Genomic DNA, 44,464 nt, shown 5'->3' on the forward strand with positions numbered 1-44,464 from the left:
AAAGATGCATTATTTTTATCTTTTAAATAAATGACTAAGACATCTCTGGATTTAAGTCTGGATGTTTCTATGGTGATTTTAGGATTAGTCTTAACAATTTCAGCAACTTCTTTTTCTGAATTGTCTTGGATATTATCTTCGTTAGTGTCTAGATTATTTTCTTGAGTTATGTCGTTGTTTAAACTACTGTCTACACTAGGACTGTTTGTATCCTCATCGTTATCTAGATTTGAATTATCTTCGGTTTCTGTGTTGCTGTCTAGATTGTTGGCATCTTGGGTTTCTGTGTTGCTGTCTAGATTTGAATTGTCATCAGTTTCTGTGCTGATATCTTGATTGTTATTGTCCTCATTTTCTGAACTTGAATCGCATAATTCATTATTTTCCAAATTTATATTAATTTCTCTCAAATTTTCAATGTTTGAGTTGCCAGCATCTTCATTTAAATCCTCATCATTTAAATTAATGTCGATAGCATTAACTGTAGAAATTGTTAAAACAGATAAAATTATAAGAAAAATTAATATTTTTCTTAAACAAATTTTCATAATTTTCCCCTTTCGATATAAAATATTTTTATTTTTTAGTTATTTATATATTTCTAAAAAATTTTTTTAGATGTTAGAATTATGAATTTTTCACTGTGTTTTTAATTGTTGTTCATCTTAATTTTTTGTTTTTAAAGAATGTTTCAAATATTTTAAATATGATGAATTAGATATCTTTTTTTAATTACAAATTTTTATAACTGTAAAAAGGTGATAAATATGGCATTAGAAGGTGCAGAAAGAGTAGAAGAATTTATGACTGAAGCACAAGTATTTTTCTTAGCAACTGTAGATGGGGACAAGCCAAAAAATAGGCCACTTGGATTCCACTTATTGAAAGATGGCAAAATCTATTTCGGTGTAGGTGACCATAAGGATGTATATAATCAAATGGATGAAAATCCAAATGTTGAAATTGTAGCTCTTGTAGAAACAGATTTCCTTAGATACTATGGAAAAGCAGTATTTGAAGAAACAGATGATTTTGCAAATGCTGTAGTTGCAGAAAGTGAATTCCTACAAAGTATCTACAATGATGAAACTGGTTTTAAATTAGCTATTTTCCATTTAGAAGAAGCTACTGCAGAAATTCGTGATATAACTGGTAAAATAAATGAATCTTATAATTTCTAATTATAAGTTCATTTAATTTTTTTTCTTTTTTTAGTATTTTTTCAAGAATCAGCTATTTTTATTTTCTATTTTTTTTTTTGAGACGTAAAATTTTATAGGCTTATTTTAATTTTTTAGGTTTCTTTATAATAAAAAATTAATATTATAATTAAAGCCTAAACTTTTTTACAAACTCTTTTTTTTAATATTCTTTCAAAAATCAACATTTAATATTAAATATAATTATAAAAAATAATTTATTATTCAAAATAAATTATTTCTTTTCCAATTCAAATCCTTGGCTTAGCAAATCTTCCCTTAAGATTTGAATCGCTTCCTTTTCCTCACTATTTCCAACTCTTTTAACTATTCTTTCAGATTCTAAAAACCTGTTTAGGAATTCATGTTGTGTTTCATCATCTACAATATTTATTCTGGAATAATTAACCAATGATTCAATCAATGCATGGATTGCCCTATTAAGTGGCTTGACACATTTGTTTTTTATATTAAGCTCAACAACTTTCCCTTTGATGAAATTGATTCCAGTATCCTTAATAGGATCATTTTCCCTATAGATTGATTTTAACTCTTTGACTTCACATATGAAATAAGCGTCAGCATTTGTTAAAAAAGGCAATTCATTATTGCTTTTGGTTTTAGAGGTTTTAGACAAATGTTTTTCAGGGATTGTATCTATTGAAGAGAGAGTAAACATCAATGGATCATCTGTGACATTTACAATAAATTCCCTTTTGTCCTTTATGTTTTGGATTGTCATTCCTCCATCAAAAATTCTTAGGAATATTTCATCATTTTCCAAAACCCTTAGTCCAAAAGGTGCTGCATTGCTATTTCCCTCCTTATCTATGGAAGTGATGATAATTTCGTATTGTTGGCCTTTATGCATTCCTATTTCACTTAAATCAATTTCCATTTTCTCCCCTCAAAATTAAAATGCCCTTTGTTTTTTAAATAATTTTTACTTGATTCACTATGATTTTTATTATTTATTTGTTTTATAATTTTTGTGATTTTAATAATAATTATTTCTCTATTGCCTTTTTAAAGATTTATAAACTTTTTTATATAATAAATGATATAATTTATAATATTATTTAACAGGTTAAGAATTAAATTTTAAAAAAGTTAAAAAAGTGATTTTATGAAATATCAAATGTATTATGAAATGATGGAACAGCCTGATGATTTAAGAAGAACTTTTGCTGCAGAATTGGATAATATGGCAGAAATCTCTAAAGTGGCAGAGTCTGTTGATAATATTTACTTGATTGGTTGTGGAAGTTCTATTTCAACTTGTTACTCAGTTAGGGATGCATTAGCACCTGTTTCAGACTTGAATATACAAGTTTACACAGGTTATGAATTTGCATACAATAAAAAATTGCATGAAGGTGAAAACTCTTTAGTTATTGCAACTTCTCAATCTGGAGAAACTGCTGACACATTAACAGCATTAAGAAGAGCAAACGAGTTTAAAATTGATACTGTAGCTATTTCCAATGAAGGAGAAAGTTCCATGATTAAAGAGGCAAAATATCCTATTGCAACTTTAGGAAATACTGAAACAGCTATTTTAGGAACAAAAACCTACATTACACAATTAGCATGCCTTTATCAAATCCTATTTGCTGCTTCAGGATATGAAAAAGCTGATGAAATATTGGAACAGTTAGCAGCTATGCCTGATTTAATCGAAGAGCTTTTGAAAACCACTGAAGAGGATAACAAGAAATTGGCGGAAGAGCTTAAGGATGAATTGATCTTCTACTGTTTAGGAAGTGGAGTCAACTATGGTCTTGCTTATAAGTTAGCTATGACTATGTTGATGGAAGGAGCTATTAAGCATGCATGTCCTCTTTACTCATCAGAATACAGACACGGTCTTATAGAAAGAGCTGAAAAAGATGTTCCTTTAATATTCATCGATTCTGATATGCCTGGTGATGAGTTGACTAAAATTGCAATCAGAAACTCCAGAGATGAATTAGGTGCAAAAGCAATCATCTTTAATCTTAAGGATTATGCAGACATTGATCCATTGCTTTCACCATTTGCTCTTGTCATACCTTTAGAATGGTTTGTATACTATTTAGCACACTTCAATGGTGAAGATCCAGGCAGTACAAGACATATTGGTAAAGTAAGATATGAATAAATAGTTTTGTTTATTCTATTTTCTTTTATTTTTTTATTTTTTTTTATTTTTCATCTTTTTGAGATTATTGATTATCTTTTTTTAATTTTTTGCCATTAATTGATTTTTGTAATTAATTCATTCTACAGTTAATTTTGCAATTAATTGATTTTTGTAATTAATTCATTTTACACTTAATTAATATTTATATTTATTATTTAAAAGGGAGGATTATATGGAATTTTATATTGTTAACGGCGGTCCAAGAAAGAAGTTTAACACCGCTCAATTATTGGAAAAGGCAAGTGAAGGCATTTTAGATGAGTTAAAGAAAAGCCATGGTGAAGATGATATTAATATTCATCACATTCATTTATATGACTTAAACTTTAAAGGCTGCAAATCCTGTTTCCATTGTAAACGGATTGGGGGAAAATATTATGCGCAATGCCCTATCAAGGATGACCTATTGGATTTGATTCCTAAAATGGAGGATGCAGATGGAATCGTATTTGGCAGTCCAATTTACTTTGGTGAAATAACTGGAGAAATCAGGTCATTCTTTGAAAGATTCCTGTTTTCATCTTTTGTTTATGGAGGAGAATCTAATGCTCCTAAAAGAATGCCTATTGGAATGATTTATACAATGAATGTTACTGAAGAGGTATTTAATCAAGTTTATGGCAGTAAATTTGATATTTTAGAAAATGTTTTTGAAGATGTCTATTCAAAGCCTCATTCCTTAAAGGTTTATGATACTTATCAATTTTCAGATTATTCAAAATATGAAAATTATGCATTTGATCCTGAATTGAAAGCAAAAAGAAAAGAGGAACATTTCCATATAGATTTAGATGATGCTTATGATTTAGGTGTAAAAATAGCTCAAGAAAGTTTGAAATTATAAATTTTATTAATGATTTTTAATTCTTTATTATTTTTGTTCTTTATTTTTCTTTTTATTCTTTTTTCTTATTCCTTTTTCTTTAATTTTATTTCTTTTTTTAATATAATTTATTATAATGTTATTTTAATATCTAATTTTTAATCAATCTATAAAATACGCTTCATTTTATCAAAACTTTTAGTAACTTTTATTTACTAAAATCGAAAAGTTTATATGTGATGAGTAACAAGTATACAATGTAAACAAAAAGTATACTAAAAATATGAAATTTTTTTTAGAAATTTTAAATTTTCCAATGAAGATCCTAAAAACACTAAAAAAATACTATTTTTTGGTATACACTTTTAAAAAATTGTATACATAAATCGAAATATTTATAAGTCATGAAAAATAAAGTATACATCAGGAAGATGTGTACACTAAGTTTTATAAAATGTCTATTAAATTCTTTGATCTATAAAACGTAGGTACAAAAGCAAAAAAACTTGAAAAAATATATACCCAATTTTTTGAAAACTCAATTAAAATATTAATGTAAAGGAGATTTTAAAATGCCTGAAGATGTAAAAGAAAATATTGAAGAGGACATCGAAGTAGAATTCGAAGAAGTCGAAGGTACTAATAAATCTGATGAAATTAAAGAAAAAGCTGAAAAATTCATAGATGATTTCAAAACTAAAGCTGAAGCAAGAAATGAAGCTAACAAAGAAAAACTCGATGAAACTCTCAACAAAAGTAAAGACATGGCAGGCAAAGTTGGTGAAAACCTTAGTAAAACTATTGACGACACCATCATTGCTATGAAAGCTCTTCAAAAGAATTTCGACAGCAGATATCAAGGCTACAAAGAAACTGTAGGTGCAAATAAAATCAATGTTGATTTAGCTGAAACCAAAGATTTCTACTACTTACAAGCTTATTTAGCAGGTATTGAAAAAGAAGATATTTCTATTGAAGCTACCAACAACGCAATCACCATTAAAGCATGCTTTGACAATGTTCTCAAAAAGATTGAAAGCAGCGAAGATGATCCTGCTAACTTAATCATTAGCGGAGTCAAAGCTGGTGAAGCAGAAAGAAGCATTAGCTTAGCAGCAGACATCGTAAAAGAAGAAATCACTGCTAAACACATTAATGGAACTTTATTTGTAACAATTCCTAAAAAAATAATTCCTAAAACAAAAATAGACATCGAATAAATTAATTTAAAATATTTATTCAGACACAGATAAATATATCTCAACTATAAAAAAAGATTAAAGTTAATTTTTTAATCTTTTTTATTTTTATTTCATAATAAACACCTTAAAAAAATTCATAATAAACACATTTGAAAAAAATATTTTTTGATTTTTGCAAGATTTTCTGCAAAAATTTTTTTTTATTTTTTTCTTTTTTTCTTTTTTTTTACTAATTTAATCTATTTTATTTAGCGAGTTTTGATTTTTTATTTTTTTTACTAATTTAATCTATTTTATTTAGCGAGTTTTGATTTTTTATTTTTTTTACTAATTTGATTAATTTTTTTTAGATCTATGCTCTTAAAATAGGAAAATTTTAAATTATTCAATATTTTTTCAGATTTTTTAGTTTTTTTTCAAATATTTCATTAATTTTTTTTTAAAAAAATAAAATTTTATTTAAAAATTATTACTCTTTTATGAAAATATTTAAAATTTTATTACTAATTTATTAAATAATTTATTTATCAAGTGTATTTGAAAAAATCAGTATTTTGCTACAAATATATGCAAATTTAAGTAAAATTAACCAAAAAAAGGGAAAAGCTTTAATACTAAGTAATTATATAATAATTATATACTATTATAACGGAGGTGAAAAATATGGCAATTCCTAAAGCTCCTGTAAATAGGATTATCAAAGAAGCTGGTGCTGAAAGAGTTAGTGATGCAGCAGTAGTTGCATTAGTTGAATACTTAGAAGCTGACGCAGCAGCAGTCGCTAAAAAAGCAATTGAATACGCAAAAATTGCAAAAAGACAAACTGTAAAAGCAGATGATATTGCATTAGCTATTGACAAAGAATAAGTTTCTTTAACTTTATTGTCAACTTTTACATTTTAAAAAATAAAATTCATATTTTATTTTTTTTTAAATTTTTTTACATTTTTTATTATTTTTTTATAGAATAACTATTTTTGACTATTTTTAACTATTTTAAATTATTTTCACTCTTTTTAAATTACTTTATATCTATTTTTTTGAATTTTTAATCTCTAAAATGAATATTAGTTTGTATATAAAAAAAGTGTGCTCTTAATTTAATTTTTAAAAAAGAGTATTTATTGTTATGTTATGGATGTTGTTAATCTAATTTTTAAAAAAGAGTATTTATTGTTATGTTATGGATGTTGTAAATTATATTTTTAAAAAAGAGTATTTTTAGCATTTGAAAAAAAGTTCCACTTAAATTATTAAAAAATAAGAATCAGTTTAAATTTTTTAAAAAAAGAAAAATAGATGAGAAAAAGATTAGGTTAAATCGAAGTAATTCTCATCATCTTCATATTCATCTTCTTCAGTTTCTCTTTCTCTTTTTTCAACTTTCATAATTAATTTGATGATTTCATCAATACCTTCACCTTCTGCTGCTGAGATGAGCAATGGATCTTCAGTCTTATCAATATACTGTTGTATATAGTCATGTCTTATTCCATCATATTCAGCAATATCCATTTTATTGAATAAATAGATAATAGGAGCATCAAAGATATTTCTGATTTCCTCTAAGAGATTGTATTGGTTTTCAAGAAGGTAACCGCAAGTTTCTGAACTGTCAAAAATGAACAATATTGCATCTGCCAAGTGTTCAAGAGCAACCATAGCATTCAATTCAATATCATTCATGTCTCCTATTGGCCTGTCAAGTAAACCTGGAGTGTCAATGATTTGGTAATGCTTCCATTTTTTCTCAAAGTGTCCGATTTGAATACCTTTGGTTGTAAATGGATAGTTTGCAACTTGAGGTTCAGCATCAGTGATGTGGGTAAGCAAAGTTGACTTTCCTACATTTGGGAATCCTGCAATTACAATGCTTATTGCATCAAAATCAACAGTAGGCATATTTCTTAAGTTCTGTTTTGCAAAATCCAAAAAGTCCAAGTCCTTTTCAATCTTATGCACAACAGATGAGATTCTACCATAAGCTTGTTTTCTAAGTCCAGTAGCTCTTTCAGAAGATGATTTTCTTATTTTTGCACCATATTCCTTTTCTAATTGGGTAATGATACCATAAGCCCAATTTAGTGCACCTAAAGCTTGCTTGAAATCATCTACACCTACAGTAATATCTATATAATCTTGATAAAATTCAGGAAGTTCTTCGATTTCAAGAGTACGATCCAAAATCATTTTAAGCCTATCCTTAATAACTTGGCATGCAGTAATTACTCTTGTTTCTTCAATACGTTTGCCTTTCAAATGTTTAGGTATCTTTTCTCCCCTTCTTAAATCTGCTGCCTTTTTCCCTCTTCTAAAACCTTTATCTAATAATTCATCTGGAGTTGGAATAGTTGGTAACATCATTTTTTATCACCATGTAATCATAATTTTTTTTTATTTTATTTTGAATTTAATAAGCATAATTAATAATTTTAATAATGATTATAATCTAATTTTATTCTGATTCTATTTTTAATTCAATATATTTAAATAATTCAATAATATTCAATATATTCAAATAAAATTCTAATCATAATTCTATTGTTTAAGTTAATACTTTTATAAAAGACATTATTTAAATATTTGCCCTTGGAATTTGTATACTTTTGTATTTTCGTCTAACCAAGCATCTGGCCTTAAGCCTGCTTTCATGCATGTGTGAGATATGAACTCTTCCTTATCCATATTATGTTCTGGAGCTACTTGAGGCAATAACAATTCTCTGTAAAATCCTTTCTCAACAATCAATCCGTCTTCACCGATTATGATGTTATCCAAATAATCTATTGGCTTTTCCACTTCAATCAGTTGTGGTTTTGTCAAGACAGTGATTTCATATTCAAGTTCATCTAATTCGCTTATTCCAACACTTGGAAAACGAGGATCTTTCATTGCAGCTGAAATAGCAGAATCAATCACTGCATTAACTAATGGAAAAACAGGTTCTGGATAACCTATGCATCCTCTAAGGTTATTGTGTTTGTTTAAGGTTACAAACACTCCAAGCTCTTCATGCATATAGTCAGGACAATCTGAAGGTGTGTCAATTTTTCTATTTTCCTTAACATATGTTTCAATAGCATTCTTTGCTAGGTCTAACAAATATTTTCCATCATCTTCACTTAACATATTTTTTCACCTTCAAATTTTTTTTATTTATTTTATAATTTTTTGAGTTTGACTTTTTTTAAATATTTTGATTTTTCGATTTTTTTCAAATTATAAATTGCATTGTTTTATTTTTATTTTATTTTAAAATTATAAGTTTCATAATTTCTTTCTTCTATTTTCATTTTTTTTTTAAAATTATAAATTTTATAATTTCATTGTTCTTTTTTTCTATTTTTTATTTTTTAAAAATTTAAAAAATTTTTTTCATATTTTCATTTCAAAAATATGAAATTTAATTAAAATAGCATTTTTTAACTACATCATACACATCTCTTTTTATCAATTTGTTAACTATTCATTACAAATCGTTTATATTAAATACTTTTCAATAAATCAATAGTTAAAATATAATGCCATTAAAATAATAGTGATAGATTCTAATAAAACATAGGTTTTTCCAGTATCTAATTTTTAATTATTTTTCTTTGATAATTTTTAATTATAATATTTTTGAAAGCAGACTTAACTGCTTCCACCAACCATAGCATTCAATATTCTGGTATGTGGCCCACCATCTCTAACTGGTACACTCTGTCCACCTTTACCACAGAATCCAACACTAAGCTTAAAGTCGGAACCTATTGCATCAACACATTTAAGTGTTTCAAGAATATTGCCTGATAATGAAACATCTCTGTAATGGTCTTTAAGTTCACCATTTTCAATCTTGTATGCTTCAGTTGCATTGAATTGGAAAATGCCCTTTCCTGTATCCACTTGACCTCCTCTTGAACCTTTGAGATAAATTCCATCCTTTATGTCTTCAATAAGCTCTTCGAAACTTAAGTCTCCTGGTTGAAGATAGGTGTTGCTCATTCTTACAATAGGTTGGTCGCTAATTGAAGATCTTGCATTTCCAGTTAAAGGAATTCCTAATTTTCCTGCACTTTCTCTTGATGAGAGGAATGATACAAGCTCTCCATTTTTGACAAGCTGATTCTTTTGGGTTTTCACTCCCTCTGCATCATAAGGGTAATAGCCGAATCCATCCTTATTGCTTGAGTCATCAAAGATGTTTACAATGTCAGAACCGATTTTCTTATTCATTTGATCATGCAATATTGAATCGTCCTGCAAGACCAAGTCTGCCTCTACAGCATGTCCTACTGCTTCATGAATGAATACTCCTGTGAGAAGGTTGTCTGCTACAATTGGGAAACGTCCGGAAGGAGCAGGTTTGGCATCTAATAGTTCAGTTGCCTTTTCTCCGATTTTTCTTCCAAATGATTCTAAATCTGCATTCTTTATAATTTCGAAACCTTTCACTCCACCTAAGCTTCCGTGATTGAACTGCATTATTTTGCCATTTGATGCAACAGCATTTAATGACATTCTAACGTTTGAACTTTCTGTTATGATAGTGCTTCCTTCAGTGCTTACAAAAATGCTTTCGCTTTCTCCATCAGAATAGCCTACAGTTGTGCTTACAACTTTGCCAACATTGCTTGCATCGTTTGCTTCCTGAATAAGGGCTTTCTTATCTTCAATGCTTACCTCACTTACAGGAATCTTTCTATCTGTCCTGACTTTGTCTTCTATGATTTCACATTCTGCAAGCTCAATGTCTCCAGTTAATGAGTTTGAAATTTTAATGGCCTTTTCACTGATTTCCTCAAGTTTTGAAAAGTCATTTGTTGAGGCAAAACCCCATGCTCCATTGTTCAAGACCCTTATTCTTGCAACAGTGGAAAGACCTGTGTTGATTTCTTGAATTTGATTATCCTTCATGATTATGCCTGTATTGTTTCCTTTTCCAGCTCTAATGTCTGCATAATCAACTTTATCTTCAATTTTAGTTAATATTTTTTTAAATAAGTCTATATTTTCTTCCATTTTAAGACTCCTTTTGGATTATATTTTTTTTAATAAAGTTTAATCATTATTAGTTTTATTGTTTTTAATAAATATAACTATTTATAAATATAGTATATTGAAAATATTATGGTCTTGAAATGAAGTTTTAACTTAGATATGAAGATAAAAAACTTGTTTTTTTAGTGGGTGTATTAATATAATAAATTTTATATAAAATTTAAAAGATATTATTATTCATGACTAAACCAGAATTAAAAGTTAAGCCTATTGAAAATGGTACAGTGATTGACCATATTCCTGCAAACAAATCCCTTCAGGTATTGAAGATATTAGGTCTTCCAGAAGAGGGAATCAATGTAACCCTTGCTATGAATGTTCATTCAAAATTAGGTTTTAAGGATATTTTAAAATTTGAAAACAGGGAAGTGGATCATGAGGAAATCGATAAGATTTCTTTAATTGCTCCTGATGCCACTATCAATATTATTAGGGATTTTGAAATAGTTTCAAAAAAGAAAGTTCAATTGGTAGAGGAATTAAAGGGTGTTGTAAAATGCACTAATCCTAAATGCATTTCCAATACTGATGAACCTATTGAAAGCAAGTTTTATCTTGTTGAACATGACCCAATCACTCTCAGATGTCATTACTGTGAAAGGTTAGTTCAAGCTGATGAGGTATCTAAGCAATTCTAATGGCTTTATTTTTAATTAATTAAATTCAATACTTTTCAATTTTTTTATTCAATTTTTAGGTGTGAACTTATGTGGGAAATGCTTTGGCCATTTTTAGTTGTAGTGATTTCAAGTACCTTTTATAACATCTGCGCTAAGTCTACACCTTCAAATGTCAATGCCTTTGGTGCATTGATGATTACTTATTTTACTGCAACTTTGCTAACTGGAATTATTTTCTTAGCTATTGTAAAGCCTGAAAATGCAGTTGCTGAACTTTCAAAAATAAATTGGACTTCATTTCTTTTTGCAGTAGCTATTGTTGGCTTGGAAGTAGGTTATATCTTTATGTATCGTGCTGGTTGGAATGTCAGTTCAGGTCCATTAATTGCTAATATATGTATAGCTATTTCATTAATATTCGTTGGAGCAATATTATTTAGCGAGAATATCTCTATAAAACAAGTTTTAGGGATTTTTGTTTGTATTATTGGTTTAGTTTTAATTAATATTGGTTAAACATAACTTTTTTTTTAAATTATTAATTTTAATTATTTTTATTTAATTTTTTAGCTATTTTTTTAAAATGAGACTATTTTTTAATTTTTTACAAAGTTATTTTTTCAAATGAGAATATTATAATTTTTAAAAAAAAGAGGCTGTAAAATTTTATAGGCTTATTTAAATTTTATTAGATTTTTTTAAAATTAAAAATCAAGATTATTATTTTAAGATAAACTTTTTTACAAACTCAAAAAAAAAAAGAAAAATTAAAGAACTTAAAAAACCTCTTCAATTAAATGATTAGCAAGTCTTTCTGCTAATGCTAAAATTAATAATATTGGTGGTTTTCCAGGGGATACTGGTATGACACTTGCATCTCCTACATAGAGTCCATCAATCTGAGTCTTTAAGTTTTTATCAACTACTTCTCCAATTGCTGCTGTTCCTCCTGGATGAGCACCTCTAAATACTGTTGAAGTCATGGTTGTTGCATCGACTCCTGCCTTTTCAAGTATTGATCCTGCAGCAGCTGCTCCTTGAGCTAGTCTTCTGATATCATCAATGGTGTTAAATTTCTTAACATTTCCATCAATGTCAACAGAACCTACCATATCATCCTGAACTTTAACCATTATGCTTAAGATATCCTTATCTTCAACATCTGGATTGGATTCCTTAATGTATTTAGCAATAAATGATGAAAAGTGAGGTGCTAAAATATATTCTTTGCCAACAGCAAGTCCATTCATTTGAACTTCAGTATTGTAGTTAATGTCTTTCAAATAGCCTCCTACAGATACGAATGGGTCAAAGAATAATTTATTTCCTGCATCAGTTCCAGTTTTTTGTAAGATGACTGCTGAATCAATTGCTCCTGCTGCTAAGATTACTAAATCTGTTTTTATGGTTTTGGTTTCTCCATCCTGTACATATTCTACAGCTGAAACTTTTTTATCTTCAGTCAATATTTTTTGGACTTCAGCATTTTCTATTAACTCTGCACCATTTTCAATTGCAATATCTATAAAGTCTTTTCCACTCCATTTTGCATTACGAGGACAACCGAATGAACATTTACCACATGGCTTGCAGTCTTCATCTCTAATGAATTTAGGCATTCTGATTACATCAAATCCACATTCACGTGCTGCATCCAAGAATTTTTGTGTTCCTTCGCCAATATGTTCATCATCCATTTGGTGAATTCCAGTCAATTCTTCTATTGTTTCATATTCTTTGCTAAGGTCGATTCCAAGTTCTTCTCTAAATTCATCTTCAAGAACCCTTACTCCATTACCTGCAGCAACTATTGTGGATCCTCCAACACATGTGGTTTTCAATAAGTCTAAACTGTTTTCGTTTTCAAATCTTTTATCATAGTATTTCATGTCATATGTGCCATATGCATCTTTACTATGCATATACGGACCTCTTTCTATTATGGTAACTGGTATATTAGCTTTTGCAAGTTTCATAGCTATTATTGCTCCTCCAGCACCGGTTCCGATAACTATAACCATTTTTTATCTCCATTTTTTTATTCAAATTTTTTAAAAAGATAATAATTAATTATGTTTTTGCTAATTAATTACTTTTCTTATAATAATATAGATTTTTATTATATAAATACTTAACAATTGTTATATTTTTATTTAGTTCTATATAATTTCCATTTAATCATTTATAAAAAAAATAAAAATAGTAAAGAATAGGTAACTTAAAAGTTACTTATTCTAGTCTTAAGAAATTTCAATTAATATTAAAAGTTACTTATTCTAGTCTTAAGAAATTTCAATTAATTTTAAAAGTTTCTTTTTCTAGTCTTAAGAAACAAAAATTTCAATAAATTTAGCATAAGCTGGTCTTGTGATGAATACACCAATTAATACCCCTATGATTGTGGTAAATGCGAAACCTGCGATTGTACCAATACCACTACTTCCTCTTACAAATCCAACATAAGCGAGAGGTAACATAGCAGCGATTAAAGTACCTGCAGATGCGAAGATAATGAACAATGCATTTTTAACATTCATTTGGGTTCTGGTTCTTCTATGTCTTGTGGTTTCATCATCGTGGTGCAATACCTCATCCGTAATAATGATCTGGTCGTCTACCCCAGTACCTACAGATGCAATTAAACCAGCAATTGCTGCAAGGTCAATATTCCAATGGATAATTGAAGCAACACCTAAAATAATGATTATCTCAGAAATTGTTGTAATCAAAATTGGAATTGCCAAGAATGCTCTTCTGTATCTGATGTATACAACTAAGGAAATACCTAATATTGCAAGCAATCCAGCAATCAATGCACCTGTTGAGAATTGTTGACCTAATTCTGGGGAAACAGTGTTTGAACCAATGGTGTGGATTTTTACAGGTAATGAACCGGTTTTCAATACAGTGAAAACAGTATTGGATTCAGATTTTGCAGTTTCCACATCATCTGCACCACCAGTAACTTCAACTTCAGTTACAGGTTCTCCACTTGCAAGTTCATCAGACAATGCTGGAGGGTGGTCATCAATCTGCTTTCCGTCAAGGTACATGATTACTTCATGTCCACCTTTTCCTTTAGCTAAGTCTGCGAATTTTTTAGCACCTTCAGTTGTTAATGTAAATGGCACATGCCATTCTCCAGAATCTCCTACGATTGGAGATTGAACAGTAGCTACATCACTACCTACAAGAACGGTTTTGTTATCTATCTTAGCTTCAAAAATACCTGGATTTCCAATCAGCCGTTCTACTTCTTCGGGGCTCTTTCCAGCCATCTCCACAATAACCATTTGGTCTCCACTTGATCTGACTTTTACGTCACTTACACCATATAAGTTAAGCCTTTTATCTAAAACAGATGTTACGACTTTCATTGTAGTGTCGTTAACTGGATGTTCCAATTGCAATTGAATTGAAGATCCACCCTTTAAGTCAAGACCTTGTTCTACACCAAGTACGCTAATGCTTAAAATACTTATTATAAGGAATACCAAGAGGATAATTACTTGTCTATCTCTGAAAAATTTAGATAAATCGCTTGCCATAATTACTCGCCTCCTTTTCCTTTTTGCTTTTTAGCTTGACGTTTGTTACCTTTTTTAGTGGTTTTTTGTTTTTTAGGCTTTTTAGCAGAAGGTTCTTCTTTTTCTAGATTGTCTATTTTTTCTAGTTCTTCTTCGATTTTAGACATTATTTCATCGTCTTCAACTTCAATTTTCTTCTTTAATTTGTCTGCAAATCCGAATTTGGATTTTTTCTCTGAAGTCTCTTCTTTTGAAGGTTCAGATTTTTTATCAGCTTTTGTTGAAGTTGCTGATGTAGTTGATGGGCTTATATTGTATTTTTCTTGCTTTTTAGATTGTCTCCAATCGATATAAGTTTTAAGAATTCCTAAGTTCATCAACCAAGTTGAAAGAATGTCCCCAATTAAACCGATTACTAGAACTGCAGAAATATTACTTAATGTAGTTGCTTCAGGCATGATGATTATAGTTACTAAATATAATATTCCCATTGCAGCTATTGCAGCAAAGGACATGGTTAAACCAGTATACATAGCATTTTTAGCCCTTTGTTCTACAGTTCCTTCCCTTCTTTTCAAAAGTCTAGTGGTAAGCAGAATATCTGTGTCCACACTGTACCCAATAAGCATTAATAATGCACCTACAGATGCTATTGACAGCGGAATCTTCAATAGTGACATTCCACCAAGTGCAATGAGTATATCACACAATGCTGCCAATATGATTGCAATAGATGGGACAGGTTCTCTAAATACAATAAATACTGTTACTGCCATAAACAGGAATGCAAAAATCATAGCCACATAGATTTGGCCCATTGCTTCTTCACTTAAGACAGGACCGATTTCATTATAACTGATTACCTTGGCCTTTCCACTTATGGCATTCGTAAATGTACTTGAATTAACATTATTTTCTAGTTCCACAGTAACCTTTTTGTTTCCATTATTTGTCACTTTTATGTTGTTTGTGTTTAATTTGGAGTCAAGGGTTTGCTCTAATTCAGTAGGAGTTACAGATCCTAAGAGCTGTAGTTCTGCTTGAGAACCTCCTTTTAGGTCAACACCTTGTTCTAGTCCATTAAACGCAACAAGACATAATGATAAAAGTGCAAGAATAATTGGAATTGCAATTAAGATTTTGTGGTTTTCCATCATCTTCTCTAACATTTTTCTTTTGCACCTATAAACAATTGTTTTAATTCAGTAGTAATTATTATATAAATTTAATTATTATATAAAAAATATACATTAATAAATATCTTATTTATGTATTAAATAGTTTCCTTTAATTTCATGAAAAATTAGTTTATTTTTTGAAGATGGTACTGTTTTTTAAAAAATTAGTTTATTAAAATTAGAAAAGATAAATTTGATAAAATTTATTTTAAAATTATATGCAATACCTTATTTTAATTTGTAAAAATTTGTTTATTAAATTTAGAAAAGATAAATTTGATAAATTTTATTTTAAAATTATATTTAATATCTTATTTTAATTTGTAAAAATTTGTTTATTAAATTTAGAAAAGATAAATTTGATAAAATTTATTTTAAAAAAAGAAAAAAGAATAGATTTAGTATAATTCTAAATCTAATGATTTGAATAGTCTTTCAGTATCTTTTTGTAGTTTAGCATCATTCTTGTCTTTGGTTTTAACATTGAATTGTTGAACTACTCTTGCCCCTCTTGCTCTTACTTTCATTTCCATTTTTTCTAAAGCTGATTCTCCATCAGAATTGGTTGATGTAGTGAATAGGACAATATCCTTTCCACGTAAGTCTACGCTGTCGATTAAGGTAATGATTGCAGGAGTAGGATTATTTATCCAAGTAGGTGTACCGATATAAACTGTATCATATTCTTCAAGGTCAAGAGTAGGAGGATAAATTTCTGTTTTGCTTTCTCTAAACGCATCAATGCTGGAACCAAATAAGTTTCTGAATCCGCCACGTTTTTTCATATCTCTAATTTGACAGATATCACATCTTAAATTAAGTGCTAAAGTTTCCGCTACTACTTTAGTCTTTCCTCCATCTGAATAGTATAAAATTATTCTTTCCATCATATCGCCTTGAATTATTTTATTAAAAAGTATCTATTTAAAATTTTCTATAGTATACCTATTTAAGCACACATAATTTTTATAATGAATATTATGGGTGCATTCCAAAGAAGTCTAAACCTGCCTTTTCATCAAATCCACACATGATGTTCATATTGTGAACCGCTTGACCAGATGCTCCTTTAACTAAATTGTCAATAGCTGAAATAATAACCAATCTTCCGGTTTCATCTATTTCAAAGCATCCGATTTGAGCATAATTGGATCCTCTTACACTGCTTAAGCGAGGATTTTCTCCATCTTCCAATATTTGGATGAATGGCTCTCCTTTATAGGTTTCCTTATATATGTTCAATACATCTTCGCTTGTAATGTCTGCATCATCAACTAAGAAGCAATGGTTAGTGGTTAGGATTCCTCTAATCACTGGTACTAAATGAGGGGTGAAGGAAACTTTGACATCTGAAAATGCACCAAGTTCCTGTTGAATCTCAGGCATATGTCTATGTTGGGTTACCTTATAAGGATTGACATTGTCCCCAATGTTTGGATAATGGGTTGATACAGTTGGATTAACTCCAGCACCGCTTACTCCAGTTTTTGAATCAAAAATCATTCTATCTGCAAGTTTTGCTTTTGATAATGGATATCCTGAAAGGATAGCTCCAGTTACAAAGCATCCTGGGTTTGCAAGCAAGTTTGTCTTTTTGATTTCCTCTCTGTGAATTTCTGGAAGTCCAAAGACTCCTTTTAAATCTGAAGTGTGTTCTAATCCATACCATTTTTCATATACTTCAATATCATTGAATCTGTAATCTCCACTTAAGTCAATTACCTTTGCTCCAGTTTCAATCAAGTCTGGAACTATTTTCATTGAAGCTCCATGTGGAGTTGCTGTAAATATGATGTCTGCATCCAATTCACTTGGATTTTTGTTTCTAAATACCAAATCGATTCCTCTTATATGTGGGTGAATCTTATGAACAGGAGTTCCTTCAAATTGTCTTGATGTTATCTCTGCTATTTCAACTTCTGGGTGAGCAGAGAGAAGTCTGATTAATTCTCCACCAGTATATCCACTTCCACCTACAATTGCTACATTTACCATTTTAACACCTTTTTATCTCGTTTATTTAATAATTATTATATTTTTTTTTTTTTTTTTTTTTTTAATTGATTTATTATCTTAAATAATCATTCCGCATTGATTAGATTTGTGCAATTTATTTTTTTTTAAATTTTTAATTTTATTCGTCATTGATTACATTTGTGCAATCCAAGTTTTTCTCTTCCAATTCAGAGTGCTTGATTCTATTGATTATCTTACAGGTACTGTCGAGTTCTCCTCTTCTGTAATCTTTAACTCTTTTAGCTACAGCTTTGATTCCTCTTTTATCTAACTGTTCCTGAAGCTTTGCAATATCATGATTTTGATCTGAACCGATAGCTATGATGTCAGGCTGTATTTCCTCTACAATCTTAAACATATCTCCATCATAACCAATATAAGCTTCATCAACGGGCTTTAGATATTTAATCATTTCTAATCTTTGATTTTCATCAATAACAGGGATTCTCTTTTTCTTTTTAACAGTTGAATCTCTTGCTATTACAACTACAAGGACGGCATCTTCTCCACCTAATTCCTTTGCCTTTTCAAGATACAATCCGTGTCCTGGATGCAATAGATCGAATGCTCCTGTTGCCATTACTTTCATATTTCAATTCTCCATTCTATAATAAAATATATGATTATAATTTTTTTATTTTTTATAAATAATCAGGTTTTTCTAATGTTTCTTTAGACTTATTTAGTTATTTAATCTTTTTTTAATGTGTCTTTAGACTTATTTAGTTATTTAATCTTTTTTTAATGTGTCTTTAGACTTATTTAGTTATTTAATCTTTTTTTAATGTGTCTTTAGTTTTATTTAGTTAATCTGATTTTTTTAATGTGTCTTTAGTTTTATTTAGTTAATCGGATCTTTCTAAATTTTTAAGATTTATTTAATGTCTTGGTATTTCAATGCATCTTCAAGATTTATTTTGTCTTTGTATAATGCTGACCCGATTACAACTCCCTTTGCACCTGTTGTTTGCAATTGCTTTAAGTCATCTAAGCTTGTTACTCCTCCAGAGTATACAACTGGAATGTCTACAGAGTTTACAAGGTCAATTACAGGGTCTACATAGAACCCTCCAAGCAATCCTTCCACATCAACATTTGTAAACAATATGCTTCCTGCACCAAGATCTTGGAATTCTTTGCTTATTTCAGTTGCAGACTTGTCTATCTTTTCCTGCCAACCCTTTATGACAACCTTATTGTCTTTGCTGTCAAGGGAAATCATTACTCTTTCACTGCCATATTCCTCAGAGAGTTTGCTTATTGTCTCAGGGTTCTTGATTCCCATGGTACCAATAATCAATCTATCAATATCAAGGTTTAGGAGTTCCTCTGCATATTCAATGCTTCTTATGCCTCCGCCAAGCTGAATGGGAACGCTTACTTCATCAAGTACCTTTTTAATGGTTTCAATGTTTGTTGTGCTTTCAAGTGCACCATCAAGGTCGATAACATGAACAACTTCTGCACCTAAATCTTCCCATTTTTTAGCTACTTTTTCAGGATTTTCAATAATCACCTGTTCAGTTCCAGGTTCTCCTTGCACTAACTGTACGCATTTTCCGTTTTTAATGTCTACAGCAGGCATAATTAACATTTTATTATCTTGAAATGACATTTTGATTCCTTTTTAAATCTTTTTTTACTCAATTGATGAAATTTTATATTGAAAAATTTCTTAAACAAATATAATATTATAATATATATTTTTTTATAGTATTAATTATTTCTTATTTCAATTGATTTTTTTAGCTTAATTATTTCCAATTTTCTTTAAATTTTTTTTGAATTTATTTCAATTTTTTCTCAAATTTTTTCTGATTTTAATGGATTTCACCGAAATATTTATATATGATGTAAACTAATTATTACATATGTAAAGTATTTTTTACAAAAGTAACTAATTTTTTACAAAAGTAAAAAATTCATTACATGCTTTCTTTCCTCCATAGATAATTATGTTCGTATAATTTTCAAGAAATTTAGAAAGAGTGCATTGGTTTGAATTTCACTGAAAAGGGGGTATTCCTTTAAAACGTATTTTAATAAACTGAAAGGGATCTCCTTCTCTTTAATCATATTTATAATACTAAGAAAGATGTTTCTCTAAAATTATCCCTGTTAAAATCTAAAAAAACTTATCTCACAAATTCATTCTCAACATTTTTCACAACATCTTTTTTAGTATTTATTTTTTTTTTTTTTTTTTTTTTAACTAATTCCCATATTTTTTAAATCTTTGAATGGGATGTTTTGTGGTATTTTTTTGTTTTTGTACTTTTTCAGGTCTTTGTTATGTGGGGTTTAGGGGAATTTATTTTATTTTTATTTTCAAATTTTGAAAAAATAATAAATTTTAAATATTATTTATTACTTAATAAAAAAATGTAGTACTAATTCATAAAAAAGTATTACTAACATTAACTTTTTATAAAAAAATGTAATAACTTTTCTGGTATGATAATATGAATGTCAATATTAAAGAGTTAGGTAATGATTCAAATGAAATAGAAAATGTTCAAAAATTCTTATTCAAAATGATTAAAAAAGAATTTGGCTATGATTATGTTCCTGAGTGGCATCAAGATATAGTCAATATGGACGAATATTACATTAATCCAAAAAGAAATGCCTTTTTTGTTGCATATTCTGAAGATGGAGAAATCATAGGAACAATAGGCATAAGGGCTTACGATAAAAACTTTGGTCAATTCAAAGGTTTATATTCAAATGAAACCACCTCAAGCATTTGGAGATTATTTGTAGATGAAAGATACAGACGCTGTGGTTTGGCATCTAAAATATATGCCATAGCTGAAAATTTTGCAAAGGAAAATGGATTTGAAAATATTTATTTGCATACTCATAGAACTTTGGATGGTGCCCTTAAGTATTGGACAAAAATGGGTTTTCTTATCCGATTGGATGAACAGGATGAACTTGAAACTGTTCATATGGATAAGCATATTAAAAAATTAGAAATTTCACCACAAGCAAGCATTTTAACTTATGCAATTAAGTTATAAAAATTAAAAATAAAAAAAAAAAAAAAAAGTGAATCATAATCAATTATGGGAACTTTTTTTTTTTATAAATTTCTGTGTATATGGGCATGCATAAATGCATTTTCCACATACAGTATCTGGTTTTCCCAAGTTTTCTTCAGAAACTATCAATGCATACCTTTCACACTTTTTATCATCATAAAAATCGTTTCTTTTCAGCTTATAACTCCAGTTGATTCCACTTATTGCACCACCTGGGCAAGCATCTCTGCAAATCATGCATTTTCCACATTTTGACTTAAGAACCGGTTCCCCAAAATCCAAAGGTGCATTTGTTAAAACTGATGATAGCCTTAATGCTGATCCATGCTTTAATGTTGTAAAGAGGGCTGACTTTCCAATCCAGCCAAGTCCTGCACGAGTGGCTATTGTCTTATGAGGCAATTCAAATGAGTTGAATTCGCCAAAATCAGTTCCCAATCTCTTTTTAGTCTGAGCATAAGCTTTGTATCCATTATCTATTAGATATTCCTCACAAAGCATTCCAAGAGCATCCAATCTAGTATTCAAATCTATCAATTCATAAAGATATTCCTTAGTTGGAGCATTTCCCATATTTCTAATAATTTCCTTAGGGTAAGTGATGTAAAAGACAACACCTGAATTCAATCCTTTCTTTGTTGTAAAATTAGTTATATCTGCAAAGCCTACTTCTGTTGCACCATTTCTTTGCAGATGTTTTTTCAATTCAATAGATAATGGCATGGTCGAATATTTGCATTTAATGATATTTAAACCTATTTTAAGTATTATTTTTAGTCATGCCTTAACATTGAAAAAAATCATATTTTTTTTTAAAAAATTTATTAAATGTTTGAAAAAAATTAATTTTAATTTATTATTCCTATTTTTATCTAGATTTTTTTATATAATGTTATAGTTTATCAAGTATGCTTGAAAAGTAATAAATATCTTTTTATATTTATTATTTCATAATTTTATACAGTATTAAAATAATTGAAGAAAGTATTACTAATCTGTCATTTTTTTGCAATAAAGTAATACTTTTTTTATTTAAAGAGGTAATTCTCATTATTTTAATAGTAATTATTTAAGGTGAAAAATTATGGATAAAAAATTAATTATAGGTGCGGTAGCTGCTATTGTCATTATAGCTATTGCTGCTTTTGCTCTTTCAGGAGGAAGCCATGATGACGATCCTACACATTTGACTGTAGCTGCTCACAGTAACATTAAAGAGCCGGAATCAGGTTTCAACCCACTTACTGGTTGGGGTTGCGGACACCAAAACTATAACCCATTGGTACAAAGCTGTTTATTCAAAACAGATAAAAAGGGAGACATAGTTCCTGATCTTGCAACCGACTATAAGATTAGTGGTGATGGTTTAACTTGGACTGTAAATGTTAGGGATGATGTAAAATTCTCAGACAACTCTACTTTTGATGCAAAGGATGTAGCATTTACATTTAATACTGCAAAAGAGACTGAGACTGATTTGGATTTAACTAACCTTAAGAAAGCCACTGCTAAAAATGCTACTTGTGTTGAATTTACTTTGGAAGAACCAAGATCTACCTTTATTTATGACTTAAGGTATGTAGGTATTGTACCTGAAGAGTATGACAATGCTACTTATGGAGAACATCCAATAGGTACTGGACCATATGTATTAGACCACTGGGATAAAGGTCAACAAGCAATTTTCAAAGTTAATGATAATTTCTATGGTGACAAACCTTACTTCACACAAATTACCCTGTTATTCCCTGAAGAAGCTACATGGTTAGAACTTGCAAAATCTGGTGATGTGGATGTAGTTCCTGTAGCAACTTCCGCTTTAAACCAAACTGTAGACGGATATCAATTCTATGAAGTATCTGCAGGTAGAGCACAAGGTGTATCCTTCCCTTATCTTGAAGATAATGGTCAAACCACTGAAAGCGGCTGGAAAATAGGTAATAATGTAACTGCAGATAAAGCAATCAGACAAGCATTGAATGTCGGTGTAAACCGTCAAAAAATGTGTGATGAAGTATTTGCAGGTCATGCTAAACCTGAATTTACCAGTGTAGATACTAGGGAATACGCAAATGAAGCAGCTAAAGGTACAGATAGTGATGTTGCTAAAGCTAAACAAATCCTTAAAGAAGGTGGATGGGAAGACACCGATGGTGATGGTATCGTTGAAAAAGATGGTGTAAAAGCATCCTTTGACTTATACTACCCTCCAGATTACCTTGACAGACAATCCTTAGCAACTGTATTTGCAGAACAAGCTAAAGAAATAGGCATTGATGTAAAACTCCAAGGTGCTGATTGGGATACCATTTATGCAAACATGTACTCTTCAGCTGCATTGATGCAACAAACTTCCCCTGACCCATATAAATCCATCTATCAGCAATACCACAGTAAGGCTCCAGATGAATTCTATATGAACCCTGGTTTATACAACAATACCTCTTCTGATGCATTAATGGAACAAGCTATGCATGCAAATGACTTCAAAGCCACTGATTCCTTATGGTCTCAATCTGCACTTGTCGGTGATGGCGGTTGGGGTCCTGCTGGTGACGCTCCATTTGCATGGTTAGTCAACTATGACTACAACTATTTCATAAAGAATGATGTCGATATTGGTGATCAGCCAGACGGTTTAGGAAATGATGTTTTAATTAATATCTGTGATTGGAAACGTACCAATTCCACAGCTTAATTTTTCATTTCCTTTTTTATTTTTTTATTAATTTATTCTTTTAACTTTTAATTGGGAATAGAAAAAATTTTATTAATTTTATTTGGAAATGATTTTCTTTTCAAATAAGGTTTATTTATTTTAGAAGGGAGTTTTCTTCTTATAATAAGGTTCTTTTATTTTAGAAGGGAGTTTTCTTCTTATAATAAGGTTCTTTTATTTTAGAAGTGATTTTCTTCTTATATTAAAGTTCTTTTATTTTAGAAGGGAGTTTTCTTCTTATATTAAAGTTCTTTTATTTTAGAAGTGATTTTCTTCTTTAATAAGGTTCTTTTATTTTAGAAGTGATTTTCTTCTTATAATAAGGTTCTTTTATTTTAGAAGTGTTTTCTTCTTTAATAAATTCCTTCTTTTAAAATTTAAAGGAATATTTTAGAATTTAAAAAATATGGGGGTTTATTTTCAATGAATAAACAAAAGGTAGCAAAATATTTTGGTTGGAAATTGGTACGTTTTATCGTATTGATGATTGCAGTTGCAATTTTTAGTTTTGTATTATTAGATTTATCCCCTATTGACCCAGTTAATGCTTATTTACATGGTGCTGCAGTATCAGAAGCTCAAAGACAAATTTTACAACAGTATTTCGGTACAAATGTTCCATTGCCTGAAAAGATTTTCCATTGGCTTATGGATTTGATTCAAGGAAATTTGGGAACTTCCTTAATATATCGTAGACCTGTTATGGATGTAATAATCGATAAATTTACCGCTTCTCTTGCTTTAATGGCAATATCATGGATATTAAGTGGTGTCATTGGCTTTGCTTTAGGAGTGGTTTCAGGTAAAAACAAAGGGTCTTGGATTGATAAGGCTGTAAAGGTTTACTGTTATGCAATTCAATCTGCACCATCCTTTTGGGTAGGTATGCTTGTATTGATGGTATTTTCAGTTTATCTTGGATTGTTCCCTATTGGATTCGGTGTTCCTATTGGAGTTAGAAGTACTGATGCAACATTTTTAGAGTGGGCTACTAGGCTTGTCCTTCCTACATTAACATTAATCCTTGTTGGTCTTGCGCCAATTGCTATGTACACACGTAATGAGTTGATTCAAGTTTTATCCTCTGATTATGTATTGTTTGCAAAATCAAGAGGTGAGAAAGGTTGGAATTTAGTGAAAGATCATGGTTTAAGAAATATATTGCTTCCTGCAATTACATTGCAATTCCTCTCCTTCAGTGAATTGTTCGGTGGAGCAGTAATGATAGAGCAGGTTTTCTCATATCCTGGAATTGGACAGACTGCAGTTGCTGCAGGTCTTCAGAATGATGTTCCACTGTTTTTAGGAATTGTAGTCATCAGTGCAATATTTGTATTTGTAGGTAACTTGCTTGCGGATATTTCCTATTACTTTATAGATCCAAGAATTAAGGAGAATGAGTTCAATGATTAAGAAAAAAGATAATGATAAAGAGCAATGGTTCATATACCATGCAAATCTCAGAACAAAAACTCTTGTAATTATTGGACTCTCCATATTGATTATCCTAAGCATTTTCATATGTGGTTATTTCATTAGAGATATTCCAACTAACTTTGCAAATGCTAGTCAAATGCCATCATTGGAACATCTTTTCGGAACTGATTGGATGGGAAGAGATATGTTCCAAAGAACAATTGCTGGACTTGGATTAAGTATAATGGTAGGTTTCATTGCATCTGTTGTCAGTACAATAATTTCCATTATTTTAGGATTATTCTCAAGCTTCAACAAGTTTACTGATGAATGTGTTGCAGGAATAATAGACCTGTTCGGATCAATTCCACACATCCTTTTAATCATTCTTGTTTCAATAATGTTTGGAGGAGGAGTATTAGGTGTAATCATGGGTGTCGGTTTGACACATTGGACACCTCTTGCAAGGGTTTTAAGATCTGAAGTTAAGGAAATTATGACAAAAGAGTACATATCTTTGGCAGAAAATCTTGGAAGAAGTAAAGTTTGGATAGCAATCAAACACATTTTCCCATTGATCATTTCTCAAATTATTGTGGGAGTCATCTTAATGTTCCCTCATGCTATTATGCACGAAGCGGCAATAACATTTTTAGGATTCGGTTTGCCTCCTCATGAACCTGCAATTGGGGTAATATTAGCTGAATCAATGCACTACTTATCCTCTGGATATTGGTGGTTGGCATTCTATCCAGGTCTATCCTTGCTATTAGTTGTATTGCTATTTGACTTGATTGGAGAAAATGTTGAAAAATTACTCAATCCTGAAACTGCACAAGAATAAGAGAAATTTTTATAATTTCTCTTTTTTTTTAATTTTAGGAGGATTATATGGATATAGAGATTAAAGAGATTCAAAATGATGCAGATGAAATAGAAAGGGTTAAAAAATTTTTATATGAGCAAATTAGAATAGTGTATGATATTGGTCCCACTCCTAAATTTCACTATGATATTGAAGGACTGGATGAATATTATGTTTTGCCTAAGAGAAGTTGCTTTTTTGCAGCCTATGATGGGGATAAGATAGTTGCAACGGCAGGAATTAGGGCATATGATATGGATTTTGAATTCTTTAGAGGAGAGTATACTGAAGACAACACTGCAAGCATTTGGAGATTAATGGTTGATGAAAATTATAGGAGAAAGGGTATTGCACGAATTCTTGTAAAACATACCGAAGAGTTCGCTAAAAAAGTAGGTTATAAACAAATTTATCTGCATACTCATAGGTATCTTGAGTCTGGATTGCCCTTTTGGAAGTCCCAAGGATTTGTTATAACTGTAGAAGAAGATGACTATGATGAAACAAGTCATATGATAAAGATTATTTAATTATAGGTTGTTAAATTTGAAATTAAAACAATTTAGGTGGTTTAATGGACAAATTATTAGATGTTGAAAATGTTTCAATTTCATTTACACAATATACGAAGGGATTAAATCAAAGAGATTTGAAAGTCATAACTGATTTGACTTTAGATATAGCTGAAGGTGAAATTTTAGCGGTATTAGGTTCAAGTGGGTCTGGAAAAAGTTTGCTTGCCCATGCAATATTTGGAATTTTACCTGAAAATGCAAATCTTAATGGAAAAATCAAATTCAAAGGCAAGGAATTGTCTCAAGAGGATAAAGAGGAGATTAGAGGAAAAGGCATCGTTCTTGTGCCTCAGTCCGTTAACTTCTTGGATCCTTTAATGAAAATATCAGACATTGCAATTGGACATTGCGATAGCGAGGAAGAGAAAAAGGCAAAGAAAATCAAGCAAAGGAAAATCTTTGAACATTATAATTTAGGTCCGGAAGTGGATGACATGTATCCTTTCCAATTGTCTGGAGGGATGGCAAGAAGAGTGCTTGTTTCAACTGCACTCCTTGCAGATCCTGACCTTGTTGTAGCAGATGAACCTACTCCTGGACTTGATGAAAAGACTGTTGAAGAGACATTAAATCACTTTAAGCATATGAAAGAAGATGGAATTGGTGTTCTTTTAATTACACATGATATTCATGCTGCATTGGAAGTGGCAGATAGGATTGAAATATTCTATTCAGGATATGTAATTGAAATTGCACGCCAAGAAGATTTCGCAGGTAATGGAGAAAACCTGTTGCATCCATATACAAAGTCATTATACAAGGCATTGCCTGCTAATGGATTTGAAGTGGTGAAAGGGTATCAGCCATTGCATGGTGAAATAATTAATGGCTGTCCATTTTATGATAGATGTGAAATGAAATTTGATAGATGTAAGGAAGAAAGACCTGAATTGATTGATGTTGGCAATAATAAAAAGGTCAGATGTTTCAAATATGAAGAAGGTGCATAAAATGGAGCTTATAGCGAAAAACATTTCCTTTAAATATCCATCAGCTAAAAAATACTTATTGCAGGATGTTAATCTGGAATTGGACAATAAGAAAATCATGGGATTGATTGGAGATAGTGGAAGTGGAAAATCTACATTATGCAAAATCTTATCAGGATATGTTACCAAATATCAAGGTGAAGTAATATTTGATGGCAAGCCATTTCCAAAAAAAGGATTCAGGCCAGTTCAACTAATTTATCAACATCCTGAAAAGGTAATGAATCCTAAATGGAGAATGAAACAGGTATTGGAAGAGTCATGGGATGTTCAGGATGGGGATTTGGCTCAATTTGGTATTCAAAAATCATGGCTAACCAGATTCCCACAGGAATTGTCTGGAGGAGAACTGCAAAGGTTTTCCGTATTGAGATCAATGAATCCGAATACAAAATTCCTGATTGCTGATGAAATGACTACAATGCTTGATGCAATTACCCAAGCACAAATCTTGGATACTGTTTTAAAAATAGTTAAAGATAGAAAAATGGGATTCTTATTGGTCAGTCACGATATGGATTTAGTTGATACAATCTGTGATGATAAGATATACTTAAAGGATATCAATGCTGCTATGAAGTAGTTAATTTAAAGCTCATCAATGCTGCTGGGAAGTAGTTAATTTAAGGCTTATCGATGCTCTGTGAAGTAGAGTAATTTATAGGATATCAATGTGCTATGAAGTAGCATATTTTAAATTTATTTTTTATTTTTATATTTTATTTTTTTAAACCACCTATTTTTTTATTTTTATTATAATCGAACAATCTTTTTTTATAGTTTTTATTTTCTTTTTTATGGGATTTGTTCTAAATTTTTAAATAAAAAAGTAATGATTTTAAGCAGTTTTTTTTTTTAAAATTTTTTAATATAAAAGTAGTGATTTTAAGCAGTTTTTTTTTTAAATTTTTAATAAAAAATAGTAAAAATTTAATTTCATGTAATTTCATGTAATTAAAAGAATCAATTAAAATCGGTTTTTAGTAATTTTCTATGAAATTCTTTAGCAATCTGGCAAATATGGAAATATCTGATGGCGGTTGTTCGATTTCCTCTTTTTTAAACCATTTTGCTTTGGTGATTTCGTTTTCATCCACCTTGATTTCACCAGACTTGTATTTGCAGATGCAGCCTATCATCAATGAGTTTGGAAATGGCCAAGTTTGGCTTCAGAAGTATTCAATATCCTCTACTTCAATTCCTACTTCTTCCATAACCTCTCTTTTGACTGCCTCTTCTATAGATTCTCCCGCTTCCAAGAATCCTGCAATCAAGGCGTATCTTGGATATTCATGATATGAATGCCTTGCCATCAAAATCTTTTTGGTTGGGTTTCCATTTTCATCAAGGTCATCTTCATCTTCCTTGATGATAGTTGTGATTATTGCAGGGCAAATCCTTGTAAAGCTTGTAAATCCACATTCAGGACATACTTTAGCCATTTCTATATCGGAGGTAACAGTTTTTGCACCGCATCTTCCACAATATTGGTGGTTGTTTTCCCAATCTATAATTTGAATGGCCCTTCCTCCAAGGTAATATGTTTCTTCGTTAATGTCATAGACTTCATAGAGATTAATGAATTCCATATTGATCTCTTCATTTTCCTCTTTAAATTCTTCAACATTAAATTCTTCAGAGAGTTCCACTGCATAAGCATCCTTTAGATAGAAGTCTCCAAAGTAAATACAGTTATTAACATCCTCTTCATTGAGGTTAAGCTCATTTAATTCCTTTAATAATGGAAGCTGATGGTCAATCAATAAAAGATTTCTTTCATGGAATATAAAATAAAATTTTTCATCAGTTCCTTTAGCTTTAAGATTTATTTTATAATTATCATAAAGGCTTATGGATTCATTTGTATCGTGTTGTGTTTTCATAATTAATAATATGTTATTTTAGTTTATATTTTTAATTATTAATCATTGATTTTTTTAATTTTATAATTCATATTCCTATTTTTTTATATTGTTTCTTTGATTTTTTTAATTTAATAGTTCATTATTCCTATTTTTTTATATTGTTTCTTTGATTTTTTTTAATTTTATAGCTAAATATTTATATTTTTAATAAAAAAATTAATATTAAAAATCATTTTAAAAAATTATTATCAAATCAAAATTTTAAAAATCATATTAAAAAATTATTATCAAATCAAAATTATTATTTTTGTGATTCTTATGAAACGAACTGCTTTAAAGATTGCTTACATTGGAACTCATTTTCACGGATTTCAAAGACAGCCTGATGTAAGAACCGTTGAAGAGGAACTGATCTATCACCTTAGAAAGTTAGGCTACATAGATGATTTAAAGGCTTCAAGGTTTAGAATTGCTGGAAGAACCGATGCAGGAGTTCATAGTCTTGGAAATGTAATAAGTTTCCAAAGCGAAAAGGAAGTTCGCATCAATCAGATAAACAACAGCTTGCCTGATGATATTCAAATAATCGCTTGGGCGCCAGTAAGATTTGGATTCAAGCCAAGATATGCTCAGATGAGATGGTATCGATATATACTGTTTGAAGAGGATTTGGATATGGATCTCTTGAGGCAAACTGCTGAAGTCTTTAAGGGAACCCATAACTTCACAAATTTCACAAAAAGAAAACAAAAGACAACTGAAAGAACAATTGAAGATATTGTCATATCCAAGCCAATTATTGATGAGAAAGAAAAGAATAAGAACAATGATTTTGCTCATTTGAATAAAACTTACAATCCTATTTTTGTAGATATCTGTGGAGAAAGCTTCTTATGGAATATGGTCCGTAAGATGATGCGTGTTTTTCTGGATGTAAATTACGGCAAGATGACTCTTGAGGATGTGGAAAGATTGCTTGACCCAAAAGAGGATGAGCCAAGAGCATACATTAAGGTTGTAGAGCCTGAAAACCTTATACTTATGGATATTAAATATGATGGAATTAGGTTCAGATATGATGATTATGCCTGTGAAAGATTTAGAAGATATTTAGTTGACAATCTTTATGATTTGCAGAAGACCTATTCTGTTACAGAGTCTATGCTAAATTGTTTAGATGATTTAAAATAAGCTATTTTTATCTTCCAACTTTTTCTTATAAACATTTATCTAAAACTCTTTTTTCTATTTTATTCTCAATAGGTTATTATCTATAATTCTTTTTTTTATTTTTTTCAATAGGTTATTTATCCATAATTCTTTTTTTTATTTTATTTTCAATAGATTATTTATCTAAAATTCTTTTTTTCTAATCAAGATAATCGTGATTTTCCCTCATCTCATCCATTATGATTTTCATGGATTTCTTTTCAGACTCATTTCCCACTTTATGGCAAACCCTATTCAGCTCTTTCATGTGGATCCAAATCATATCTTGCTTGTCCTTGTATTTATGGTCGAATCTGCAATAATAAACAAGACTTTCTATAATTGCATTCATAGCTCTGTTTAGAGGAATGATTTCATTATATTCACTTATATAAATGTCTTCCACTTCACAGGTCACTATGTGTCCAATTCCCTCGTTATAATCATTTTCTCTCTTTTTTTCTCTTATCTGAATGACATGTGCCTTAAAGAATTCTATGGTATTTTTTATCATAGGGAAGCTATTGAATTCCTCAAAATATTCTTCGTCAAGCTCTCCAATAGTGGAATAAGTAAAAATAAGCGGGTCTTTTATGATGTTTACAATCAGTTCTCCATTTTCCAAAATATTCAAGTGAGTATGTACGCAGTTATCTAAATGAATTACTATCTGGTTTGAATCCTTGCAAATAACTCCGATAGGTGCTGCATTTTTTACAGATTCATCGCTTTGTGTTGTGACAATGGTTTCATACAACTGTCCTTTAAACATATTTAATGATTCTAAATTGTCTGCCTTTTTATAATAGGTATTGTTAATTTTTAACTTAGCTGTCATGATATCTAATAATTATTTTTAATATCTGAATTATTATACTTTCTTATTTTAATTTATCCAATTTATAATGTGTTCATATTTTTTATAATTTTTTATTATATTTTTTCGGATTTGTCTAATTTATAATGTGTTCATATTTTTTTATTGTTATTTTTTTCTGATTTGTCTAAGTTGTTATTGTGTTCATATTTTTTTTTTTATTGTTTTTCATTCTTTTTTTCTTATTTAAAATCATAAAATTTTTTTATTTTTTTATTTTGGAGTTTAACATTCTATTAAATTTAAAATAAGGTAAGATTATTAAGTTATGGTCCTGTAAGTAAGTGCTTGCAGTCGAAAATATTTAAATGTCTTTTATTAGAAATATAATATCACAGAAAGAAAGGTTATTTCTTTAAATATGAGGGATGAACAAAATGATAAAAAGGTATGATTACTTAAGAAATATCCTTTTAGTTATGGTTTGTTTTTGTTTTATATTTGCTATGTCTTCTGCATGTGTTGCAAGTGATGTTGACAATGGAACAGTATGTTATGAAAATTCTATTAAAGCAAGAACAAACTATAATGAAAGGGGATTGGACTCAGAAACATTAATGGATGAATATTCCATTGATGCAAACACAATTGATACTGAAATAGAAATTGGTGATGTAAGAAATAATGGTGATAAGTCTAATGCTAATATGCTTAATGCCAATGGGTTTGGTGCTAATGGGCTTAATTCTAATGGGCTTAATTCTAATGGGCTTGATGCTAATGAGCTTAATGTTATTAAGTTTAATGCTGATAAAACTAATTTAAAAAGTAATAATGCTATTGGAACTTATGATGATTTTGTAACTTTTTTTAGGAATTTAACTCCAGGTAGCGTTATTGAATTGGATAAGGATTATAATTTCTCTTCTAAAAATTATAAGCCTCTTGTTTTAGATGTTGATGATCTTTTAATTAATGGTAATAATCATACAATCTACGGTAACAGCCATGATTCAAGGATATTCAATATAACTGCTGATGGTGTGTTAATTACTGATTTGTGTTTTAGAAATTTGGATTTTACTTTTGAAAACACAGAATCTTTTATAGATAAAGGAAGTTATGTTCTTGGTTATAATGGTGCTTACAGTCCTGTTACAGTTTGTGGAGATTATAATGAGATAAGTTCTTGCAAGTTCATTGGGACTGGGGCTGTTAATGGAGGAGCAATCTTTTGGAGTGGAGATATGGGAAAAATCGATTCCTGTGTATTTTTAAATTGTACTGCAAAAGCTTTTGGTGGTGCGATTTATATGAGAGGATTCCATAATACGGTCATTGATTCCATATTTTATAAAAGCATTAGTGAATTGTCTCAAGATGCAATCTATTTCGCAAGTGATCGTAAAAAGATTACTATAAAAAATTGTATTGTTGATAACTCTACTGGTATGTTTGATGCTAAGGCAGCAAATTTTGATTCTGAATTATTCCATTATTCCTACATGTCCAAGGTGGCAGATAAGGAGATTGAACTAAATCATTTATTATATTATTCAATGCTTGATGGGGGCATACATTACTTGGATAAGGACACTTGGTATTACAGTGAATATTACAACGATTCAATGGATTTTATTCTTACTGTTTTTAGAAACATCACTAGCGATGGAATAACCTATTCAAAAGGATATCATTTCAACAATGTGCATAATATAAATGATATATTTTCTTTAGGGCTTAACAACAGCTTTTACTTGGATATTGGCATTGTAAAAAACGTGTATGTATATGATATTGATAGCTATAGATCCGCGATAAAAACCACTTTCAATTCTTTGGATTCTATTAAGATATATTGAAGAGGATGGTTCATACAATATTCGAAGCAAAGCATTGGATATTTTTCTTTCCAAGAAACTAACAATTGTTTGTAGGGATACAATAAAACCATCTTCATTAGGCTTTGATTCTGTCAATATTGTAGGTAATGGTGGAACCATTAGAACCAGCTCTAGTGATAGGGATGAAAATACCTGGTTAAAATTAGATAAATCTGTGACTTTCTCTGCAAGCAACTTGACTGTTAGCGGATTTAACACTAGTGGAAAACTTACAAGGAACCTGCATTTTCAGCCGTGTAAATTTCACTGACAATCATAAGAAATACTATCTGAAAGGGACTGGGGCGCTGCAATACTTAATCTAGGTACTGTTTTATGCTTTAACTGTCATTTTGAAAACAATAGGGCACATCATGGTGGTGCAATATTTAATCAAGGATTTTTGGACTTGGAGAACTGTTCATTTGTAAACAACCATGCAGAAAAATTGGGAGATGATATCTGTGTTTCAGATGGAGGTCAATTAATAACTGAAAATGAGGGGGAAAATAATAGGATTGGCAAAGATATTTCAGATTCTGGCATAGATTGTTTTGCTCCTGCCCAAGGTGGTCCGTTCAATATTGCCTTTGTTGAAAGTATTTCTGAATCAGATATTGGAAATATTCAAACAGCGTGCATTGTTGGAAGTTTCGTTGTAGGTATGATTGCAGGATCATAACCTGTAACCCTGTTGCAGGTGCTGCTTTAGGCGGTGCTTTAGGTGCTACTATCGGTGTTGGTGGGACTGTATATGTATTTACTAATAGTTTTGATTATAGATTAAATAGATTCGCCCATGCTTTTATTTTGATTGGAGGATCAACAGTAGCAGGAATATGGGGAGGAATCATTGGAGGTTTAATAGGCTATATGTTAGAACCTGAACCGTTTGTTCCACTTGAGGAAGTACCTGGAGCTGAATTTGATTTTGAGGCAGTAGAAGTGGGAGTTAGAGGTCCTGGTAGTGAGTTAGCTGATGAATTTTCTGTGTATGAAGGTATCATATTGTCATAGCCTGTAACTGTACAAGAATTTTGATAGGGATTGAGGCGCTGAGATGCTTAATATAAGCGTTTCTTTCGCTAATTCATTTTTTTGATTTTTGATTTAATCAACAAATTTTAGATGCTATTTTTATTTTAATTAATGTTCTCTTTCGCTAATTTTTTTTTGGAAAATAAACTTTTTATTTCCCATTCTTTTTTTTGATTGTTTGCCTTAAATTTGAAAATTATAATTCATTTATTAAATTTTTTGGATATTTGATTGAATGAACAAAGTTTACATGCTATTTTTATAATTCATTTATTAAATTTTTTGGATATTTGATTAAAATCAACAAATTTTACCTGCTATTTTTATTATATTCTTAAATATATAAATATAAATATTGATTAATATTATAATTTATATAAGGAAAACTTTAATGGTGAAAACTATGAAAAATAAAATAATCATTTTGCCATTATTATTATTCATTGTTTTTATATTTATCTTTTCTGTTGTTAGTGCTGCAGAATGCTCTATAAACGATGTGGGGGATGATAATAATGCAAATCTTATTTTAAACACATATGGGGAAGAAAATTTAGTTGGTGCTAATGATGATGTAAATAATTTTAATGAGATGGTATTAGATAGCACTAATGATGATAAAGATTTTTTATATGAAGAAAATATTGATGTTATTTCTGATGAAAGGATTAATGGGGAGTCAATATTAGAAGAGAATGTTGATGTTTTTTCTGATGAAAGGATTAATGGGGAGTCAATATTAGAGGAAAATGTTGATGTTTTTTCTGATGAAATGATTAATGGGGAGTCAATATTAGAGGAAAATATTGATGTTATTTCTGATGAAGGCATTAATGAAAAGTCAATATTAAAAGAAGGTGGAGCAAAATCATTTTCTGATTTAAATAATCTTATTATGGCAACACTGATTCCATTATTTATTTGGAAGATGATTATAAATATGATTCAAATACTGATTCTAACTATGCTAACGGTATTTTAATTAATCGTAATTTGGAAATTCATGGGGGAGGCCATACAATAAATGGATCAGATCTTGCCTCCGTATTTTATCAATATAGCAATACCTTTAATATTTACTTATATGATATTAATTTTGTAGATTGTCATGGTTTTTCCAGAAGTACTGTTCAACGTCTGACTGCAGCTATAAACTGTACATTCATTAGATGTAAATCCGGATTTGGTGGCGTCCTCTATTCTTGTGATGCGATTAACTGTACTTTCATTAACAACAGTGCTAGCGATTTTGGTGGAGCTATGGTATATGGTAATGCAATTAACTGTACATTCCTAAACAATGCTGGTTTTCATAGCTCAACATATCATGTTGATGCGTATGCTTGCTATTTCAATGATTATCATTTGGATGATGATTATTTTAATGCATTCATTTACGGTTGTGCAACAGCTTGTATTTTTGAAAATGACTGTTATGGGGAAGAGGTTACTATTATTCCAGGTGCAATATCCGCTCGCAATTTTAAAACTTTATATGATTCCAGCGAAAAAATGTATTTTGACATAATTGCCGATTATAAAAAATATGACGGCATAAATGTTACAATTGATGTTTATTCAAGATCAGGTTCTTTGGTTCGCACTTATCATGGCTTAACTGGTGCAGATAATGGTTGTCTTATTGATTTGGACCCGGGCAAGTATACTGCAACTTTACATTCAGATTGTGCAGGGATTGCTGATGCTAATATAACCATATCAGTTTACCTCTCTTTTCCTATAATCTCTGCCCCTGATGTCATTACAACTGATGGCAGTGATGAAACATTTTTGATTACCGTGGTGAATGAAGATAATCGACCTATAGAAAATGGCTCTGTAAAAATTGTTTTCAATGGTGACCTTGCTAATTATACTGTAAACTGTGCCACTGATGCAAATGGAGAAATCCAGGTGCCAATTAAGGAATTTGTTCCTGGCGTCTAACATGTTGATATTTACTTTTTGGAAAGTGACTATTATGAAGAGGGATATAATACCTCTACAGTTTTCATTAAATATTTTTCTGAAATAACTTATGATTATATGTATGATGATTACCATGCTATTGCTCATCAAGAGGCCCTTGTTAATTTCACTTTGCATTATTTGTATCAAGGGGAAATGAATCCATGTCCTAATGAAACATTGAATATTTTGATTCAAGAGGAGGATGGAAAGGTAATACTTAATACTACAGCAATAACTGATTCTGAGGGAAAGGCATCTGTTTCATTCACTCCACTTAGCATCAAAAATTTAATTGTCACTGCTTCATTTGATGGAAATCCTGAGGAAAACAGGTACAATGCCACAGAAAATGAATTTAATGTTCATGTTTTTCCTATTGAAACCAAGATGAATATAAGTGTTGAAAATACTCTTATTGATTATAGGCCAAACATTTCAGTAAATCTCACAGATATTAATGATAATGCTGTTGTTGGCGGCAAAATTATTTTAAGCTTTGATGATGGCACTGATCCTATTGAAATTCTTATAGATGGAAACCGCACTGTTTATGAAGCGAAATATTACAATGCAAATATTGCTAAGGATGTTAATGTCACAGCCACTTTTGTTCCAGAGCCTAATGATGGTTATTATGGGGTAAACTGTTCATATAAGTTTAAGGTGGAAAAATTGCCTAGTTCATTTTCCCGAGTAGGGTCTAGTCAAGTTATTGCCCATACTTTTAATTCTGTCCATATCCGGCTTGAAAATCTTAGGGAAAGAATTTCCAATCAAGAAGTATTTGTCTCCCTTGTTGATGAATTCGGCAATGTTTTGATTGACAACGAAAGTCGTTTCACTGATGGTTACGGTATGTTTTCTATTGATATTATTCCTCAAAACGGTGGACATATTATATTTACTTGTAGATTTGATGGAAATGACAGGTCCAATCCTAATGTAACCAACATTGATATTCCGGTTAGTTCCATTGGAGTTTTATTAAATGTCTCTGCTGAAGATACTGAGGTTTATGCTACTTCAAGAATTGCTGTTGATATTAGGGACAGAATTGGAAATGCTGTAAATGGCTCTGTTGTTTTAAGCTTTGATGATGGCACTCCTGATGTTAGCCTTGAACTTAACGGCACAACAAAAAGGGTTGAATATGTTTATGACAATGCCAATATGTCTAAGGATGTTGCTGTCACTGCATCATTCATTCCTGCAGAAAATTCAGGATATGACATTTCCAACAATGTAACCAGTTTTAATGTTGCTTTGACCAAATCATACATCGCAGTTGAAAATGATGTCTTTAAGGTTCATCAAGAAGGATATGTCCTTATGACATTATATTATTATGTTCTCGATACTGTGTCTCCAATTCCTAACGAATTATTGGGAGTCATAATTACTGATGAACTTGGAAACGAATTGCTTGATTCTGAAGTATTAACTGATTCAGAAGGAATGGTAAAAGTTACATTCACTCCGATTACTGACTCTAAAGTATTTGTCAATATTTCCTATACTGATGAAAAAAATAGGTACAAACCAACTAAAATATTTTTTGACAGTAGTGTAGATCCTATGAAAACCACTATGGATATTGGAGTTGAAGGTGCATTCATTAACCACACAGGAACTATTACAGTGAATCTCACTGATATCAATGGCAAAGCGGTTACTGGAGGCAGGATTGTCTTAAGCTTTAGTGATGGCATTGATAGTGTGGAAATCCCTGTTGATGGCAATAGGACTAGCTATTCTGCAGAATTCAAGAATCCGGATAGTGTTAAGGATCTAACAGTAACTGCTACCTTTGTTCCTTCTGTAAATAGCGGTTACATAGGTGTCAATAAGAATTATAACTTTATTGTAGACAAAATTAAAACAATGATTTCAGCAGATAACATCACTGTTCCATATGGTGAAGAGAATTACTTTGAAGTTAGTTTAAAAGATATAGATGGCAATCCATTAAGTGGTTTGAACTTATCTGCATTTGTGATTGACTTTGAAGACTACATTACTGATGCTGATGGAAAAATCCTTATCCCAACTAAGGATTTAGAGGCTTACACCTATTATGCATATATTGCTTTTGCTGGAAATGATGTCTATGAAGCTTCAAGTGCAATTTCAACAATAGCTGTTGTAAATGTCAAGCCTGATACATTTATTGACACTGTAGTTACCGTTACAGTTACAAACATTTCCTATGGTGATGTTGAAGTCATAAGCTTCACTTTAAATGATGTAAATGGCAATCCATTAACTGGAAAGATCAATGTAACTGTTGGAGATAAGACTGAAGAAGCAAATGTCACAAACGGTCATGGGTCAATTGAGATTAAGAACCTAAGTGCAGACACTTACCCTGTTGTAGCTGATTTCCAAGGAAATAAAACACATGGGGCATCAATGGCCACTAATTACTTTGTTGTCTCTAGAAATGCAACTAAAATCATATTTGAGAATATGGATACAACTGCAGTTGCTCCAAGTGATGGAAAAAGCGGAGAATGGTTTTACTTCACATTAAAGGATGCAAATGGAAGACCTTTAGCAAACACTCCAATGCAAATAGGATTTAATGGTGTAATATATACCTATGAGAAGGATGGAATCTGTACCGATGAAAATGGAACTGCAAAGCTTCAAATCAATCTTGGATACAGGGGAGACTACACATTTGCAATATGCTACTTAGGAGATGAAAACTACAATGCATCATTTGCAGTTGCTAAGATTTCTGTAAAAGAGCAAACTCCTAGTTTAAACGTTCCTAACAGGTCATATGCAGCTACTGCAAAAACCAAGATGCTGACTGCAACATTCAAGACTGAATATGGAAATCCAATTGCGGACAAGTGGGTCACTTTCACAGTAAATGGAAAAATCTACAAGGCAAAAACAAATGCAAATGGTATTGCAAGCGTAAATGTAAGCATTACAAAGAAAGGAACCTATGCTGTTGTAGCTAAATATGCAGGAGACAGTACATTCAATCCTGTCAACAAAACGGCTATATTAAAAATAAGTTAAATTAATTAGGAAAATGGATAGTTTTTAACTATTCATTATATAAAAATGAGTTAAATTTATTAGGAAAATGGAGAGTTTTTACTATTCATTATATAAAAATGAGTTAAATTTATTAGGAAAATGGAGAGTTTTTACTATTCATTATATAAAAATGAGTTAAATTTATTAGGAAAATGGATAGTTTTTAACTATTCATTATATAAAAATGAGTTAAATTTATTAGGAAAATGGATAGTTTTTAACTATTCATAAATTTTTTATATAAATATAAATAAAAAAGTAATTATTTAAAATTTTGAAAGGGGAAAACATGAAAAATGAAAAAATTATCTTTTCATTGTTATTATTTATTATTTGTATTTTTAGCATTTCTGTAGTTAGCGCAGCAGAAGGCTCTGGGGATAATCTTATTGGGGAAGATAGCAATGAAAATATTATTCTAGAAACTAATCTTGAGGAAACTGATGTATCCGTCGATAATAGTGTTCAGGATATGCTTAATGAGAATGTTTTAACAAGTGATAATGAAAAGCTTATTTTAGAGGATAACATTGGTTCTGTTGATGATGAAAGCGCCAATGAAAAGTCAGCGTTAAAAGAAGGTGGAACAAAATCCTTTACTGATTTAAATAGGACTATAAATGGCAATAATGCCTCTGTTATCTATTTGAATGATGATTACTCTTATGACCCTAACACTGATTCTAATTTTAAAAATGGAATTGTACTTAATCGTAATTTGGAAATTCATGGTGGAGACCATACCATAAACGGATCAAATACCGCTAAAGTATTGTGCAAAATAATCCTGATCTTAAGACTTACATATATGGTATTATTTTTGCAGATACTTATAATATGCTATCCCTAAATGGAGAAGGTGGTGCTGTCTCTGATGTAACTGCAGTTATAAACTGCACCTTCATTTCTTGCCATTCAATGCTTGGCGGGGCGATTGCTTATTGTGATGCAATTAACTGTAGATTTATAAACAACTCTGCAGAAGCGGTAGCTGGAGCTATGATGAAAGGTAATGCAACTAACTGTGCCTTTATAAACAATATTGGCTTTGGCGGCTCAACATATGAAGTGAATGCATATGCTTGCGTTTTCACTGACAATGTAGAAGGTGACAGGAGCAATAATATGTATGATGGTTATGCAGCTGCTTGCTATTTTGAAAATAACTGTTATGGAGAGGACGTTATCATCATACCTGCTACAATAAAGGCTCCCAATTTCAAGACTACCTATAATTCTGGCGATAAGCTATTATTTGATGTCATTGCAGATTATAAGAAATATGATGATTTGAACGTTACTGTTGATGTTTATTCAAGAGGCAGACTGATTGGCACTTATCAAGGTTTAAGCGGTGAAAATAATGGTTGTCTTATTGAATTGGATCCTGGCAAATATACCGCAACATTACATGCAGACAGTTATACTGGTGTGTCTAGCACAAATATAAATATAACTGTTTATATGGGATTTCCTATAATATCCGCTCCAGATTTTTATACAACTGTAGATAGCGATGAAACATTTTTCATAAATGTAAAAAATGAAGATGGCCTGCCTATAGTCGATGGTTCTGTAGAAATGGTTTTTAAGGGCAGTCTTGCTAATTATACTGCTGAGAGTACTAGTGATGAAAATGGTGAAATTCGTGTGCCAATTAAAGGATTTCTCCCTGGCACATACCATGTGGATATTCATTTTCTAGAAGACGAGTTTTATGAGGAGGAATACAATACTTCTACAGTTTTCATTATGTATCCTACTAAACTCAATATTGAAGTTGGAGATTTAATTGCTCATCAAGAGGGCAATGCCACTTTTGAATTGTATTATTTAGACAATGAGACATTGAATCCATGCCCTAATGAAACATTGAAAATCTTTATTATTGATGGAGAGGGAAACATATTGCTTAGTGATGTAATATCTCTTAATTCAGAGGGAAAGGCAACTGTTCCAATCACTCCAATCACTAATGCAAACATAAGCTTTTTAGGGGAATTTCTAGGTAATCCTAATGAGAACAAGTATAATGTAACTTTCAATATCACTGAAGCAATTGTTGAGGATATGGGAATCATTATTGATGTGAAAGCTGAAGACATTCTCATTAATCAAACAGCAAGGATTACAGTAAATCTCACTGATATTAATGAGAATCCTGTCATCAATGGAAAGGTTCTTTTAACCTTTGATGATGGCACAGAAGGTGTGGAAATTCCTATTGATGGAAGTGCCACTTTCTTTGAAGTGGAATTTGGCAATACAAGTCTGGCTAAGGATGTTAATGTCACAGCCATTTATCTTCCAAAAAACAAAAGCGGTTATATTACTTCAAACAGTTCATATATCTTTAAAGTGAAAAGAATAGGCACTGCATTGCATGTTGAAAATATCACTGTTCCTTATTTAAGTACTGAAAATTATTCCATATCTCTTATGGATGAATTTGGCATGCCTCTTAGTGGATTAAACTTATATCTCTCCCTTAATGAGGACATATTTGCCATGCCTACTGATAATTATGGTAAAGTGATGTTCAGGATTGGTGATTTTATGCCTAATGCATATCTTGGAACTGTTAGTTTTGGAGGCAATGATGATTATCTCCCTTCTGATGCTAACTTTAAAATAGTTATTGAAAGGCTTAAAACAGATTTGATCATTGAAGCAGATAATCTCTTTGCTCATGATGAGTGCATTGCAAAAATCCATCTTGAAAGTGACCATTCAGCTTTAGCTCATCAAGAAGTATTCGTTACAATTGCCGATGAATTAGGTAATGTATTGCTTGACAGCGAAATCTTTGAAACTGATGAAATGGGTGTTATTAATGTTCCATTCACTCCTATAATCAGTGGCCATATTTACATTACCGGCAGATACGATGGAAAGGATATTTTTGCACCTAATGTAACCAGCAGTGATGTTTTTGTTGGTTCAATAGGGGTATGACTAATACTGTTGGAATAAGAACAGGTATGGAGAGTGATGTTTTTGTTGGTTCAATAGGAGTCCTATTAAATGTCTCTGCTGAAGATACTCTTGTTCATGGCAAATCAAAAATAGTTGTGGATATTGGGGACACTAATGGCAATCCAGTTAATGGATCACTTGTCTTAAGCTTTGATGACGGCACTCCTGATGCTGTCCTTCAACTTAACGGCACTGTAAAAACTGTAGAATATGTCTATGACAATGCCAATATCTCTAAGATTGTCAATGTCACTGCAGCATTCAATTCTACAGAACATGCAGGATATGCTTACTCTGAAAATTCAACTAAGTTTAATGTAGGTAAAGTGAAGACACGGATTGGATTCCAAGCGGATTATCTTAGGGCTCATCAGGAATCTTTTATCATATTCACTTTATATTATATTGGTCGGGATTCTGCAGAGATAATTCAAAACGAATCATTGAAAATCATGATTAATGATGAAATTGGAAACATACTCTTTGATGATGAATTATTGACTGATTCTAATGGAGAGGTAAAGGTAACTTTCACTCCAATTTCTGGTGCTGATTTAAGTATTGCTGCTTCATTTGATGGAGATTCTGAGAAAATGAAGTATAATTCCACTCAAACCATTTTAGAATTAGGCGTAAATGCTATGAGTGCCGACAGTGATATGGATGTTGAAGGAGCATTCATTGACCATAATGGAAACATTACAGTGAATCTTGCAGATGCTAATGGCAATCCAGTAACTGGAGGCAAGCTTGTCTTAAACTTTAGTGATGGCACAGAAAGCATGGAAATTCCTATTGATGGCAGCAGCACCAGTTATTCTTTCGGATTCAACAACACTGATTTTGCAAAGAATGTAACTGTAACTGTAACTTTCATTCCTGAACAAAATAGCGGATATAATGGTTTCCATAAGGATTTCATTTTTATTGTAGATAGAATTAAAACAATGATTGCAGCAGATAACATTTCCGTTCAATATAATGAAGAAAATTATTTGGAAGTTACTTTAAAAGACATGGATAATAAAGCATTAAGTGGTTTAAATTTATCCGTATTTTTGATGAACCTTTCAGATTACATTACTGATGGGGATGGAAAAATATTTATCCCAACTAAGGACTTGGATGTCAATAAGTATTATCTATGGATTGATTTTAAGGGAAATGAGATGTATCAGCCTTCAAGAGCAGTAGCATCAATAAATGTTGAAGATGTCGTCCCTGTCCGCTTCATTGACACTGAACTTACTGTAACCGTTACAAACATTTCCTATGGTGATGTGGAAGTCATAAGCTTCACTTTAAGGGATAAAAAAGGGAATCCGTTAACCGGCAAGATCAATGTAACTGTTGGAGAGAGGACTGAAGAAGCAAATGTCACTAATGGTGAAGGTTCAATTGAGATTAGGAACTTAAGTGCAGACACTTATCCTGTTGTAGCTAATTTCCAAGGAAATGCAACTCATGGAGCATCAGTTGGCACAAATTACTTCAAAGTATCCAGAAATGGAACCCAAATCATATTTGAAGATATGAACACTACTGCAGTTGCTCCAAGTGATGGTAAAATTGGAGAATGGTTCTACTTCACTTTAAAGGATGCAAATGGAAGACCTTTGGCAAACACTCCAATGCAAATAGGATTCAATGGTGTTGTCTATACCTATGAGAAGGATGGAATCTGTACCGATGAAAACGGAATCGCTAAGCTTCAAATAAACCTTGGATACAGAGGAGACTACACATTTGCAATATGCTACTTAGGAGATGAAAACTATAAAGCATCATTTGCAGTTGCTAAGATAACTGTAAAAGAGCAAACTCCTACACTGACTGTTCCTGACATGTCATATGCAATTGGCGAAAAAACCAAGACATTAACTGCAACATTCAAGACTGAATATGGAAATCCAATTGCAAATAAGTGGATTACTTTCACAGTTAATGGAAAAATCTACAAAGGCAAAACAAATGAAAATGGTATTGTTAGTGTTAAGATAAGCATTGCAAAGCCAGGAACTTATGCTGTTGTAGCCAATTATGTTGGAGACAGTACTTACAATGCTGTCAATCAAACGGCGATTTTAAATATAATTTAATTGGATTAGGAAAATTGTTGTTTTAAATGGTTATTTTCCTATTTTTTTATTGTTATGAGAGGGTGTCACAAATTTTGAAAAAAAATCTAATTCATGATCCCAATTTTTTTTTTTTAATTTTTTCCAAAATCCAAAAAATTCTTTTTATTTTTTT

40 protein-coding genes and 1 pseudogene (1 of these 41 running past the window's edge) are annotated in these 44,464 nt (G+C 30.7%); 25 read left to right on the forward strand and 16 right to left on the reverse strand.

Annotated elements, in window-relative coordinates:
* Window positions 1–548, reverse strand: partial view of a cysteine peptidase family C39 domain-containing protein gene (locus QZV12_RS07200; protein WP_295619434.1) — the 5' end (the start) only. It extends 1,435 nt beyond the left edge of the window; only the first 548 of its 1,983 coding nucleotides appear in the window; the start codon lies at window positions 546–548; its stop codon lies beyond the left edge, outside the window.
* Between the two features lie 219 nt (window positions 549–767).
* Between QZV12_RS07200 and QZV12_RS07205 the strand changes: the two genes are divergently transcribed.
* A complete protein-coding gene (locus tag QZV12_RS07205; RefSeq protein ID WP_295619439.1) occupies window positions 768–1,181 on the forward strand; it encodes a pyridoxamine 5'-phosphate oxidase family protein in 414 nt (137 codons plus the stop codon).
* A 253-nt stretch (window positions 1,182–1,434) separates the two neighbouring features.
* Here the strand turns inward: QZV12_RS07205 and QZV12_RS07210 are convergent, their stop codons facing one another.
* A complete protein-coding gene (locus tag QZV12_RS07210) occupies window positions 1,435–2,097 on the reverse strand; it encodes a DUF447 domain-containing protein (protein WP_295619443.1) in 663 nt (220 codons plus the stop codon).
* 228 nt (window positions 2,098–2,325) lie between these two features.
* On the opposite strand from QZV12_RS07210, the gene QZV12_RS07215 reads away from it, so the two are divergent.
* The 4 genes from QZV12_RS07215 (at window position 2,326) to QZV12_RS07230 (ending at window position 6,273) form a co-directional block, all read left to right on the forward strand.
* Window positions 2,326–3,339, forward strand: coding sequence for an SIS domain-containing protein (locus QZV12_RS07215; RefSeq protein ID WP_295619446.1), 1,014 nt, complete (start codon window positions 2,326–2,328; stop codon window positions 3,337–3,339).
* 214 nt (window positions 3,340–3,553) lie between these two features.
* On the forward strand, window positions 3,554–4,225 hold the full coding sequence (locus QZV12_RS07220) for a flavodoxin family protein (protein WP_295619449.1): 672 nt from the start codon (window positions 3,554–3,556) through the stop codon (window positions 4,223–4,225).
* A 551-nt stretch (window positions 4,226–4,776) separates the two neighbouring features.
* Window positions 4,777–5,424 (forward strand): Hsp20/alpha crystallin family protein, encoded by a 648-nt coding sequence (locus QZV12_RS07225; protein ID WP_295619452.1) that lies wholly within the window; start codon window positions 4,777–4,779, stop codon window positions 5,422–5,424.
* Window positions 5,425–6,069: 645 nt separating this feature from the next.
* Window positions 6,070–6,273: a histone family protein gene (locus tag QZV12_RS07230; protein ID WP_292787460.1), complete on the forward strand. Its 204-nt coding sequence runs from the start codon at window positions 6,070–6,072 to the stop codon at window positions 6,271–6,273.
* 444 nt (window positions 6,274–6,717) lie between these two features.
* Here the strand turns inward: QZV12_RS07230 and QZV12_RS07235 are convergent, their stop codons facing one another.
* The 3 genes from QZV12_RS07235 to QZV12_RS07245 all read right to left on the reverse strand — a co-directional run bounded on the left by QZV12_RS07235 (window position 6,718) and on the right by QZV12_RS07245 (window position 10,410).
* On the reverse strand, window positions 6,718–7,770 hold the full coding sequence (locus QZV12_RS07235; RefSeq protein WP_295619456.1) for an NOG1 family protein: 1,053 nt from the start codon (window positions 7,768–7,770) through the stop codon (window positions 6,718–6,720).
* Between the two features lie 207 nt (window positions 7,771–7,977).
* Window positions 7,978–8,535, reverse strand: a complete 558-nt coding sequence (locus QZV12_RS07240; RefSeq protein ID WP_295619459.1) for a TIGR00296 family protein — start codon at window positions 8,533–8,535, stop codon at window positions 7,978–7,980.
* A 504-nt stretch (window positions 8,536–9,039) separates the two neighbouring features.
* Window positions 9,040–10,410: a TldD/PmbA family protein gene (locus QZV12_RS07245; RefSeq protein ID WP_295619462.1), complete on the reverse strand. Its 1,371-nt coding sequence runs from the start codon at window positions 10,408–10,410 to the stop codon at window positions 9,040–9,042.
* Between the two features lie 218 nt (window positions 10,411–10,628).
* Here QZV12_RS07245 and pyrI point away from each other — a divergent pair, with 218 nt between their 5' ends.
* Together pyrI and QZV12_RS07255 are read left to right on the forward strand one after the other, a co-directional pair.
* Complete coding sequence (gene pyrI / locus QZV12_RS07250; RefSeq protein WP_295619465.1) at window positions 10,629–11,087, forward strand: aspartate carbamoyltransferase regulatory subunit; 459 nt, start codon at window positions 10,629–10,631, stop codon at window positions 11,085–11,087.
* 69 nt (window positions 11,088–11,156) lie between these two features.
* Window positions 11,157–11,585: an EamA family transporter gene (locus QZV12_RS07255; RefSeq protein WP_295619468.1), complete on the forward strand. Its 429-nt coding sequence runs from the start codon at window positions 11,157–11,159 to the stop codon at window positions 11,583–11,585.
* Between the two features lie 260 nt (window positions 11,586–11,845).
* Here QZV12_RS07255 and QZV12_RS07260 read toward each other — a convergent pair whose 3' ends face one another.
* The 7 genes from QZV12_RS07260 to hisA form a co-directional block, all read right to left on the reverse strand.
* Window positions 11,846–13,090, reverse strand: a complete 1,245-nt coding sequence (locus QZV12_RS07260) for a GMC family oxidoreductase N-terminal domain-containing protein (protein WP_295619471.1) — start codon at window positions 13,088–13,090, stop codon at window positions 11,846–11,848.
* A 303-nt stretch (window positions 13,091–13,393) separates the two neighbouring features.
* Window positions 13,394–14,617 carry a preprotein translocase subunit SecD gene (locus QZV12_RS07265; RefSeq protein WP_295619474.1) on the reverse strand — a complete coding sequence of 408 codons (1,224 nt, stop codon included), beginning with the start codon at window positions 14,615–14,617 and terminating at the stop codon, window positions 13,394–13,396.
* Between the two features lie 2 nt (window positions 14,618–14,619).
* On the reverse strand, window positions 14,620–15,765 hold the full coding sequence (locus tag QZV12_RS07270) for a protein translocase subunit SecF (RefSeq protein WP_366925547.1): 1,146 nt from the start codon (window positions 15,763–15,765) through the stop codon (window positions 14,620–14,622).
* A gap of 407 nt (window positions 15,766–16,172) precedes the next feature.
* A complete protein-coding gene (locus tag QZV12_RS07275; RefSeq protein WP_295619477.1) occupies window positions 16,173–16,661 on the reverse strand; it encodes a flavodoxin in 489 nt (162 codons plus the stop codon).
* Between the two features lie 91 nt (window positions 16,662–16,752).
* Window positions 16,753–17,769 carry an N-acetyl-gamma-glutamyl-phosphate reductase gene (argC, locus tag QZV12_RS07280; RefSeq protein WP_295619480.1) on the reverse strand — a complete coding sequence of 339 codons (1,017 nt, stop codon included), beginning with the start codon at window positions 17,767–17,769 and terminating at the stop codon, window positions 16,753–16,755.
* A gap of 139 nt (window positions 17,770–17,908) precedes the next feature.
* The gene (locus tag QZV12_RS07285) at window positions 17,909–18,379 is read right to left on the reverse strand and encodes an FAD synthase (RefSeq protein ID WP_295619483.1); all 471 of its coding nucleotides are present in this window, start codon (window positions 18,377–18,379) and stop codon (window positions 17,909–17,911) included.
* Between the two features lie 285 nt (window positions 18,380–18,664).
* Window positions 18,665–19,405 carry a 1-(5-phosphoribosyl)-5-[(5-phosphoribosylamino)methylideneamino]imidazole-4-carboxamide isomerase gene (gene hisA, locus QZV12_RS07290; RefSeq protein WP_295619486.1) on the reverse strand — a complete coding sequence of 247 codons (741 nt, stop codon included), beginning with the start codon at window positions 19,403–19,405 and terminating at the stop codon, window positions 18,665–18,667.
* Between the two features lie 847 nt (window positions 19,406–20,252).
* On the opposite strand from hisA, the gene QZV12_RS07295 reads away from it, so the two are divergent.
* Entirely contained in the window at window positions 20,253–20,813 is a 561-nt protein-coding gene (locus tag QZV12_RS07295; protein ID WP_295619490.1) for a GNAT family N-acetyltransferase, read from the forward strand.
* A gap of 39 nt (window positions 20,814–20,852) precedes the next feature.
* Here the strand turns inward: QZV12_RS07295 and QZV12_RS07300 are convergent, their stop codons facing one another.
* The gene (locus QZV12_RS07300; RefSeq protein ID WP_295619493.1) at window positions 20,853–21,557 is read right to left on the reverse strand and encodes a 4Fe-4S double cluster binding domain-containing protein; all 705 of its coding nucleotides are present in this window, start codon (window positions 21,555–21,557) and stop codon (window positions 20,853–20,855) included.
* A gap of 361 nt (window positions 21,558–21,918) precedes the next feature.
* Here QZV12_RS07300 and QZV12_RS07305 point away from each other — a divergent pair, with 361 nt between their 5' ends.
* The 6 genes from QZV12_RS07305 to QZV12_RS07330 all read left to right on the forward strand — a co-directional run bounded on the left by QZV12_RS07305 (window position 21,919) and on the right by QZV12_RS07330 (window position 27,981).
* Entirely contained in the window at window positions 21,919–23,532 is a 1,614-nt protein-coding gene (locus tag QZV12_RS07305) for an ABC transporter substrate-binding protein (protein WP_295619496.1), read from the forward strand.
* A 444-nt stretch (window positions 23,533–23,976) separates the two neighbouring features.
* A complete protein-coding gene (locus tag QZV12_RS07310) occupies window positions 23,977–24,966 on the forward strand; it encodes an ABC transporter permease (RefSeq protein ID WP_295619500.1) in 990 nt (329 codons plus the stop codon).
* A complete protein-coding gene (locus tag QZV12_RS07315) occupies window positions 24,959–25,813 on the forward strand; it encodes an ABC transporter permease (protein WP_295619504.1) in 855 nt (284 codons plus the stop codon). Before QZV12_RS07310 ends, QZV12_RS07315 begins: the two co-directional genes overlap by 8 nt.
* A 47-nt stretch (window positions 25,814–25,860) precedes the next feature.
* A complete protein-coding gene (locus tag QZV12_RS07320; protein ID WP_295619507.1) occupies window positions 25,861–26,364 on the forward strand; it encodes a GNAT family N-acetyltransferase in 504 nt (167 codons plus the stop codon).
* Window positions 26,365–26,408: 44 nt separating this feature from the next.
* Window positions 26,409–27,359, forward strand: a complete 951-nt coding sequence (locus QZV12_RS07325; RefSeq protein ID WP_295619510.1) for an ABC transporter ATP-binding protein — start codon at window positions 26,409–26,411, stop codon at window positions 27,357–27,359.
* Window position 27,360: 1 nt separating this feature from the next.
* On the forward strand, window positions 27,361–27,981 hold the full coding sequence (locus tag QZV12_RS07330) for an ABC transporter ATP-binding protein (RefSeq protein ID WP_295619513.1): 621 nt from the start codon (window positions 27,361–27,363) through the stop codon (window positions 27,979–27,981).
* A 397-nt stretch (window positions 27,982–28,378) separates the two neighbouring features.
* Here the strand turns inward: QZV12_RS07330 and QZV12_RS07335 are convergent, their stop codons facing one another.
* Both QZV12_RS07335 and QZV12_RS07340 read right to left on the reverse strand, forming a co-directional pair.
* Window positions 28,379–28,537: a hypothetical protein gene (locus QZV12_RS07335; protein ID WP_295619516.1), complete on the reverse strand. Its 159-nt coding sequence runs from the start codon at window positions 28,535–28,537 to the stop codon at window positions 28,379–28,381.
* Between the two features lie 30 nt (window positions 28,538–28,567).
* Complete coding sequence (locus QZV12_RS07340; RefSeq protein WP_295619519.1) at window positions 28,568–29,281, reverse strand: NAD(+) diphosphatase; 714 nt, start codon at window positions 29,279–29,281, stop codon at window positions 28,568–28,570.
* 300 nt (window positions 29,282–29,581) lie between these two features.
* On the opposite strand from QZV12_RS07340, the gene truA reads away from it, so the two are divergent.
* On the forward strand, window positions 29,582–30,454 hold the full coding sequence (truA, locus tag QZV12_RS07345; protein ID WP_295619521.1) for a tRNA pseudouridine(38-40) synthase TruA: 873 nt from the start codon (window positions 29,582–29,584) through the stop codon (window positions 30,452–30,454).
* A gap of 178 nt (window positions 30,455–30,632) precedes the next feature.
* Here the strand turns inward: truA and QZV12_RS07350 are convergent, their stop codons facing one another.
* On the reverse strand, window positions 30,633–31,310 hold the full coding sequence (locus QZV12_RS07350; RefSeq protein WP_295619524.1) for a DUF447 domain-containing protein: 678 nt from the start codon (window positions 31,308–31,310) through the stop codon (window positions 30,633–30,635).
* Window positions 31,311–31,726: 416 nt separating this feature from the next.
* Here QZV12_RS07350 and QZV12_RS07355 point away from each other — a divergent pair, with 416 nt between their 5' ends.
* The 10 genes and pseudogenes from QZV12_RS07355 to QZV12_RS07395 all read left to right on the forward strand — a co-directional run bounded on the left by QZV12_RS07355 (window position 31,727) and on the right by QZV12_RS07395 (window position 44,310).
* The gene (locus tag QZV12_RS07355) at window positions 31,727–33,151 is read left to right on the forward strand and encodes a hypothetical protein (protein ID WP_295619526.1); all 1,425 of its coding nucleotides are present in this window, start codon (window positions 31,727–31,729) and stop codon (window positions 33,149–33,151) included.
* 334 nt (window positions 33,152–33,485) lie between these two features.
* Window positions 33,486–33,569: pseudogene (locus tag QZV12_RS13685) on the forward strand (hypothetical protein); the annotation flags it as partial.
* A 12-nt stretch (window positions 33,570–33,581) separates the two neighbouring features.
* The gene (locus QZV12_RS07360; RefSeq protein WP_295619530.1) at window positions 33,582–33,854 is read left to right on the forward strand and encodes a hypothetical protein; all 273 of its coding nucleotides are present in this window, start codon (window positions 33,582–33,584) and stop codon (window positions 33,852–33,854) included.
* Window positions 33,809–34,189 carry a hypothetical protein gene (locus tag QZV12_RS07365; RefSeq protein ID WP_295619533.1) on the forward strand — a complete coding sequence of 127 codons (381 nt, stop codon included), beginning with the start codon at window positions 33,809–33,811 and terminating at the stop codon, window positions 34,187–34,189. Before QZV12_RS07360 ends, QZV12_RS07365 begins: the two co-directional genes overlap by 46 nt.
* A gap of 424 nt (window positions 34,190–34,613) precedes the next feature.
* The gene (locus QZV12_RS07370) at window positions 34,614–35,192 is read left to right on the forward strand and encodes a hypothetical protein (protein WP_295619536.1); all 579 of its coding nucleotides are present in this window, start codon (window positions 34,614–34,616) and stop codon (window positions 35,190–35,192) included.
* Window positions 35,132–36,157 (forward strand): hypothetical protein, encoded by a 1,026-nt coding sequence (locus QZV12_RS07375; RefSeq protein WP_295619539.1) that lies wholly within the window; start codon window positions 35,132–35,134, stop codon window positions 36,155–36,157. The genes QZV12_RS07370 and QZV12_RS07375 overlap by 61 nt, the downstream gene beginning before the upstream one ends.
* 18 nt (window positions 36,158–36,175) lie before the next feature.
* Complete coding sequence (locus tag QZV12_RS07380) at window positions 36,176–39,214, forward strand: Ig-like domain-containing protein (RefSeq protein ID WP_295619542.1); 3,039 nt, start codon at window positions 36,176–36,178, stop codon at window positions 39,212–39,214.
* Window positions 39,215–39,524: 310 nt separating this feature from the next.
* Window positions 39,525–40,085, forward strand: coding sequence for a hypothetical protein (locus QZV12_RS07385; RefSeq protein WP_295619544.1), 561 nt, complete (start codon window positions 39,525–39,527; stop codon window positions 40,083–40,085).
* Window positions 40,010–42,190: a hypothetical protein gene (locus tag QZV12_RS07390; RefSeq protein ID WP_295619546.1), complete on the forward strand. Its 2,181-nt coding sequence runs from the start codon at window positions 40,010–40,012 to the stop codon at window positions 42,188–42,190. Before QZV12_RS07385 ends, QZV12_RS07390 begins: the two co-directional genes overlap by 76 nt.
* The gene (locus QZV12_RS07395) at window positions 42,187–44,310 is read left to right on the forward strand and encodes an Ig-like domain-containing protein (RefSeq protein ID WP_295619549.1); all 2,124 of its coding nucleotides are present in this window, start codon (window positions 42,187–42,189) and stop codon (window positions 44,308–44,310) included. The genes QZV12_RS07390 and QZV12_RS07395 overlap by 4 nt, the downstream gene beginning before the upstream one ends.
* Window positions 44,311–44,464: the final 154 nt, after the last annotated feature.

This window comes from uncultured Methanobrevibacter sp., assembly GCF_902769175.1.
Lineage (GTDB): Archaea > Methanobacteriota > Methanobacteria > Methanobacteriales > Methanobacteriaceae > Methanobrevibacter.

Bases quoted from the DNA above. Each gene is read 5' to 3' on its own strand.
- QZV12_RS07205 (WP_295619439.1), top strand. From the start codon at position 768: ATGGCATTAGAAGGTGCAGAAAGAGTAGAAGAATTTATGACTGAAGCA.
- QZV12_RS07210 (WP_295619443.1), bottom strand. From the start codon at position 2,097: ATGGAAATTGATTTAAGTGAAATAGGAATGCATAAAGGCCAACAATAC.
- QZV12_RS07215 (WP_295619446.1), top strand. From the start codon at position 2,326: ATGAAATATCAAATGTATTATGAAATGATGGAACAGCCTGATGATTTA.
- QZV12_RS07220 (WP_295619449.1), top strand. From the start codon at position 3,554: ATGGAATTTTATATTGTTAACGGCGGTCCAAGAAAGAAGTTTAACACC.
- QZV12_RS07225 (WP_295619452.1), top strand. From the start codon at position 4,777: ATGCCTGAAGATGTAAAAGAAAATATTGAAGAGGACATCGAAGTAGAA.
- QZV12_RS07230 (WP_292787460.1), top strand. From the start codon at position 6,070: ATGGCAATTCCTAAAGCTCCTGTAAATAGGATTATCAAAGAAGCTGGT.
- QZV12_RS07235 (WP_295619456.1), bottom strand. From the start codon at position 7,770: ATGATGTTACCAACTATTCCAACTCCAGATGAATTATTAGATAAAGGT.
- QZV12_RS07240 (WP_295619459.1), bottom strand. From the start codon at position 8,535: ATGTTAAGTGAAGATGATGGAAAATATTTGTTAGACCTAGCAAAGAAT.
- QZV12_RS07245 (WP_295619462.1), bottom strand. From the start codon at position 10,410: ATGGAAGAAAATATAGACTTATTTAAAAAAATATTAACTAAAATTGAA.
- pyrI (WP_295619465.1), top strand. From the start codon at position 10,629: ATGACTAAACCAGAATTAAAAGTTAAGCCTATTGAAAATGGTACAGTG.
- QZV12_RS07255 (WP_295619468.1), top strand. From the start codon at position 11,157: ATGTGGGAAATGCTTTGGCCATTTTTAGTTGTAGTGATTTCAAGTACC.
- QZV12_RS07260 (WP_295619471.1), bottom strand. From the start codon at position 13,090: ATGGTTATAGTTATCGGAACCGGTGCTGGAGGAGCAATAATAGCTATG.
- QZV12_RS07265 (WP_295619474.1), bottom strand. From the start codon at position 14,617: ATGGCAAGCGATTTATCTAAATTTTTCAGAGATAGACAAGTAATTATC.
- QZV12_RS07270 (WP_366925547.1), bottom strand. From the start codon at position 15,765: ATGTTAGAGAAGATGATGGAAAACCACAAAATCTTAATTGCAATTCCA.
- QZV12_RS07275 (WP_295619477.1), bottom strand. From the start codon at position 16,661: ATGGAAAGAATAATTTTATACTATTCAGATGGAGGAAAGACTAAAGTA.
- argC (WP_295619480.1), bottom strand. From the start codon at position 17,769: ATGGTAAATGTAGCAATTGTAGGTGGAAGTGGATATACTGGTGGAGAA.
- QZV12_RS07285 (WP_295619483.1), bottom strand. From the start codon at position 18,379: ATGAAAGTAATGGCAACAGGAGCATTCGATCTATTGCATCCAGGACAC.
- hisA (WP_295619486.1), bottom strand. From the start codon at position 19,405: ATGTCATTTCAAGATAATAAAATGTTAATTATGCCTGCTGTAGACATT.
- QZV12_RS07295 (WP_295619490.1), top strand. From the start codon at position 20,253: ATGAATGTCAATATTAAAGAGTTAGGTAATGATTCAAATGAAATAGAA.
- QZV12_RS07300 (WP_295619493.1), bottom strand. From the start codon at position 21,557: ATGCCATTATCTATTGAATTGAAAAAACATCTGCAAAGAAATGGTGCA.
- QZV12_RS07305 (WP_295619496.1), top strand. From the start codon at position 21,919: ATGGATAAAAAATTAATTATAGGTGCGGTAGCTGCTATTGTCATTATA.
- QZV12_RS07310 (WP_295619500.1), top strand. From the start codon at position 23,977: ATGAATAAACAAAAGGTAGCAAAATATTTTGGTTGGAAATTGGTACGT.
- QZV12_RS07315 (WP_295619504.1), top strand. From the start codon at position 24,959: ATGATTAAGAAAAAAGATAATGATAAAGAGCAATGGTTCATATACCAT.
- QZV12_RS07320 (WP_295619507.1), top strand. From the start codon at position 25,861: ATGGATATAGAGATTAAAGAGATTCAAAATGATGCAGATGAAATAGAA.
- QZV12_RS07325 (WP_295619510.1), top strand. From the start codon at position 26,409: ATGGACAAATTATTAGATGTTGAAAATGTTTCAATTTCATTTACACAA.
- QZV12_RS07330 (WP_295619513.1), top strand. From the start codon at position 27,361: ATGGAGCTTATAGCGAAAAACATTTCCTTTAAATATCCATCAGCTAAA.
- QZV12_RS07335 (WP_295619516.1), bottom strand. From the start codon at position 28,537: ATGATAGGCTGCATCTGCAAATACAAGTCTGGTGAAATCAAGGTGGAT.
- QZV12_RS07340 (WP_295619519.1), bottom strand. From the start codon at position 29,281: ATGAAAACACAACACGATACAAATGAATCCATAAGCCTTTATGATAAT.
- truA (WP_295619521.1), top strand. From the start codon at position 29,582: ATGAAACGAACTGCTTTAAAGATTGCTTACATTGGAACTCATTTTCAC.
- QZV12_RS07350 (WP_295619524.1), bottom strand. From the start codon at position 31,310: ATGACAGCTAAGTTAAAAATTAACAATACCTATTATAAAAAGGCAGAC.
- QZV12_RS07355 (WP_295619526.1), top strand. From the start codon at position 31,727: ATGATAAAAAGGTATGATTACTTAAGAAATATCCTTTTAGTTATGGTT.
- QZV12_RS07370 (WP_295619536.1), top strand. From the start codon at position 34,614: ATGAAAAATAAAATAATCATTTTGCCATTATTATTATTCATTGTTTTT.
- QZV12_RS07385 (WP_295619544.1), top strand. From the start codon at position 39,525: ATGAAAAATGAAAAAATTATCTTTTCATTGTTATTATTTATTATTTGT.
- QZV12_RS07395 (WP_295619549.1), top strand. From the start codon at position 42,187: ATGACTAATACTGTTGGAATAAGAACAGGTATGGAGAGTGATGTTTTT.